56 protein-coding genes (2 of these 56 only partly in view) are annotated in these 54,826 nt (G+C 62.0%); 25 read left to right on the forward strand and 31 right to left on the reverse strand.

Annotation, left to right across the window (positions count from 1 at the left end):
* From AC5PZ0_RS07090 to rpmH, 8 genes are all read right to left on the reverse strand, one after another.
* On the reverse strand, positions 1-219 hold the beginning of the coding sequence (locus AC5PZ0_RS07090; protein ID WP_027592075.1) for a ParA family protein. Its footprint begins 573 nt before the window's first position; only the first 219 of its 792 coding nucleotides appear in the window; it begins with the start codon at positions 217-219; its stop codon lies off the left edge, out of view.
* An 18-nt stretch (positions 220-237) separates the two neighbouring features.
* Positions 238-888 carry a 16S rRNA (guanine(527)-N(7))-methyltransferase RsmG gene (gene rsmG / locus AC5PZ0_RS07095; protein ID WP_099430842.1) on the reverse strand — a complete coding sequence of 217 codons (651 nt, stop codon included), beginning with the start codon at positions 886-888 and terminating at the stop codon, positions 238-240.
* The gene (mnmG, locus tag AC5PZ0_RS07100) at positions 885-2,777 is read right to left on the reverse strand and encodes a tRNA uridine-5-carboxymethylaminomethyl(34) synthesis enzyme MnmG (protein ID WP_493854584.1); all 1,893 of its coding nucleotides are present in this window, start codon (positions 2,775-2,777) and stop codon (positions 885-887) included. The genes rsmG and mnmG overlap by 4 nt, the downstream gene beginning before the upstream one ends.
* An 889-nt stretch (positions 2,778-3,666) precedes the next feature.
* The gene (mnmE, locus tag AC5PZ0_RS07105) at positions 3,667-5,037 is read right to left on the reverse strand and encodes a tRNA uridine-5-carboxymethylaminomethyl(34) synthesis GTPase MnmE (RefSeq protein WP_265967489.1); all 1,371 of its coding nucleotides are present in this window, start codon (positions 5,035-5,037) and stop codon (positions 3,667-3,669) included.
* An 82-nt stretch (positions 5,038-5,119) separates the two neighbouring features.
* Positions 5,120-6,802 carry a membrane protein insertase YidC gene (yidC, locus tag AC5PZ0_RS07110; protein ID WP_027592071.1) on the reverse strand — a complete coding sequence of 561 codons (1,683 nt, stop codon included), beginning with the start codon at positions 6,800-6,802 and terminating at the stop codon, positions 5,120-5,122.
* A gap of 2 nt (positions 6,803-6,804) precedes the next feature.
* A complete protein-coding gene (gene yidD / locus AC5PZ0_RS07115; RefSeq protein ID WP_075046823.1) occupies positions 6,805-7,050 on the reverse strand; it encodes a membrane protein insertion efficiency factor YidD in 246 nt (81 codons plus the stop codon).
* The gene (gene rnpA / locus AC5PZ0_RS07120) at positions 7,043-7,447 is read right to left on the reverse strand and encodes a ribonuclease P protein component (RefSeq protein ID WP_077068714.1); all 405 of its coding nucleotides are present in this window, start codon (positions 7,445-7,447) and stop codon (positions 7,043-7,045) included. The genes yidD and rnpA overlap by 8 nt, the downstream gene beginning before the upstream one ends.
* 13 nt (positions 7,448-7,460) lie before the next feature.
* Positions 7,461-7,595, reverse strand: coding sequence for a 50S ribosomal protein L34 (gene rpmH / locus AC5PZ0_RS07125; RefSeq protein WP_003253163.1), 135 nt, complete (start codon positions 7,593-7,595; stop codon positions 7,461-7,463).
* Positions 7,596-8,191: 596 nt separating this feature from the next.
* On the opposite strand from rpmH, the gene dnaA reads away from it, so the two are divergent.
* Genes dnaA through gyrB form a run of 4 tightly spaced genes read left to right on the forward strand, consistent with a single transcriptional unit; the run spans position 8,192 to position 14,409 of the window.
* A complete protein-coding gene (dnaA, locus tag AC5PZ0_RS07130) occupies positions 8,192-9,721 on the forward strand; it encodes a chromosomal replication initiator protein DnaA (protein WP_027592069.1) in 1,530 nt (509 codons plus the stop codon).
* 40 nt (positions 9,722-9,761) lie between these two features.
* Complete coding sequence (dnaN, locus tag AC5PZ0_RS07135; RefSeq protein WP_085272137.1) at positions 9,762-10,865, forward strand: DNA polymerase III subunit beta; 1,104 nt, start codon at positions 9,762-9,764, stop codon at positions 10,863-10,865.
* A gap of 15 nt (positions 10,866-10,880) precedes the next feature.
* The gene (gene recF / locus AC5PZ0_RS07140) at positions 10,881-11,984 is read left to right on the forward strand and encodes a DNA replication/repair protein RecF (protein ID WP_027592067.1); all 1,104 of its coding nucleotides are present in this window, start codon (positions 10,881-10,883) and stop codon (positions 11,982-11,984) included.
* A 4-nt stretch (positions 11,985-11,988) separates the two neighbouring features.
* Positions 11,989-14,409: a DNA topoisomerase (ATP-hydrolyzing) subunit B gene (gene gyrB, locus AC5PZ0_RS07145; protein WP_454242732.1), complete on the forward strand. Its 2,421-nt coding sequence runs from the start codon at positions 11,989-11,991 to the stop codon at positions 14,407-14,409.
* A gap of 69 nt (positions 14,410-14,478) precedes the next feature.
* On the opposite strand, the gene AC5PZ0_RS07150 is transcribed toward gyrB, so the two are convergent.
* Complete coding sequence (locus tag AC5PZ0_RS07150; RefSeq protein ID WP_186679306.1) at positions 14,479-14,901, reverse strand: RcnB family protein; 423 nt, start codon at positions 14,899-14,901, stop codon at positions 14,479-14,481.
* A 140-nt stretch (positions 14,902-15,041) separates the two neighbouring features.
* Positions 15,042-16,343 (reverse strand): sigma-54 interaction domain-containing protein, encoded by a 1,302-nt coding sequence (locus AC5PZ0_RS07155; protein ID WP_493854585.1) that lies wholly within the window; start codon positions 16,341-16,343, stop codon positions 15,042-15,044.
* 222 nt (positions 16,344-16,565) lie between these two features.
* On the opposite strand from AC5PZ0_RS07155, the gene AC5PZ0_RS07160 reads away from it, so the two are divergent.
* The 3 genes from AC5PZ0_RS07160 to AC5PZ0_RS07170 are packed head-to-tail and all read left to right on the forward strand — an operon-like array spanning position 16,566 to position 19,585.
* On the forward strand, positions 16,566-17,450 hold the full coding sequence (locus tag AC5PZ0_RS07160; protein ID WP_493854586.1) for an MBL fold metallo-hydrolase: 885 nt from the start codon (positions 16,566-16,568) through the stop codon (positions 17,448-17,450).
* A 39-nt stretch (positions 17,451-17,489) separates the two neighbouring features.
* Positions 17,490-18,770: an NAD(P)/FAD-dependent oxidoreductase gene (locus tag AC5PZ0_RS07165; protein ID WP_493854587.1), complete on the forward strand. Its 1,281-nt coding sequence runs from the start codon at positions 17,490-17,492 to the stop codon at positions 18,768-18,770.
* Positions 18,767-19,585, forward strand: a complete 819-nt coding sequence (locus tag AC5PZ0_RS07170; protein WP_493854588.1) for a sulfite exporter TauE/SafE family protein — start codon at positions 18,767-18,769, stop codon at positions 19,583-19,585. Before AC5PZ0_RS07165 ends, AC5PZ0_RS07170 begins: the two co-directional genes overlap by 4 nt.
* On the opposite strand, the gene AC5PZ0_RS07175 is transcribed toward AC5PZ0_RS07170, so the two are convergent.
* A complete protein-coding gene (locus tag AC5PZ0_RS07175; protein WP_027592060.1) occupies positions 19,574-20,461 on the reverse strand; it encodes a LysR family transcriptional regulator in 888 nt (295 codons plus the stop codon). The genes AC5PZ0_RS07170 and AC5PZ0_RS07175 overlap by 12 nt on opposite strands.
* Before the next feature lie 160 nt (positions 20,462-20,621).
* Here AC5PZ0_RS07175 and AC5PZ0_RS07180 point away from each other — a divergent pair, with 160 nt between their 5' ends.
* Both AC5PZ0_RS07180 and AC5PZ0_RS07185 read left to right on the forward strand, forming a co-directional pair.
* On the forward strand, positions 20,622-22,268 hold the full coding sequence (locus AC5PZ0_RS07180) for a GMC family oxidoreductase (protein ID WP_493854589.1): 1,647 nt from the start codon (positions 20,622-20,624) through the stop codon (positions 22,266-22,268).
* Between the two features lie 97 nt (positions 22,269-22,365).
* The gene (locus tag AC5PZ0_RS07185) at positions 22,366-23,985 is read left to right on the forward strand and encodes an MFS transporter (protein ID WP_493854590.1); all 1,620 of its coding nucleotides are present in this window, start codon (positions 22,366-22,368) and stop codon (positions 23,983-23,985) included.
* A 180-nt stretch (positions 23,986-24,165) separates the two neighbouring features.
* Here the strand turns inward: AC5PZ0_RS07185 and AC5PZ0_RS07190 are convergent, their stop codons facing one another.
* From AC5PZ0_RS07190 to glyQ, 4 genes are read right to left on the reverse strand one after another with little or no spacing between them, the layout of a single operon-like run.
* On the reverse strand, positions 24,166-24,936 hold the full coding sequence (locus AC5PZ0_RS07190; RefSeq protein ID WP_027592057.1) for a lysophospholipid acyltransferase family protein: 771 nt from the start codon (positions 24,934-24,936) through the stop codon (positions 24,166-24,168).
* A gap of 60 nt (positions 24,937-24,996) precedes the next feature.
* Complete coding sequence (gmhB, locus tag AC5PZ0_RS07195; RefSeq protein ID WP_027592056.1) at positions 24,997-25,524, reverse strand: D-glycero-beta-D-manno-heptose 1,7-bisphosphate 7-phosphatase; 528 nt, start codon at positions 25,522-25,524, stop codon at positions 24,997-24,999.
* A 3-nt stretch (positions 25,525-25,527) separates the two neighbouring features.
* On the reverse strand, positions 25,528-27,579 hold the full coding sequence (glyS, locus tag AC5PZ0_RS07200) for a glycine--tRNA ligase subunit beta (RefSeq protein WP_274884436.1): 2,052 nt from the start codon (positions 27,577-27,579) through the stop codon (positions 25,528-25,530).
* Positions 27,576-28,523 carry a glycine--tRNA ligase subunit alpha gene (glyQ, locus tag AC5PZ0_RS07205; protein WP_012312032.1) on the reverse strand — a complete coding sequence of 316 codons (948 nt, stop codon included), beginning with the start codon at positions 28,521-28,523 and terminating at the stop codon, positions 27,576-27,578. Before glyQ ends, glyS begins: the two co-directional genes overlap by 4 nt.
* A gap of 83 nt (positions 28,524-28,606) precedes the next feature.
* On the opposite strand from glyQ, the gene AC5PZ0_RS07210 reads away from it, so the two are divergent.
* Together AC5PZ0_RS07210 and AC5PZ0_RS07215 are read left to right on the forward strand one after the other, a co-directional pair.
* Positions 28,607-29,158 (forward strand): DNA-3-methyladenine glycosylase I, encoded by a 552-nt coding sequence (locus tag AC5PZ0_RS07210; protein ID WP_027592053.1) that lies wholly within the window; start codon positions 28,607-28,609, stop codon positions 29,156-29,158.
* A gap of 41 nt (positions 29,159-29,199) precedes the next feature.
* A complete protein-coding gene (locus AC5PZ0_RS07215) occupies positions 29,200-30,087 on the forward strand; it encodes a lysophospholipid acyltransferase (RefSeq protein WP_274884430.1) in 888 nt (295 codons plus the stop codon).
* Between the two features lie 111 nt (positions 30,088-30,198).
* On the opposite strand, the gene AC5PZ0_RS07220 is transcribed toward AC5PZ0_RS07215, so the two are convergent.
* From AC5PZ0_RS07220 to def, 5 genes are read right to left on the reverse strand one after another with little or no spacing between them, the layout of a single operon-like run.
* On the reverse strand, positions 30,199-30,513 hold the full coding sequence (locus AC5PZ0_RS07220) for a tetratricopeptide repeat protein (RefSeq protein ID WP_274884428.1): 315 nt from the start codon (positions 30,511-30,513) through the stop codon (positions 30,199-30,201).
* Between the two features lie 11 nt (positions 30,514-30,524).
* Entirely contained in the window at positions 30,525-31,898 is a 1,374-nt protein-coding gene (gene trkA, locus AC5PZ0_RS07225) for a Trk system potassium transporter TrkA (protein ID WP_085272130.1), read from the reverse strand.
* A 23-nt stretch (positions 31,899-31,921) separates the two neighbouring features.
* Complete coding sequence (gene rsmB, locus AC5PZ0_RS07230; protein ID WP_027592049.1) at positions 31,922-33,232, reverse strand: 16S rRNA (cytosine(967)-C(5))-methyltransferase RsmB; 1,311 nt, start codon at positions 33,230-33,232, stop codon at positions 31,922-31,924.
* Entirely contained in the window at positions 33,229-34,161 is a 933-nt protein-coding gene (gene fmt / locus AC5PZ0_RS07235; protein WP_274884426.1) for a methionyl-tRNA formyltransferase, read from the reverse strand. Before fmt ends, rsmB begins: the two co-directional genes overlap by 4 nt.
* Before the next feature lie 60 nt (positions 34,162-34,221).
* Positions 34,222-34,728: a peptide deformylase gene (def, locus tag AC5PZ0_RS07240; RefSeq protein WP_027592047.1), complete on the reverse strand. Its 507-nt coding sequence runs from the start codon at positions 34,726-34,728 to the stop codon at positions 34,222-34,224.
* A 207-nt stretch (positions 34,729-34,935) separates the two neighbouring features.
* Between def and dprA the strand changes: the two genes are divergently transcribed.
* The 4 genes from dprA (at position 34,936) to AC5PZ0_RS07260 (ending at position 37,533) form a co-directional block, all read left to right on the forward strand.
* Positions 34,936-36,033, forward strand: a complete 1,098-nt coding sequence (gene dprA / locus AC5PZ0_RS07245) for a DNA-processing protein DprA (RefSeq protein WP_085272127.1) — start codon at positions 34,936-34,938, stop codon at positions 36,031-36,033.
* 42 nt (positions 36,034-36,075) lie between these two features.
* Positions 36,076-36,633: an L-threonylcarbamoyladenylate synthase type 1 TsaC gene (tsaC, locus tag AC5PZ0_RS07250; protein ID WP_027592045.1), complete on the forward strand. Its 558-nt coding sequence runs from the start codon at positions 36,076-36,078 to the stop codon at positions 36,631-36,633.
* 341 nt (positions 36,634-36,974) lie between these two features.
* Positions 36,975-37,259, forward strand: a complete 285-nt coding sequence (locus AC5PZ0_RS07255; RefSeq protein ID WP_019099397.1) for a type II toxin-antitoxin system Phd/YefM family antitoxin — start codon at positions 36,975-36,977, stop codon at positions 37,257-37,259.
* Positions 37,225-37,533, forward strand: coding sequence for a Txe/YoeB family addiction module toxin (locus tag AC5PZ0_RS07260; RefSeq protein ID WP_081042037.1), 309 nt, complete (start codon positions 37,225-37,227; stop codon positions 37,531-37,533). The genes AC5PZ0_RS07255 and AC5PZ0_RS07260 overlap by 35 nt, the downstream gene beginning before the upstream one ends.
* 153 nt (positions 37,534-37,686) lie before the next feature.
* Here AC5PZ0_RS07260 and AC5PZ0_RS07265 read toward each other — a convergent pair whose 3' ends face one another.
* Positions 37,687-38,664 (reverse strand): NADPH:quinone reductase, encoded by a 978-nt coding sequence (locus AC5PZ0_RS07265; RefSeq protein WP_252826309.1) that lies wholly within the window; start codon positions 38,662-38,664, stop codon positions 37,687-37,689.
* A 134-nt stretch (positions 38,665-38,798) separates the two neighbouring features.
* On the opposite strand from AC5PZ0_RS07265, the gene hemF reads away from it, so the two are divergent.
* Together hemF and aroE are read left to right on the forward strand one after the other, a co-directional pair.
* On the forward strand, positions 38,799-39,710 hold the full coding sequence (gene hemF, locus AC5PZ0_RS07270; RefSeq protein WP_493854591.1) for an oxygen-dependent coproporphyrinogen oxidase: 912 nt from the start codon (positions 38,799-38,801) through the stop codon (positions 39,708-39,710).
* Positions 39,711-39,735: 25 nt separating this feature from the next.
* The gene (gene aroE, locus AC5PZ0_RS07275) at positions 39,736-40,560 is read left to right on the forward strand and encodes a shikimate dehydrogenase (RefSeq protein WP_027592041.1); all 825 of its coding nucleotides are present in this window, start codon (positions 39,736-39,738) and stop codon (positions 40,558-40,560) included.
* A gap of 117 nt (positions 40,561-40,677) precedes the next feature.
* Here aroE and AC5PZ0_RS07280 read toward each other — a convergent pair whose 3' ends face one another.
* The 3 genes from AC5PZ0_RS07280 to betC all read right to left on the reverse strand — a co-directional run bounded on the left by AC5PZ0_RS07280 (position 40,678) and on the right by betC (position 44,828).
* Positions 40,678-42,243, reverse strand: coding sequence for a SulP family inorganic anion transporter (locus tag AC5PZ0_RS07280; RefSeq protein WP_274884416.1), 1,566 nt, complete (start codon positions 42,241-42,243; stop codon positions 40,678-40,680).
* Between the two features lie 129 nt (positions 42,244-42,372).
* A complete protein-coding gene (gene choX, locus AC5PZ0_RS07285) occupies positions 42,373-43,296 on the reverse strand; it encodes a choline ABC transporter substrate-binding protein (protein WP_027592039.1) in 924 nt (307 codons plus the stop codon).
* 14 nt (positions 43,297-43,310) lie between these two features.
* Positions 43,311-44,828: a choline-sulfatase gene (gene betC / locus AC5PZ0_RS07290; RefSeq protein WP_493854592.1), complete on the reverse strand. Its 1,518-nt coding sequence runs from the start codon at positions 44,826-44,828 to the stop codon at positions 43,311-43,313.
* A gap of 109 nt (positions 44,829-44,937) precedes the next feature.
* Between betC and AC5PZ0_RS07295 the strand changes: the two genes are divergently transcribed.
* Positions 44,938-45,837 carry a choline sulfate utilization transcriptional regulator gene (locus AC5PZ0_RS07295; RefSeq protein ID WP_099427983.1) on the forward strand — a complete coding sequence of 300 codons (900 nt, stop codon included), beginning with the start codon at positions 44,938-44,940 and terminating at the stop codon, positions 45,835-45,837.
* A 97-nt stretch (positions 45,838-45,934) separates the two neighbouring features.
* Here AC5PZ0_RS07295 and AC5PZ0_RS07300 read toward each other — a convergent pair whose 3' ends face one another.
* Positions 45,935-46,483: an NAD(P)H-binding protein gene (locus tag AC5PZ0_RS07300; RefSeq protein ID WP_238209880.1), complete on the reverse strand. Its 549-nt coding sequence runs from the start codon at positions 46,481-46,483 to the stop codon at positions 45,935-45,937.
* A 52-nt stretch (positions 46,484-46,535) separates the two neighbouring features.
* Between AC5PZ0_RS07300 and AC5PZ0_RS07305 the strand changes: the two genes are divergently transcribed.
* Positions 46,536-46,868 carry a DOPA 4,5-dioxygenase family protein gene (locus AC5PZ0_RS07305; RefSeq protein ID WP_027592035.1) on the forward strand — a complete coding sequence of 111 codons (333 nt, stop codon included), beginning with the start codon at positions 46,536-46,538 and terminating at the stop codon, positions 46,866-46,868.
* A 120-nt stretch (positions 46,869-46,988) separates the two neighbouring features.
* Here AC5PZ0_RS07305 and trpA read toward each other — a convergent pair whose 3' ends face one another.
* Positions 46,989-47,798 carry a tryptophan synthase subunit alpha gene (gene trpA / locus AC5PZ0_RS07310; protein ID WP_186679243.1) on the reverse strand — a complete coding sequence of 270 codons (810 nt, stop codon included), beginning with the start codon at positions 47,796-47,798 and terminating at the stop codon, positions 46,989-46,991.
* Positions 47,795-49,012 carry a tryptophan synthase subunit beta gene (gene trpB, locus AC5PZ0_RS07315; protein WP_027592033.1) on the reverse strand — a complete coding sequence of 406 codons (1,218 nt, stop codon included), beginning with the start codon at positions 49,010-49,012 and terminating at the stop codon, positions 47,795-47,797. The genes trpA and trpB overlap by 4 nt, the downstream gene beginning before the upstream one ends.
* Before the next feature lie 109 nt (positions 49,013-49,121).
* On the opposite strand from trpB, the gene AC5PZ0_RS07320 reads away from it, so the two are divergent.
* Entirely contained in the window at positions 49,122-50,018 is an 897-nt protein-coding gene (locus tag AC5PZ0_RS07320) for a LysR family transcriptional regulator (protein ID WP_099427986.1), read from the forward strand.
* Here the strand turns inward: AC5PZ0_RS07320 and AC5PZ0_RS07325 are convergent.
* Positions 50,015-50,338, reverse strand: a complete 324-nt coding sequence (locus tag AC5PZ0_RS07325) for an ElaB/YgaM/YqjD family protein (RefSeq protein WP_027592031.1) — start codon at positions 50,336-50,338, stop codon at positions 50,015-50,017. The two genes, AC5PZ0_RS07320 and AC5PZ0_RS07325, sit on opposite strands and share 4 nt — an antisense overlap.
* A gap of 149 nt (positions 50,339-50,487) precedes the next feature.
* Here AC5PZ0_RS07325 and AC5PZ0_RS07330 point away from each other — a divergent pair, with 149 nt between their 5' ends.
* Positions 50,488-50,703: a dodecin gene (locus AC5PZ0_RS07330; RefSeq protein ID WP_027592030.1), complete on the forward strand. Its 216-nt coding sequence runs from the start codon at positions 50,488-50,490 to the stop codon at positions 50,701-50,703.
* A 101-nt stretch (positions 50,704-50,804) separates the two neighbouring features.
* Complete coding sequence (locus AC5PZ0_RS07335; protein WP_085272120.1) at positions 50,805-51,026, forward strand: DUF1161 domain-containing protein; 222 nt, start codon at positions 50,805-50,807, stop codon at positions 51,024-51,026.
* A 39-nt stretch (positions 51,027-51,065) separates the two neighbouring features.
* On the opposite strand, the gene AC5PZ0_RS07340 is transcribed toward AC5PZ0_RS07335, so the two are convergent.
* Positions 51,066-52,067, reverse strand: coding sequence for an LLM class flavin-dependent oxidoreductase (locus AC5PZ0_RS07340; protein WP_099427987.1), 1,002 nt, complete (start codon positions 52,065-52,067; stop codon positions 51,066-51,068).
* 170 nt (positions 52,068-52,237) lie between these two features.
* Between AC5PZ0_RS07340 and AC5PZ0_RS07345 the strand changes: the two genes are divergently transcribed.
* Positions 52,238-52,663: an OsmC family protein gene (locus AC5PZ0_RS07345; RefSeq protein WP_027592027.1), complete on the forward strand. Its 426-nt coding sequence runs from the start codon at positions 52,238-52,240 to the stop codon at positions 52,661-52,663.
* A 73-nt stretch (positions 52,664-52,736) separates the two neighbouring features.
* Positions 52,737-52,970, forward strand: coding sequence for a DUF1161 domain-containing protein (locus AC5PZ0_RS07350; RefSeq protein ID WP_493854593.1), 234 nt, complete (start codon positions 52,737-52,739; stop codon positions 52,968-52,970).
* Positions 52,971-53,084: 114 nt separating this feature from the next.
* On the opposite strand, the gene AC5PZ0_RS07355 is transcribed toward AC5PZ0_RS07350, so the two are convergent.
* Both AC5PZ0_RS07355 and AC5PZ0_RS07360 read right to left on the reverse strand, forming a co-directional pair.
* Positions 53,085-53,498 (reverse strand): PA0061/PA0062 family lipoprotein, encoded by a 414-nt coding sequence (locus AC5PZ0_RS07355; protein ID WP_099452524.1) that lies wholly within the window; start codon positions 53,496-53,498, stop codon positions 53,085-53,087.
* A gap of 55 nt (positions 53,499-53,553) precedes the next feature.
* Positions 53,554-53,967, reverse strand: coding sequence for a PA0061/PA0062 family lipoprotein (locus tag AC5PZ0_RS07360; protein WP_238209863.1), 414 nt, complete (start codon positions 53,965-53,967; stop codon positions 53,554-53,556).
* Positions 53,968-54,034: 67 nt separating this feature from the next.
* On the opposite strand from AC5PZ0_RS07360, the gene AC5PZ0_RS07365 reads away from it, so the two are divergent.
* Positions 54,035-54,826 carry the 5' portion of an aminopeptidase gene (locus AC5PZ0_RS07365; RefSeq protein ID WP_493854594.1) on the forward strand. The gene runs 300 nt beyond the window's last position, so only the first 792 of its 1,092 coding nucleotides appear in the window; it begins with the start codon at positions 54,035-54,037; its stop codon lies off the right edge, out of view.

The raw sequence follows: 54,826 nt of genomic DNA on the forward strand, positions 1-54,826 counted from the left end.
GGCCTGAGCCAGGTCGCATTCCCCGATCAGCAGGTCGTATACCGAGTGCTCGAGCTCGTGCTTGTCGACACCGCTGCCCATGGTGGCGTTGCCTTGCGGATCGAGGTCGATCAGCAGCACACGACGTTTGGTCGCGGCCAGCGAAGCGGCGAGATTGATACAGGTGGTGGTCTTGCCCACACCACCTTTCTGGTTCGCGATTGCGAATACCTTAGCCATTGATGCGCGTGTTCCCAGTCATGCCTTGCGGCGCAGTATCAGCAGATGGCGCTGGCCCTGGCAACCCGGAACGGTCAGGGCCTGCTCGCTTTCCACTGTGAAGTCTGCGGGCAATGCTACCAGTTCATCGGCAGGATGCAGCCCCTTCATTGCAAGCCATTGCGTCCCGGTGTCGCCCAGATGGCGGGTCCAGTTGGTGAAGTTCTCCATGCTGCTGAAGGCACGAGAGATGATTCCGCTGAACGGTTGCGCCGGTTTGAACTCCTCGACCCGGCTGTGGATAACCTGCAGGTTGTCCAGCTTGAGTTCCATTTTGACTTGGGTCAGGAAGCGGGTCTTCTTGCCATTGCTGTCCAGAACCGTCACTTGCTTGTGCGGGTGCAGGATAGCCAAGGGTATGCCTGGCATGCCACCCCCACTGCCGACATCCAGCCAGTTATCGCGCTCGCTGTGGATAAACGACATGACGCTGAGGCTATCGAGCAGATGCCGCGAAACCATCTCGTCCGGATCGCGCACGGCAGTCAGGTTGTAGGCCTTGTTCCATTTGATCAACAGGGCCAGGTAGCCCAGCAGCATCTCGTGCTGCTGCGCGCTCAGCTCGATGCCGAGCTGGCGCGCGCCTGTGGACAATTCTTCGGCGTGTTGCGGGGTGACCAGGGAACTCAAGCGCTTTGCTCCAATTCGCGGCCTGCGCCGCGTTTTTTCAGATGAATCATCAGCAGCGAAATGGCCGCTGGTGTCACACCAGGAATACGCGAAGCCTGGCCCAACGTCTCGGGACGGGTCTGGCCAAGCTTGCCCTGGATTTCCTTCGACAGGCCAGAAATCGTGGTGTAGTCGATATCCACAGGCAGGCGGGTGTCTTCGCTGGCGCGCAGCCGAGCGATTTCGTCCTGCTGGCGGTCGATGTAGCCCGCGTACTTGGTCTTGATCTCGACCTGCTCGGCAACCTGTGGATCAATTTCATCACCACCGGTGGCCTCGATCAGGCCGGCGTAGTCGATTTCCGGCCGCGCCAACAGGTTGAGCAGGCTGTATTCGTGGCTCAACGGCGTGCCGAACTTATCCACAACTGCCTGGCCCTGCGGCGTATTCGGGCGAACCCAAGTCGACTTCAGGCGCTGTTCCTCACGCTCGATGCCATCACGCTTGGCGCAGAACGCGGCCCAACGCTGGTCATCGATCAGGCCCAGTTCGCGGCCTTTTTCGGTCAGGCGCAGGTCGGCGTTGTCTTCGCGCAGGATCAGCCGGTACTCGGCACGCGAGGTGAACATGCGGTACGGCTCCTGGGTACCCAGGGTGATCAGGTCGTCGACCAGTACGCCGATGTACGCCTCGTCGCGCCGCGGGCACCAGCTTTTGCGGCCTTGCGCACGCAGCGCAGCGTTGGTACCGGCCAACAGGCCTTGTGCACCGGCTTCTTCGTAACCGGTGGTGCCGTTGATCTGGCCAGCGAAGAACAGGCCGCCGATGACTTTGGTCTCGAGGCTGTACTTCAGGTCACGCGGGTCGAAGTAGTCGTACTCGATGGCGTAGCCCGGGCGCACGATGTGGGCGTTTTCCATGCCGCGAATCGAGCGCACCAGCTCCAGCTGCACGTCGAACGGCAGCGACGTCGAGATGCCGTTGGGGTACAGCTCATGGGTGTTCAGGCCTTCCGGCTCGATGAATACCTGGTGGCTTTCCTTGTCGGCAAAACGGTGGATCTTGTCTTCGATCGATGGGCAGTAGCGCGGGCCAACACCTTCGATCACACCCGAGTACATCGGCGAACGGTCGAGGTTCGACGCGATGATTTCGTGGGTGCGGGCGTTGGTGTGGGTAATCCAGCAGCTCACCTGGCGCGGGTGCATCTGCGCGTTGCCCATGAACGACATGACCGGGATCGGCGTATCGCCCGGTTGCTCGGTCATGACCGAGAAGTCTACCGACCGGCCATCGATACGCGGCGGGGTACCGGTTTTCAAACGGCCTACGCGCAGCGGCAGTTCACGCATGCGGTGCGCCAGGGCAATCGAAGGCGGATCGCCGGCGCGACCGCCGGAATGGTTTTGCAAACCGATGTGGATAAGGCCACCGAGGAAGGTCCCGGTCGTCAGCACCACGGAGTCGGCGAAGAAGCGCAGGCCCATCTGGGTCACTACGCCTTTGACTTGGTCCTGTTCGACGATCAGGTCATCGCAGGACTGCTGGAATATCCACAGGTTTGGCTGGTTTTCCAGGATTTCGCGAACCACAGCCTTGTAAATGGCGCGGTCAGCTTGTGCTCGGGTGGCGCGTACGGCCGGGCCTTTGCGGTTGTTCAAAACGCGGAACTGGATGCCGCTCTTGTCGGTGGCCAATGCCATGGCACCGCCGAGCGCATCGATCTCTTTGACCAGATGGCTTTTGCCAATACCGCCAATCGCGGGGTTGCAGCTCATGTGACCGAGGGTTTCCACGTTATGGGTCAGCAGCAGGGTTTTCACACCCATGCGTGCAGACGCAAGCGCAGCCTCGGTACCGGCATGGCCGCCGCCGATGACGATCACTTCAAAACGGGAAGGGAAATCCACCACGCACCTCGTGCCTGTTTTTGCGAATAGAGAAGGTAAGCGGACAAGTATAGGGACTTACCCCCTTGCAAAGGAACCGCTTGCGCAAAATTTGATCAGGCTGTGGATGAGTGGCAGACAACAAAAACAACGAAGAGAGATTTAAAAAAGCTTTGTTTTTATGTTTATTCTTATGCACACACCTTTCTGTGGATAAGGTTCTAGATCCCTTATGTGGCGCTGTGTACAGAGAAATTAAACCCTGTTATCCAAGTGCCATAAGGCCTCTGGATAACGTCCTTTAGCCTGTGGATTAAAGTGCTACTTATGCACAAGCGGTTTTTTCCTCAAGAAAAAGAGGGGGTTATCAAGAGAGCTGATGGAGGGTTTTCCACAGGGTACAGCTGGGCCTTTTTTGTACCTGTTGATGAAAAAAACCGGATTACCGTAGCCGTTCGGCAATCCACAGACCGTCCCAGCGGGCCGGTGGGCCGAAAAGGTTGTTCAGCAAGTTGGGGTGAGAGGTGCGATTGCTTGCCGCGAGATAGGGTGAAGGCAGCCAGGTGCTTGTCTTGGGTTATGAGGGACGGCGTAAATCGAGCGCCGCCCGCGCGGCGCTTCGCAGCACAAGGCTGCTCCTACATCGGTTTCGGGCCAGTAACGCCTGTCCCAGCGCGCGCGACCGCCTTGTTTGTTCCACACGATATTGAGCTAGGCACCAAGGGGCCGCGCGCCTCAGTCTCAGGATTGACTGGCCCGATAAAAATGTAGGAGCAGCCTTGCGCTGCGAAGCGCCGCGCGGGCGGCGCTCGATCTCAAGGGCGTAAAAACTCCACCGCCAAACACCCAAAAAAAAGCCGCTCCCGGAGGAGCGGCCTGGTGTTGCGAGTGCCTTTTGAAGGCCTGTGGATTACTTACCGATGCAGAAACTGGAGAAGATGCGCCCCAACAGGTCATCCGAGCTGAACGACCCTGTGATCTCTCCCAGGGCCTGCTGAGCCTGTCGCAGGTCCTCGGCCAGCAGCTCACCGGCCCCCGCCAGGGTCAATTGCGCGCGGCCATGCTCCAGGTGATCACTGGCCTGGCGCAGAGCATCGAGGTGGCGCCGGCGGGCGCTGAAACCGCTCTCGGCGGTCTGTTCATAACCCATGCAGGCCTTGAGGTGGTCGCGCAGCAACTGCAAGCCACTGTCGTCGTCCTTGGCGCTGAGGGTGATGGTCACATGGCCGTCGTCACACTGTTCCAGGCCCACGGCCTCACCACTGAGGTCAGCCTTGTTGCGGATCAGGGTGACTTTGCCAGGGTCTGGCCGCTGATCGAGGAACTCCGGCCAGAGGGCAAACGGGTCTGCGGCTTCCGGGGCTGTGGAATCCACAACCAGCAATACACGATCCGCTTCGCCAATGGCCTTGAGCGCCCGCTCTACGCCGATCTTTTCCACATGGTCATCGGTATCACGCAGGCCTGCAGTGTCGACCACATGCAACGGCATGCCGTCGATGTGGATATGTTCACGCAGGATGTCGCGAGTGGTGCCGGCGATGTCGGTAACGATGGCGGCTTCGCGGCCGGCCAGCCGATTCAGCAGGCTGGATTTACCCGCATTCGGACGGCCGGCAATCACTACGGTCATGCCATCGCGCAGCAAAGCGCCCTGCCCGGCTTCGCGTTGCACTGTGGACAACTCGCCACGCACCGCGTCCAGCATCGACAGCACGTGGCCATCGGCGAGGAAGTCGATCTCCTCCTCAGGGAAGTCGATCGCCGCTTCGACATAGATCCGCAAGGCGATCAGCGCTTCGGTAAGGCTGTGCACACGCTTGGAGAACTCACCTTGTAGCGAACGCAAGGCATTGCGCGCGGCCTGGCTGGAGCTGGCCTCGATAAGGTCGGCGATCGCCTCGGCTTGCGCCAGGTCGAGCTTGTCGTTGAGAAACGCACGCTCGCTGAACTCACCGGGCCGGGCCAGGCGGCAACCAAGTTGTACACAGCGTTGCAGCAGCATGTCGAGGACCACCGGCCCACCATGCCCCTGCAGCTCGAGCACATCCTCACCGGTGAACGAGTTCGGCCCCGGGAAGTACAACGCGATGCCTTCGTCCAGGACCAGGCCCTGGTCATCACGGAAGGGCCCGTAATGCGCATGGCGAGGCGTTAGGGTGCGGCCGGTGATGAGCTGGCCTGCCTTGGCCGCCAGAGGGCCAGACAAGCGGACAATGCCCACGCCACCGCGGCCTTGGGCGGTAGCGATGGCAGCGATGGTCTCACGCACAGTGTTCATGCTCGAAAGCCTCTACGACAAAAACGACAGATAGCAAAAACGCCCCACTAGGGGGCGTTTTTATTCACAGACTAGCAGCCCGTCAAGCAGCAGCTTTTTTGGTCGCTGCTTCGATACGGCGGGTGATGTACCACTGCTGCGAAATCGACAGGCAGTTGTTCACAACCCAGTACAGCACCAGGCCAGCCGGGAACCACAGGAAGAAGAAGGTGAAGATGATTGGCATCATTTTCATTACCTTGGCCTGCATCGGATCCGGCGGCGTCGGGTTCAGACGCTGCTGAATGAACATGGTGGCGCCCATGATGATCGGCAGGATGAAGAACGGATCCTTGATCGACAGGTCAGTGATCCACAGCATCCATGGGGCCTGGCGCATTTCTACGCTTTCCAGCAGTACCCAGTACAGGGCCAGGAATACCGGCATCTGAACCAGGATCGGCAGGCAGCCACCCAGCGGGTTGATCTTCTCTTTCTTGTACAGCTCCATCATCGCCTGGGACATCTTCTGGCGATCATCACCGAAGCGTTCCTTCAGCGCAGCGAGCTTCGGCGCCACGGCACGCATGCGCGCCATCGAGCGGTAGCTGGCAGCCGACAGCGGGAAGAACAGGCCTTTGATCAGCATGGTCAGGACGATGATCGACCAGCCCCAGTTACCCAGCAGGCTGTGGATATGTTGCAGCAGCCAGAAGATCGGCTGGGCAATGAACCACAGGAAGCCGTAGTCGACGGTCAGTTCCAGGCCTGGGGACAACTCTTTGAGCTTGGACTGGATCTTCGGACCGGCGTACAGCATGGCGCTGGTTTCGACCTTGCCGCCAGCAGGAACGCTGATGGCTGGGCCGGTGTAGCCGATGATGTAGTTGCCTTGGCTGTCCTTGCGGGTCTGGACAACGTTGTTGTCCGACTTGGCCGGGATCCAGGCAGTGACGAAGTAGTGCTGCAGCCAGGCGACCCAGCCGCCGGACACATTTTCTTTCAAACTACCTTTGTCGATGTCTTTCATCGACACTTTCTTGTACGGCTCGGCAGCTGTCCACAGGGCGGCGCCCAGGTAGGTCGCGGTGCCGGTGGCCGTGCTCGAAGACGGATCGCCACTGGCGTCACGCTTGAGCTGGGCAAACATGTTGCCGCTCCAAGCCTGGCTGCTCTGGTTGTCGATCAGGTAGCTGACGGTCAGGTCGTACTCACCGCGCTTGAAGCTGAAGCGCTTGATGTAGTTCACACCGTTGTCGCTGAACTTCAGGTCCACCACCAGTTGTTCCTGGCCATCGGCCAGCTGGTAGTTGCGCTGTTCAGCCGCGTACAGCGGGCGACCCGTGGAACGGGCGTCCGGGCCATTGGCGCCGGTCAGGCCGCTCTGGGCCAGGTAAACACGCTCGCCACCGTTGTCGAACAGCTGGAACGGAATGTTCGGGTGGTCCTGACGGCGTGGATACTTCGGCAGGTTCAGCTGGACGATGTCACCACCCACCGGGTCGATAGCCAGTTCCAGAACATCGGTCTTGACGCGGACCAGATCCTTGCTGAGTGCGACCGGTGCCAGTTCGGCAGGGCTCGATTCGGCGTTGGCGCTCGGTACATCGGCGCTGGCACCGTTGTTACCGGCCGGCACGCCATCGGGCAAGCCCGGAGCAACAGTGCTGGCAGCAGTATTCTGAGTCGGCAGGGCAGCTTGGCCGTAGTCATCGTTCCACTTCAGGACCATGACGTAGGACACGACTGCCAGCGCGGCGATCAGGATCGTGCGTTTAATATCCATGATTACTCGGCTATCGAAGAAGTTCGGGAGGAAGGAGCGGGTGGAACGGGATCGAAACCGCCGTCGTTCCACGGATGACAACGCCCCAGGCGACGAACGGCCAGCCACCCACCACGCCATAAGCCATGGTTTTCGATGGCTTCGTAAGCGTAACAGGAGCAGCTGGGGAAGAAACGACAGTGACTGGCCATCAGAGGACTGATGGCATAACGGTAAAACTGGATCGGAACGAGTGCCAGTTTACGCATCTTGGCTGTCTACCCCTGCGGAATCGGCGCTAACCGCTGGAGAAGGCCGGCTGCGCGCCAGGCGTTTCCAGAGCTTGCCAAAGTGTTGATGCAATTCCGGGTTTTCTACCTCACCCAATCCCTTGCGCGCGACGATCACGATGTCCAGGCCAGCGAGTATCTGCTGGTTCAGACGAAAGGAATCGCGCATCAAGCGCTTGAGGCGATTGCGTTGAACGGCGAGCTTGACGCTCTTCTTGCCGATCACCAGGCCAAGGCGCGGATGATCGAGGCCGTTCTCGCGAGCAAGGATCAGCAGGTTTTTCCCTGGAACCTTGCCGGTTGGGGAGTCGAAGACCGCTTTGAAATGTCGGGGTGTAAGCAGTCGCTTTTCCCGACTGAAGTCCTGACTCACCACCTGTGCCGAAAAATCAAATGGCCAGACGCTTACGGCCTTTGGCACGACGACGCGACAGAACAGCGCGGCCGTTCTTGGTAGCCATACGAGCACGGAAACCGTGAGTGCGCGCGCGCTTGATGGTGCTTGGTTGGAAAGTACGTTTCATGGCGTGTTACCTGGGTTTGTCGACGACGGCCGGGATGGCCCCCTTTTTAAGAGACCGGCGATTCTAGAGAAAGCAAGGCAATAGGTCAATTTCCAACCAGTCATTCCTTATAGAAGGCGTGACGGGCTCGGTCGATCAGACGCTGCCCAGACACGGCCTTAGCGTGAACGCACATCGGGGGATAACATGAAAAAAAAGAAGAGACATTTAAAAAGCTTTCTTAAAGAACTTATAAATCTTAAGTGGATAACTTTCTGTGGGTAACGTTCTACAGCCCAGAAATCGCGGGCTGTACAGAGTTTTGAAACCCTGTCGGTATCCGGTGCTGCGCTTGTGCTCCGCATGCGCAGAAGCTGTGGATTAAAGTGCTCATTATCCACAGGTGAATTATCCACAGATCTCAACCCAGGGTTGTGCATAGCCCTCAGGTGCGGTTATCCACAGAGCTTATGCACAGCGCAATAAAGCCTTTTTGGTCGATAAATGGCTGTTTTGTCATGGCTCCTAACGTATCCACATGTGGATAACTGATCGCTCGACCGGTACAATGGCGGTTTGTTTTTGCCTCATCCGGCTTTCAAACTCAGGGGATATCCGTGTCAGTGGAACTTTGGCAGCAGTGCGTGGAGCTTCTGCGCGATGAACTGCCTGCCCAGCAATTCAACACCTGGATCCGTCCGCTACAGGTCGAAGCCGAAGGCGACGAGTTGCGCGTCTATGCGCCTAACCGTTTCGTTCTCGATTGGGTCAATGAAAAGTACCTGGGTCGTCTGCTCGAGCTGTTGGGTGAGAACGGCAGCGGCATTGCGCCTGCCCTTTCCTTATTAATAGGCAGCCGTCGCAGCTCGGCGCCGCGGGCCGCGCCCAATGCGCCGGTCAGTGCCGCTGTGGCCGCTTCGTTGGCGCAGACCCAGGTACAAAAAGCTGCGCCTGCTGCGATGTCGGTAGAGCCTGCCGCTGCGCCTGTGGAAGCTGCGCAGGTCAATGAGGTTGCCGAGCCTTCGTCGCGTGACAGCTTTGACGCCATGGCCGAGCCTGCGCCGGCACCGGCTACCAACACCCGCACCGAACAGCGCACTGTTCAGGTTGAAGGTGCCCTCAAGCACACCAGTTACCTGAACCGCACGTTCACGTTCGACACCTTCGTCGAAGGTAAGTCGAACCAGCTGGCGCGGGCCGCTGCCTGGCAGGTCGCCGATAACCCGAAGCATGGTTACAACCCGCTCTTCCTTTATGGTGGTGTGGGCTTGGGTAAAACCCACTTGATGCATGCTGTGGGTAACCACCTGCTGAAGAAAAATCCGAATGCCAAGGTGGTCTACCTGCATTCGGAGCGTTTCGTCGCGGACATGGTCAAGGCGCTGCAGCTCAATGCCATCAACGAATTCAAGCGCTTCTATCGCTCGGTCGATGCGTTGCTGATCGACGACATCCAGTTCTTCGCCCGCAAAGAGCGTTCCCAGGAAGAGTTTTTCCACACCTTCAACGCCCTGCTCGAGGGCGGCCAGCAGGTGATCCTCACCTCCGACCGCTACCCGAAGGAAATCGAAGGCCTGGAGGAACGTCTGAAATCCCGCTTCGGTTGGGGCCTCACCGTTGCGGTAGAGCCGCCCGAGCTGGAAACGCGTGTCGCGATTCTGATGAAGAAGGCCGACCAGGCCAAAGTCGAGCTGCCGCATGACGCTGCCTTCTTTATTGCCCAGCGCATCCGCTCTAACGTCCGCGAACTGGAAGGTGCCCTGAAGCGGGTGATCGCTCACTCGCACTTCATGGGCCGCGACATCACCATCGAACTGATTCGCGAATCGCTCAAAGACTTGCTGGCGCTGCAAGACAAGCTGGTCAGTGTGGATAACATTCAGCGCACAGTGGCCGAGTACTACAAGATCAAGATCTCCGATCTGTTGTCCAAGCGTCGCTCGCGTTCTGTCGCGCGCCCGCGCCAGGTAGCCATGGCCCTGTCGAAGGAGCTGACCAACCACAGTCTGCCGGAGATCGGCGACATGTTTGGTGGTCGCGACCACACGACCGTGCTGCATGCCTGCCGCAAAATCAACGAACTGAAGGAATCCGACGCGGACATCCGCGAGGACTACAAGAACCTGCTGCGGACGCTGACGACCTGATGGCCGTCTGCGCAGCTAATTGAAGGCAAGGGACTAGACCATGCATTTCACCATTCAACGCGAAGCCCTGTTGAAACCCCTGCAACTGGTCGCCGGTGTCGTCGAGCGCCGTCAGACCTTGCCGGTCCTGTCTAACGTATTGCTGGTTGTGCAAGGCCAGCAGCTGTCGTTGACCGGTACCGACCTGGAAGTCGAACTGGTAGGCCGCGTGCAACTGGAAGAGCCAGCCGAGCCTGGCGAAATCACTGTCCCGGCCCGTAAGCTGATGGACATCTGCAAAAGCCTGCCAAACGACGTCCTGATCGATATCAAGGTCGATGAGCAAAAACTGTTGGTCAAGGCCGGCCGCAGCCGCTTCACCCTGTCGACCCTGCCCGCCAATGACTTCCCGACGGTGGAAGAAGGCCCAGGCTCGCTGACCTGCAACCTGGAACAGAGCAAGCTGCGCCGCCTGATCGAGCGCACCAGCTTTGCCATGGCTCAGCAGGATGTGCGCTATTACCTCAACGGCATGTTGCTGGAGGTGTCGCGTAACACCCTGCGCGCCGTCTCTACCGATGGCCACCGCCTGGCGCTGTGCTCCATGAGCGCACCCATCGAGCAGGATGATCGCCACCAGGTGATCGTGCCGCGCAAAGGTATCCTGGAGCTCGCGCGCCTGCTGACTGATCCGGAAGGCATGGTCAGCATCGTCCTGGGGCAACACCATATTCGCGCAACCACCGGCGAGTTCACCTTCACCTCCAAGCTGGTGGATGGCAAATTCCCGGACTACGAGCGTGTTCTGCCTAAGGGTGGCGACAAGCTGGTAATCGGTGATCGTCAGGCGCTGCGTGAGGCATTCAGCCGTACCGCGATCCTGTCCAACGAAAAGTACCGCGGCATTCGCCTGCAACTGGCCGCTGGCCAGCTGAAGATTCAGGCCAACAACCCTGAGCAGGAAGAAGCGGAAGAAGAGATCAGCGTCGACTACAACGGCAGCGCGCTGGAGATCGGCTTCAACGTCAGCTACTTGCTGGACGTGCTGGGCGTGATGACGACCGAGCAGGTGCGTCTGATTCTGTCCGACTCCAACAGCAGTGCGCTGCTGCAGGAGGCTGGCAATGATGACTCTTCCTACGTTGTCATGCCGATGCGTCTGTAACCTGTAGCAGACTGAATGTCCCTTCGACGTATCATGGTCACTGCGGTGCGCAACCTGCACCCGGTGACCCTCTCACCCTCCCCCCGCATCAACATCCTCTACGGTGCTAACGGCAGCGGCAAAACCAGTGTGCTCGAAGCTGTGCACCTGCTGGGACTGGCGCGCTCGTTCCGCAGCACGCGCCTGAACCCGGTCATCCAGTACGAGCAGCCAGCTTGCACCGTGTTTGGCGAGGTTGAGTTGACGTCGGGGGGCACCAGCAACCTGGGCGTATCTCGTGAGCGGCAAGGTGATTTCACCATCCGTATCGACGGGCAGAATGCCAAAAGCGCGGCGCAGTTGGCCGAGCTGCTACCCCTGCAGCTGATCAACCCAGACAGTTTCAGGCTGTTGGAAGGCGCCCCGAAAATTCGCCGCCAATTCCTGGATTGGGGAGTGTTCCACGTGGAACCTCGTTTTCTGCCTGCCTGGCAACGTCTGCAGAAGGCGCTCCGGCAGCGGAACTCGTGGTTGCGGCATGGTACACTTGACCCAGCTTCGCAAGCCGCCTGGGACCGGGAATTGTGCCTGGCCAGCGCGGAAATAGATGAATACCGTCGCAACTACATCAAGGCCTTGAAGCCCGTCTTCGAGCGAACCCTGAGCGAACTGGTCGAGCTTGACGGGTTGACCCTGAGCTATTACCGAGGCTGGGACAAGGACCGGGAACTCAACGAAGTACTCGCCTCCTCTCTTCTTCGTGACCAGCAAATGGGCCACACCCAGGCCGGTCCGCAGCGTGCTGATCTGCGTCTTCGTTTGGCTGCCAATAACGCAGCCGACATTCTGTCGCGAGGGCAGCAGAAACTTGTGGTGTGTGCGCTACGCATTGCCCAAGGGCACCTCGTCAGCCAGGCTCGCCGCGGTCACTGTATTTATCTCGTGGATGACTTGCCGTCAGAACTGGACGAGCAACACCGCCGCGCATTGTGCCGCTTGCTAGAAGAATTACGCTGCCAGGTGTTCATCACCTGTGTAGATCACGAATTACTGAGGGAAGGCTGGCAGACGGAAACGCCAGTTGCTTTGTTCCACGTGGAACAGGGCCGTATCACCCAGACCCACGACCATCGGGAGTGAAGGCATGAGCGAAAATCAAACGTACGACTCCTCCAGCATTAAAGTGCTGAAAGGTTTGGATGCCGTACGCAAGCGTCCCGGCATGTACATTGGCGACACCGATGATGGTAGCGGCCTGCACCACATGGTCTTCGAAGTGGTCGACAACTCGATCGACGAAGCCCTCGCCGGTCATTGCGATGACATCACCGTCATCATCCACACGGATGAATCCATCAGCGTGCGCGACAACGGTCGCGGCATTCCGGTTGACGTGCATAAAGAAGAAGGCGTATCCGCAGCCGAGGTCATCATGACCGTGCTGCACGCCGGCGGTAAGTTCGACGACAACTCGTACAAAGTTTCGGGCGGCCTGCACGGTGTGGGTGTTTCCGTGGTTAACGCCCTGTCCGAGAAGCTGGTGCTGACTGTACGTCGCAGCGGCAAGATCTGGGAGCAAACCTACGTTCATGGTGTCCCTCAAGCGCCGATGGCGATTGTGGGTGACAGCGAAACGACCGGTACCCACATCCATTTCAAGCCTTCGGCTGAGACGTTCAAGAACATCCACTTCAGCTGGGACATCCTGGCCAAGCGGATCCGTGAACTGTCGTTCCTCAACTCGGGCGTCGGCATTCTGCTCAAGGATGAACGCAGCGGTAAGGAAGAGTTCTTCAAATACGAAGGCGGCCTGCGTGCGTTCGTCGAGTACCTGAACACCAACAAGACGCCGGTGAACAACCAGGTGTTCCACTTCAACGTCCAGCGTGACGATGGTGTGGGTGTTGAAGTTGCCCTGCAGTGGAACGACAGCTTCAACGAAAACCTGCTGTGCTTCACCAACAACATTCCGCAGCGCGATGGCGGTACTCACTTGGTGGGCTTCCGTTCTTCGCTGACCCGCAGCCTGAACAGCTACATCGAGCAGGAAGGCCTGGCCAAGAAGAACAAGGTGGCGACCACGGGCGACGATGCCCGTGAAGGCCTGACCGCGATCATCTCGGTCAAGGTCCCTGATCCCAAGTTCAGCTCCCAGACCAAAGACAAGCTGGTTTCCTCGGAGGTGAAAACCGCCGTGGAACAGGAGATGAACAAGTACTTCTCGGACTTCCTGCTCGAGAACCCGAACGAAGCCAAAGCTGTTGTCGGCAAGATGATCGACGCCGCCCGTGCCCGCGAAGCCGCGCGCAAGGCGCGTGAAATGACTCGCCGCAAAGGTGCACTGGACATCGCGGGCTTGCCAGGCAAGTTGGCCGACTGCCAGGAAAAGGACCCTGCCCTTTCCGAACTGTACCTGGTGGAGGGTGACTCCGCTGGTGGTTCGGCCAAGCAAGGTCGTAACCGTCGCACTCAGGCGATCCTGCCGTTGAAGGGTAAGATCCTCAACGTCGAGAAGGCTCGCTTCGACAAGATGATCTCGTCCCAGGAGGTCGGTACGCTGATCACCGCACTGGGCTGTGGTATCGGTCGCGAAGAGTACAACATCGACAAACTGCGTTATCACAACATCATCATCATGACCGATGCTGACGTTGACGGTTCGCACATCCGTACCCTGCTGCTGACCTTCTTCTTCCGTCAGCTGCCAGAGCTGGTCGAGCGTGGCTACATCTACATTGCCCAGCCACCGTTGTACAAGGTGAAGAAAGGCAAACAGGAGCAGTACATCAAGGACGACGAGGCCATGGAAGAGTACATGACCCAATCGGCCCTGGAAGATGCCAGCCTGCACCTGGACGAGTCGGCGCCAGCGGTTTCCGGCGTTCAGCTGGAAAGCCTGGTGAACGAGTTCCGTGGCGTGATGAAGACCCTCAAGCGTTTGTCGCGCCTGTACCCACAGGAGCTGACCGAGCACTTCATCTACCTGCCGGAAGTTACCCTGGAGCAACTGGGCGACCACGCTGTGATGCAGGCCTGGCTGGCCAAGTTCCAGGAGCGTCTGAGCAGCACCCAGAAGTCGGGCTTGGCGTATCAAGCCAGCCTGCGCGAAGACAAGGAGCGCAATGTCTGGCTGCCGGAAGTGGAAATCACCTCGCACGGGCTGGCCAGCTACATCACCTTCAACCGCGATTTCTTCGGCAGCAACGACTACCGTACCGTGGTCAACATCGGTGCCAAGCTGGCCAGCCTGCTGGGCGAAGGTGCTTATGTGCAGCGTGGCGAGCGCCGCAAGGCAATCGTCGAGTTCAAGGAAGGCCTGGACTGGCTGATGAACGAAAGCACCAAGCGCCACACCATCCAGCGATACAAAGGGCTGGGTGAGATGAACCCGGACCAGCTGTGGGAAACCACCATGGACCCAACCGTGCGCCGCATGCTCAAGGTCACCATCGAAGACGCGATCGCTGCCGATCAGATCTTCAACACCTTGATGGGCGACGCAGTGGAACCTCGCCGCGAGTTCATCGAAAGCAACGCGCTGTCGGTATCGAACCTGGACTTCTGATCAGGTGTAGGTTGAACGACATGAAAAAGCCCGCGAAAGCGGGCTTTTTTATGCGTGCGGTACGGTGGGTCAGTAGCCGCTGAGAATGTTCACGATCACCCCACTGGCAATCGCCACCAGCACGTAGTCGCCATTCACAGCCAACCAACGGTGGTCACGCGGTGGCGCATAGAGGTGACGTGCACGCCAGTCGGTTACCCAGTAGCGGTCGCCGCGGTAATGGGGGTCAACGGCATGCCCGCGTTGCCATTGCTGATGGGGTATCGGCATACCCGGCTGTGGACGGAAGTTCGGGTTTTGGTAAGGGGCTGGCGCATGGCCGTTACCCGGCCGACCCTGCGGCTGTTTGCCGTGCTGGCCGTTGCCATGCGGTGTGTTGCCCTGATGGGAGGGGCCGTTGTCATGCCCCGGGGGTGGGCCCGGTTGAGCAAAGCTGGCCAGCGGCGCACTGAACATCAGCGCGGCGCACAGCACGGTCAGGGTTTTCTTCATGTGTTGCTGATCCTCTGCATGTTAATGCCCAGCGCAAGTTCTGTTCGCCTGGTGCGGTTAACGGATCAGACAGCGGTTTTCCCAAGCTACTCCTTGGCTCGAGGTAAAGGTCAGGTAAAGGTGGGCAAGGCCTAGACTGCCTACGTGCCCAGGCCCAGTGCCTTCAGGCGTCGATAGAGGGTGCGCTCACTCATGCCCAAGTGGCGCGCCAGCTCACTGCGTGGGCCCTGAAACTGCTCCAGCGCCTGCGCCAGCTCACTCAGGTCGCTTTGGCCTCGGCCCCTGGTCACGCCGGCTGCAATCGGTGGGCCGATGTCGTCAGGCAGGTGCTCGGGACGGATCAGCCCGTCATCGGCAAACAGCCGTGCCCGTTCAAGGATGTTACGCAACTCGCGGATATTGCCCGGGAACGAATGCAGCCCGAGGTGCTTCAATGCGTCATCGGCCAACCTGGGCGCGGGCTGGCCAGCCATACGCTGGAGCAGGCTCTCGACCAGCAATGGCAGGTCCTCCACGCGCTCACGCAGGGCAGGCAGCCGGATAGGAAAGCCACTGATGCGGTAATACAGATCCTCACGGAACGTACCTTCGGCGACCATTTTCTTGAGCGGCTTGTGTGTGGCTGAGACCAAACGGAAATCCGAGTGCACGGTCCGCAGGCTGCCCACCGGGCGGAAGCTGCCGGACTCGATCAGGCGCAGCAGCTTGACCTGCATGGCCATCGGTACTTCGCCAATTTCGTCGAGGAACAACGTGCCGCCATGTGCGGCTTCGGCCAGGCCAATCTTGCGTTGGTTGGCGCCGGTGAACGCCCCTTTCTCGTAGCCGAACAGCTCGCTCTCGAACAGCGACTCGGTCAAGCCGGTGCAGTCGACCACGACCAACGGCCCGTTTGCGCGCGGGCTGCCCATGTGCAGGGCGCGGGCGAACAGCTCTTTGCCGGTACCCGATTCGCCCTGGAGCAACACCGGGATTTGCGCGGGCGCCGCGCGCTGCAGGCTGGCCAATGCTGCCTTGAACGCTGGCGCCCGCCCTACCAAGCCCTGCTGCTGAGGTTGCGCCGCGGCGAGCGTGATGGTGGTGAGGCGCTCGACAAAGGCGACCACCCTGCCCTGCTCATCCAGGATCGGCCGCAGCTCGACGTCCACATGCTCAGGGCCGCGTGGCGTGTGATGAATGTGCAGCACACGTTCCGGCACCTTGCTGTCCCATGCCTTGCGCATGGGGCAATGCTCGCCGGCCTGGTCGCACGGCACGGCATAGTGGTGCGAGACCTTGTGGCATTTTTCACCCAGCGGCGCCTGCTGGTCTCGGCCGAACTGGCGGCGGTAGGCCGCGTTGGCTGCGAGGATGTTGTAATCCGTGTCCAGCACGATGGTGGGCAGGGCATCGTGTTCGAGGTAGGAAACCAACGCTAGGATGATGTGATGAGGCTCAGGCATGACGGCACCGATGTGATAACCCGGCGGAGGGTAGCAAGGACTGCCAAACACTGCCATTGGCTGACAGTCGACTGCCAACGTGGCTGCCATGTTGCCAGGCAAGCGCCAGCCCGGCCCGTATTCATTGGCCAAGGCCTGTGAAAAACCCTGGCATGCATCTTGATAAACCTCTGGTCACTGCCTACGCCTCTATAGGGGGCGTAGGAAACTTTGGAGAACGTGATGATCATCGGTAACAACCTTCACGTGGAAGCCTTCTTCGACGAGGCGACCTCGACCATCAGCTACCTGCTCATGGACGGCGAGACGCGCAAATGCGCGTTGATCGACAGCGTTTTGGATTACGACCCCAAGTCGGGGCGCACCTGCACCGCCTCGGCAGACCGGTTGATCACCCGGGTAAAGGCGCTCGATGCCGAGGTGCAGTGGGTACTGGAAACCCATGTTCATGCAGACCACCTGTCGGCAGCGGCCTATCTGAAGGATAAGCTCGGCGGCAGCACCGCCATCGGTGCGCAGATCACCCAGGTGCAAAAAGTGTTTGGCGCGCTGTTCAATGCCGACCCCGGCTTTGCCCGGGATGGCAGCCAGTTCGATGTCCTGCTGGAGGATGAGGAAGGTTTCCGTATCGGCAACCTGTATGCCCGTGCCTTGCACACGCCGGGGCACACCCCCGCCTGCATGAGCTATCTGGTGGAGGATGGCGGTGAAAAGGCGGTGTTCGTCGGTGACACGCTGTTCATGCCCGACTATGGCACGGCCCGTTGCGACTTCCCCGGCGCCGATGCCCGCACCCTGTATCGCTCGATCCGCCGCCTGCTGGCCTTCCCCGACCAGACCCGGTTGTTCATGTGCCACGACTACCTGCCGGGCGGGCGCGACATGCAATACGTCACGACTGTGGCCGAGCAACGTGGCAGCAATATCCACATTCACCACGGCATCGACGAAGACAGCTTCGTGGCCATGCGCGAAGCCCGCGACAAGACCCTCGACATGCCCGTGCTGATCCTGCCATCGGTGCAGGTCAACATGCGCAGCGGCCACTTCCCTGAGCCCGAGGCCAATGGCGTGAGCTACCTGAAGATTCCTTTGAACACGCTTTAACCGCTTTTACCCATAACGAGATTTCCAGGAAATACCGCCATGCCTGCCTTGCTCCACCCTGCCAACACGCTCAATACCGACCACCACAAAGTGGTTATCGTCGGTGCCGGTGCTGCCGGTATCGCCACCGCGTCCAGCCTGATCAGCCGTGATCCGTCACTGGATATCGCCCTGATCGACCCCGCCGACGTGCATTACTACCAGCCCGGCTGGACCCTGGTCGGCGCCGGTGTGTTCAAGGCGCCAGACACGGCGCGCACCATGGCCTCGACCCTTCCCCGTGGCGTGCATTGGATCAGGGCGCGCGTGCAGGGCTTCGACCCCTTGGGCCAGTTGGTCGTACTCGAAGATGGCCGCGCTATCAGCTATGAACAGTTGGTGGTTTGCCCAGGCCTGAAACTCGATTGGCAGGCCATCGACGGCCTGAGCGAGACACTGGGCCGTAACGGCGTGACCTCCAACTACCGCTACGACCTGGCCTCGTACACCTGGCAACTGGTGCAGCAGCTCAAGCAGGGCCGCGCCGTGTTCACCCAACCGCCGATGCCGATCAAGTGCGCTGGTGCGCCACAGAAAGCGCTGTACCTGTCTTGCGACCACTGGCTGCGCCACGGGCACTTGGGGGATGTGAAAGCCAGTTTCTTCAACGCCGGTGTCGTGCTGTTTGGCGTGGCCGACTACGTGCCCGCACTGATGGCTTACATCGACAAGTACGCCGTGGACCTTAACTACGCCCATCGCCTGGTGGCGGTGGATGGCCCCGGCAAGCGCGCGACGTTCGTGCGTACCTTGGCCGACGGCAGCACTGAAACCCGAGTCGAGGCCTTCGACATGCTGCACGTGGTGCCGCCGCAGGTGGCGCCAGACTTCATTCGCGAGAGCCCGTTAGCAGACAGCGCGGGCTGGGTCGACGTCGACCCGCAGACCTTGCGTCATCGAAAGTTCACCAATATCCATGCCCTGGGCGACGTGGCCAACACCAGCAATGCCAAGACTGCTGCGGCAGCGCGCAAACAGGCGCCGGTAGTGGCCAATAACGTGCTGGTGGCGTTGGGCAGGCTCCCTACCCTCGCCCTGTACGACGGCTATGGCTCGTGCCCGCTGACTGTCGAGCGCGGCAAGATCGTGCTGGCCGAGTTCACCTACGGCGGCAAAGTGGCGCCGAGCTTCCCACGTTGGCTACTCGATGGCCGACGGCCGACGCGCCTGGCCTGGTTGCTCAAGGCGCGGGTACTGCCGCCGTTGTACTGGAAAGGCATGCTCAAGGGGCGTGAATGGTTGGCGCGGCCGCAGCCATTGGTAGCTGAGGCCAAACAGTGATCGAACACCAACTGTTGGGCGCAGGCTTGGGGGCGGTCATCGGTGCCGTGCTGGCCTTGACCGGCGCGGGGGGCGGTATTCTTGCGGTGCCATTGCTGGTGTTTGGCCTTGGCCTGTCGATGGCCGAGGCGGCGCCAGTCGGCCTGTTGGCGGTGGGCCTTGCTGCCGCCGTGGGGGCAGTGCTGGGTTTGCGTCAGGGGTTGGTGCGCTACCGAGCGGCGTTGTTCATCGCCCTGATCGGCATCGCGGTCGCGCCCTTCGGGCTGATGCTGGCGCACCGTGTGCCCAATACGCCGCTGGCATTGGTATTCGCCGGCGTGCTGGTTTACGCCTGCCTGCGCATTTGGCGCAAGGCGGCCAGGGAGCTGCGCGGTGAAGCCAACGATGCTCATCGCTACATCGAACCCTGCGTGCTCAACCCGCTGCAGGGCCGTTTACGCTGGACGTTGCCCTGCGCACGCGCCCTGGCCTTTACCGGCGCGCTGTCGGGATTGCTGTCGGGGTTGCTGGGCGTGGGCGGTGGGTTTGTGATCATCCCCGCCTTGAACCGCTACACCAATTTGCGCATGGCCAGCATCGTCTCGACCTCGCTGGCGGTGATTGCGCTGGTGTCCACGGGGAGCGTGGTCAGCGCCAGCCTGGCGGGGGTGATGCACTGGCAGGTCGGCGCACCTTTTGCGGTCGGTGCGGTGGTCGGTTTGCTGCTGGCGCGGCCATTGGCAGCCAAACTCGCCGGGCCGCGCTTGCAGCAGATGTTTGCCGTGGCCGGTTGGGCGGCCGCCTTGCTGTTGGCCGGCAAGGCGCTACTGGGCTAGCAGCTCGCCCTGTTCGGCGGCACACAGCGCCAGCAGGTAGTCCCACACTACCCGCAGGCGCACCGACTTGTGCAGCTCGCGACGGGTGCAGATCCAATAGCTGCGCTGGATGGTTTCGCTGGGCAGCACCCGGACCAGCGTCGGGTCATGGCGCGCCATGAAGTTGGGCAGCACGGCAATGCCAAGGCCCGCGCGCGCCGCGTGTTGCTGGGCGATCACGCTGGTGCTGCGAAACGCCACGTTGGGCGCGCGGCAGAAACTGTTGAGAAACAGCAGCTCTTGGCTGAACAGCAGGTCATCGACGTAGCCGATCCAGCTGTGCCGAGCCAGGTCTTCGCGGTTGCGCAGCGGCGGTGCGCGGTCGAGGTACGCTTGGCTGGCGTAGAGCGCCAGGCGGTAGTCGGTGAGCTTGCGGGTGATCAGCAGGTCGGCGTTGGGCCGCTCCAGGTGGATGCTGATTTCCGCCTCGCGGTTGAGGATGCTGACGAAGCGCGGCACCGCCACCAGTTCCACCTCAAGGCCTGGGTAGCGCTCGAACAGCGCATTCATGCGCGGGGTGAAGAACATGATGCCAATGCCTTCGGTCACCCCCAGGCGGATCTTGCCCAGCGGGGTGATGGCTTGGGTGATTTCTTCCTGCGCCAGCAAGGCGACGTTTTCCATGGCTTCGGCGTGCTTGAGCAGGGCCTGCCCGGACGGGGTCAGGTCGTAACCTTGGGCGTGCTGCACGAACAGTGGCGTGCCCAGGCTTTTCTCGATGCTCTCGATATGCCGGGCGACGGTGCTGTGGGTGGTATTGAGGCGTTTGGCGGCAGTGAGCAAACGGCCGCTGCGCTGCAACTCGAGGAAAAACCGCAGATCGTTCCAGTCGAACATGCTGATCCTTTTGGGCTGTTCACTCTGGCCGGCGATGGCCAAAGCAGACATGTCACTGTGCTAAAACGCACAGCGGCTGCGCGAAATCTCGTGTTTCCACAGCGAAATTAATCAATAAGATGGTTCGGGACAAGAACAATAATCAGGCGCGAGGTTGCACATGCCATCAGCCGATTCTGTCTTCGACTACGTGGTCGTGGGCGCCGGTCCAGCCGGGTGCCTGCTGGCCAATCGATTGTCCGCCGACCCTTCCTGCCGCGTGCTGCTGCTGGAGGCGGGTGGCCGTGACAACTATCCCTGGATCCACATCCCCGTCGGCTACCTCTATTGCATCGGCAACCCACGCACCGACTGGTGCTTCAAGACCGAAGCACAAAGCGGCCTGGGTGGTCGCAGCCTGGGTTATCCACGGGGCAAGGTGCTGGGCGGTTGTTCATCGATCAACGGCATGATCTACATGCGCGGCCAGGCGGCTGACTATGACCACTGGGCCGAGCAAGGCAACCCAGGCTGGGCCTGGAAGGACGTACTGCCACTGTTCAAGGCCAGTGAAAACCATTTTGCCGGTGACAGCGAGCACCATGGCGCTGCCGGCGAATGGCGGGTCGAGCGCCAGCGTTACAGCTGGCCGATCCTCGATGCGTTCCGCGAGGCGGCCGAGCAAAGTGGCATCGCCAAGGTCGACGACTTCAACACCGGTGACAACCAGGGCTGTGGATACTTTCAGGTCAACCAGCGCAGTGGCGTGCGCTGGAACGCGTCAAAGGCGTTTCTTCGGCCCGTGCTCAGCCGGCCCAACCTGACGGTGCTGACCGGTGTAGAGGTCGATCAGGTACTGCTCAACAACACCCGTGCCCGTGCGGTAAAAGCCCGCTGGCAAGGAGCCTGGCACGAGTTCGCTGCCCGTTGCGAGATCATTCTGTGCGCCGGCGCCGTAGGCTCGCCGGGGATCCTGCAACGGTCTGGCATCGGCCCGCGCAAGCTGCTCGAAGACTTGGGCATTGGCGTGCGGCATGACATGCCCGGTGTCGGCGGCAACCTGCAGGACCACCTGCAATTGCGCCTGATTTACCAGATCCGCAACACCCGTACCCTGAACCAGATGGCCAACAGCCTGTGGGGCAAGATGGGCATGGGCCTGCGTTATCTCTATGACCGCAGCGGCCCGCTGGCCATGGCGCCTAGCCAGTTGGGGGCGTTCGTGCGCTCCAGCCCCGAACATGCCACGGCCAACTTGCAGTACCACGTGCAGCCCTTGTCGCTGGAGCGGTTCGGCGAGCCATTGCACCGCTTCCCGGCCTTCACCGCTTCGGTGTGCAACCTGCGCCCGCTCAGCCGCGGGCGCATCGACATCCGCGCCGCCGATATGCACAGCGCGCCACTGATCGACCCTAACTACCTCAGTGACCCACAGGACTTGCGGGTCGCCGCAGACGCCATCCGCATGACGCGGCGCATCGTCCAGGCCCCTGCCCTCGCGGCCTTCGACCCCCAGGAATACCTGCCGGGCCCTGTCCTGCAAAGCGAAGACGAGTTGTTCGAGGCCGCTGGCAAGATTGGCACCACCATCTTCCATCCCGTGGGCACCTGCCGCATGGGCAGTGGCCCAGAGGATGTTGTGGATAACCAGCTGCGGGTGCATGGCATCCCCGGCTTGCGGGTGGCGGATGCCTCGATCATGCCGCAGATCACCTCCGGCAATACCTGTTCACCCACGCTGATGATCGCCGAAAAGGCGGCGCAACTTATCCTCAAAGGAGCTGCGACCCAGACCTACCTAAACGAAGACGCAATACCGACGCCCTGACCCGGGTGCGTGCAACACCGGCAGCTTGCGGTCGGAGGCTGCCGACAGTGGAACAAAAAGAATAATCACTGTGGCCTGTGGGCCGAGGACAGCAACGATGTCGGATTACATCCAAGAGCAGGGTGCGACGGCCAGCAGCGCCAGCCGTCGTGAAGAAAGAAAGATCATTTTCGCGTCATCCCTCGGGACGGTTTTCGAGTGGTATGACTTTTTTCTCTATGGCGCGCTGGCGGCGGTCATCAGCAAGCAGTTCTTTGCTGGGGTCAACGACACCACGGCCTTCATCTTTGCCTTGATGGCCTTCGCCGCCGGCTTCCTGGTTCGCCCCTTCGGTGCGCTGGTGTTTGGCCGGCTGGGCGACATGATCGGGCGCAAGTACACCTTCCTGGTGACCATTGTGCTGATGGGCCTGTCGACCTTTGCCGTCGGCCTGCTGCCCACCTATGCCAGCATTGGTATTGCGGCACCGATCATCCTGGTAATCCTGCGCATGCTGCAGGGCCTGGCGCTTGGGGGCGAGTACGGTGGCGCGGCCACCTACGTGGCCGAGCATGCCCCGCCGGGTAAACGCGGCTTCCATACCGGTTTCATTCAATCCACCGCCACCCTGGGCCTGCTGCTGTCGTTGCTGGTCGTACTGGGCAGCCGTTACATCAGTGGTGACCAGTTCGAAACCTGGGGATGGCGCCTGCCGTTCCTGCTGTCGATTTTCCTGCTGGCGATTTCCACCTGGATTCGCATGAGCATGCACGAGTCGCCTGCCTTCGTGAAAATGAAGGCCCAGGGCAAGATCAGCAAATCGCCGATCCGCGAGTCGTTCACCTCCTGGCCGAACCTCAAGGTGGTGCTCACTGCCCTGTTCAGCATCAATGCTGGCCAGGCGGTGACCTTCTACACCGCGCAGTTCTACGTGCTGTTCTTCATGACCCAGATGCTCAAGATGGACCCCGCCCAGGCCAACACGCTGCTGATCATCAGTGTGGTGATCGGCGCGCCGTTCTTCGTGTTCTTCGGTTGGCTGTCGGACCGGATCGGGCGTAAGCCGATTCTGATGATCGGCCTGCTGCTGGCCACAGTGCTGTACTTCCCGCTGTTCAAGGCGCTCAGCCATTACGCCAACCCGCAGATCGACGCCGCCAGCCGCCAGGCACCGATCGTCGTGACCGCCGACCCGCAGGGCTGCACCTTCCAGTTCGACCCGGTTGGCAAGGCGCGCTTCGACAGCCCATGCGACAAGGTCAAGACGTTCCTGGTCAAGCAGGGCCTGCCGTACAGCTCGGTGAGCGTGGCTGGCAGCGAGGTGGTGGTCAACATTGGCGACAAGACCATCAATGGTTTCGACGACGCCGCCATGCGCTCGGCGATCGAGCAGGCGGGGTACCCAGCCAAGGCTGATCCGGGGCAGGTCAACGAGGTGATGGTGGTGGTGCTGATCGTGGCGATGATCCTGATCGCGACCATGACCTATGGCCCACTGGCGGCGGTGATGGTCGAGCTGTTCCCGACCCGTATCCGCTATACCTCGATGTCCCTGCCCTACCACATCGGCAACGGCTGGTTCGGTGGCTTCCTGCCGACGGTGTCGTTCGCGCTGGTGGTGTATACCGGGGATATCTTCTACGGGCTGTGGTACCCGGTGCTGGTGACCGGCATCAGCCTGGTGGTGGGGATTTTCTGCCTGAAAGAAACCAAGGACGTGGACATCGACAAGGTCTGACATACCTCAGGTTCACCCTTAAAAAAACCGGCTTTAAAAGCCGGTTTTTTTATGCCGCGAAAAAACTTATGCACGTTTTTCGCAAATCTGTCATGTGAAGAAATAAACAGCTAATTCAATCACTTACTGCATACATAGAACAGATCGCAGAAAAACTGCTCACAAGTTATCCACAGAAACTCAAGCAGTCTGCTCCTGTGGCTTTTCAGCCGCGGGTGGCAGCGAACCCAGGGCCCTTTGCGTGGCCTCGTTCCAGGCGGCGGCGCGGTCATTGAGCTCGGCAATTGCACGAGGGCCGGTGCCGTTGGCGTACATCGGCTCACCGATCACCACCTCAATGGTGCCCGCACGCTTGCCCCAGCCAGCCTTAGGCCAGAACTTGCCCGCGTTGTGCGCAATGGGCAGCACCGGCAGGCCGGCATTGACCGCCAGCGCAGTACCGCCACGGGAGAACTTGCCGACGGTGCCAAACGGCACGCGGGTGCCCTCTGGGAAGATCAGCACCCACACACCCTGCTTGAGCAGTTCATCACCTTGGCTGGCGACCTGACGCAGGGCTTCTTTGGGGTTGTCGCGGTTGATCGCGATGGGCCGCAGCATGGCCATGGCCCAGCCGAAGAACGGCACGTACAGCAGCTCGCGCTTGAGCACTTGGCTGAGCGGCGAGAAGTACTGGGAAAGGAAGAAGGTCTCCCAGGTGCTCTGATGGTTGGACAGGATCACACACGGCTCATTCGGCACATTCTCGGCGCCGGTGATCTTGTAGTCGATGCCAAGGATGGTGCGGGTCAAAAATAACGCGCAACGGCACCAGTACACGTTGATGAACGTGTAACGCTTGGGGAACGACAAGAAGGGCGCGACAAAAAAGCTCAGGGAGCACCACAGCAACGAGCTGGTGCCCAGCAGCAGGTAAAAAAGAAAGATTCTGATCGCCTGCAGGATCGACATAGTGGCATGTACCGTTGCGGGGCGTGCCCGCCTGAGAAAATGCGCCCTAAGGCGCACTGTTTAAATTAGTTCTCTGGCGATAGCTGCCAGATCGTCGAAAATCAGTGTAGTTTCAGGGACACCTTTTTCCAGGGTCCGCTCGCCCTTGCCGGTTTTCACCAACACGGGTTGTGCACCGACGGCCAGGGCGGCCTGAAGGTCACCTTGGCTGTCGCCGACAAACCACACGCCGCCAAGGTCGGCCTGGTAGTGCTCGGCAATTGCCCGCAGCATGCCCGGCTTAGGCTTGCGGCAATCGCAGCCTTCATCCGGGCCATGTGGGCAATAGACGATATGGCCCACTTCGCCGCCCTGCTCGGCCACCAACGCACGCAGGCGCGCGTGCATGGCCTCGAGGGTTTGCACCGGGTAATAGCCGCGGGCAATGCCGGACTGGTTGGTGGCCACGGCCACCGTCCAGCCCGCTTTGCTCAACTGCGCGATGGCCTCGACCGAGCCGGGAATGGGGATCCACTCCTCCAGCGACTTGATGTAAGCGTCGGAGTCATAGTTGATCACCCCGTCTCGATCGAGAATCAGCAGTTTCAAGGCTTACCCCAGCAGCGAGATGTCGGCCACACCCAGGAACAGACCGCGCAGGCGGCTGAGCAGGGCATAACGGTTGGCGCGGACCTTGGCGTCCTCGGCGTTGACCATCACCGCCTCGAAGAAGGCGTCGACCGGGTCACGCAGGGCTGCCAGGCGGGCCAGCGACTCACTGTACTGGCGCGCAGCGGCCATCGGTTGCACGGCCTGGTCGGCCTGCTGAATGGCCGAGTACAGGGAGAACTCGTTGGCGTTGTCGAAGTACTTCGGCTCGACCTGTTCGGCGATGGCGCCTTCGGCCTTGCTCAGCAGGTTCGACACGCGCTTGTTCACCGCGGCCAGGGCTTCGGCTTCCGGCAGTTTGCGGAACGCCTGCACGGCCTGCACACGCTGGTCGAAGTCCAGGGCAGAACCCGGCTTCAGGGCACGTACCGACAGGTAGGTGGCCACGTCGATACCTTCGTCTTCGTAGCGTGCACGCAAGCGATCGAAGATGAACTCCAGCACTTGCTCAGCCAGGCCGGCAGCCTTGACCTTGGCACCGAACTGCTTGACCGCGAACTCGGCCGCACCGGTCAGGTCCAGGTCCAGCTGCTTCTCGATCAGGATGCGCAGCACGCCCAGCGCAGCGCGGCGCAGTGCGTACGGGTCTTTGCTGCCGGTTGGCAGCATGCCGATGCCGAAGATACCGACCAGGGTGTCGAGCTTGTCAGCGATCGCCACGGCAGCACCGGTGACGGTCTCTGGCAGCTCGGCGCCAGCACCGCGCGGCATGTACTGCTCGTTCAGGGCCAGGGCGACGTCTTGCGGCTCGCCATCGTTGAGCGCGTAGTAGTAACCGGCAACGCCCTGCATCTCAGGGAACTCGCCAACCATCTCGGTGGCCAGGTCGCACTTGGACAGCAGGCCGGCACGCGCGGCGCGCTGGGCGTCGCCGCCAATCAGCGGGGCAATGAACGCGGCCAGCTTGGAAACACGCTCGGCCTTGTCGTACACGGTGCCCAGTTGAGCCTGGAACACCACGTTCTTGAGGCGCTCGTTGAAGGTTTCCAGCGGCTGCTTCTTGTCTTGCTTGAAGAAGAACTCGGCATCGGTCAGGCGTGGGCGCACGACCTTTTCGTTGCCTTCGATGATCTGCTTCGGGTCACGGCTTTCGACGTTGGCCACGGTGATGAAGCGCGGCAGCAGCTTGCCTTCGCTGTCCAGCAGGCAGAAGTACTTCTGGTTGTCCTGCATGGTGGTGATCAGGGCTTCTTGCGGCACGTCGAGGAAACGCTCCTCGAACGAGCACACCAGCGGCACTGGCCACTCGACCAGCGCGGTCACTTCGTCCAGCAGCGCCGGCGGCACGATGGCGCTGCCTTCCTGCTGCAGGGCCAGTTCGGCAGTGCGCCTGGCAATCAGCTCGCGGCGCTCGGCGAAGTCGGCCAGCACGTAGGCTTTGCGCAGGTCTTCGACGTAGTTGGCCGGGGTGGTGATAACCACGTTTTCCGGGTGGTGGAAGCGGTGGCCACGAGACTCACGGCCGGCCTGCTGGGCGAGGATGGTGCAGTCGACGACCTGGTCGCCAAGCAGCATCACCAGCCACTGGGTTGGGCGCACGAACTCTTCGCGGCTGGCGCCCCAGCGCATGCGCTTGGGGATCGGCAGGTCGTTGAGCGAGTCTTCGACGATGGTCGGCAGCAGGCTGGTAGTGGCCTTGCCCGGGATGTGCTGGGAGAAACGCAGCTTGGCGCCGCTCTGGTCGATTTCCGACAGCTCTACACCGCACTTCTTGGCAAAGCCCAGGGCCGCTTGGGTCGGCTCGCCGTCTTTGAAAGCAGCCTGCAGGGGCGGGCCGTCGATGTTGATGCTGCGGTCAGGCTGCTGCACGTCGAGTTGGCGGATCAGTACGGCCAGGCGGCGCGGCGCGGCGTATACCGATTTGCTGGCGTAGTTCAGGCCAGCGGCCTGCAGGCCTTTCTCGATACCGGCCAGGAAGGCGTCGCCCAGGCTGGCGAGGGCCTTGGGTGGCAGCTCTTCGGTGCCCAGTTCTACCAGGAAATCTTGAGCACTCATTGTGCAGCCTCCAGCTTAGCCAACACTTCGTCACGCAATTCAGGGGTGGCCATCGGGAAGCCCAGGCGTGCGCGGGCTTGCAGATAGCTTTGCGCCACGTCCCGGGCCAGGGTACGTACGCGCAGGATGTAACGCTGGCGCTCGGTCACCGAGATGGCGCGGCGGGCGTCGAGCAGGTTGAAGGTGTGCGAAGCCTTCAGGACCATTTCGTAGGTCGGCAGCGGCAGGTCCAGCTTGATCAGGCGGTTGGCTTCGCTTTCGTAGAAGTCGAACAGCTCGAACAGTTTCTCGACGTTGGCGTGTTCGAAGTTGTAGGTCGACTGCTCGACTTCGTTCTGGTGGAACACGTCGCCGTAGGTAACCTTGCCGAACGGGCCATCGGCCCATACCAGGTCGTAGACCGAATCGACACCCTGGATGTACATGGCCAGGCGTTCGAGGCCGTAGGTGATTTCACCGGTGACCGGGTAGCACTCGATGCCGCCCACTTGCTGGAAGTAGGTGAACTGGGTCACCTCCATGCCGTTGAGCCAGATTTCCCAGCCCAGGCCCCAGGCGCCGAGGGTTGGCGATTCCCAGTTGTCTTCGACGAAACGGATATCGTGGACCAGCGGATCCAGGCCAATGGCTTTCAGCGAGCCGAGGTACAGCTCCTGGAAGTTGGCCGGGTTCGGCTTGAGCACCACCTGGAACTGGTAGTAGTGCTGCAGGCGGTTTGGGTTTTCGCCATACCGCCCGTCGGCAGGGCGACGGCTAGGCTGCACGTAGGCGGCGTTCCAGGTCTCTGGGCCGACGGCGCGCAGGAACGTGGCGGTATGGAAAGTGCCGGCGCCTACTTCCATATCGTAGGGCTGAAGCACCACACAACCTTGAGCTGCCCAGTAGTTCTGCAGGGCGAGGATCAGGTCTTGGAAGGTACGCACGGCTGGCGTAGGCTGGCTCACGAAATTCACCTGTATCTGGGGATGCGGATGTAAAGAGCGGGAGTATAACCTGATTCGCCTCGCCCTCTACTCATTGGAGCCTTATGCCACGCTGCTTTTGGTGTACCGACGATCCGTTGTACCAGGCCTACCACGACCAGGAATGGGGAACACCGCAGCGTGATCCGGCGTTGCTGTTCGAGATGCTTTTGCTCGAAGGGTTCCAGGCGGGGCTGTCATGGATCACGGTTTTACGTAAACGCGAGCGTTATCGCGAGGTGATGCATGGTTTCGACCCGGTGAAGTTGGCGCAGATGAGCGATGAACGGATCGAAGCACTGATGCTCGACGCCGGCATCATCCGCAACCGCCTCAAGCTCAAGGCGGCACGGCGCAACGCCCAGGCCTGGCTGGCTGTGGATAACCCGGCCGAGTGGCTCTGGTCGTTTGTGGGCGGCACGCCCAAAGTCAACCATTTCAAGGACCGAAGCGAAATGCCTGCCGTTACCGATGAAGCGAAGGCAATGAGCAAGGCCCTGCAAAAAGCCGGCTTCACGTTTGTCGGCCCAACCATCTGTTATGCCTTCATGCAGGCCACCGGTATGGTCATGGACCACACCACCGATTGTGATCGCTACGCCGCCTTGGCGCGCTGACGGGGTACAATGCGCGCCTTGCTGAAATAAGGAATTCGCCTGTGGAAAAGTTCAAGGGCGCCCTGATGGTCGGGGTGCTTCGACTGTTCGCCAAGTTGCCCTGGGGCGCTGTGCAGCGCGTCGGCGCCGGTATCGGCTGGCTGATGTGGAAGGTCCCGAACGGGTCGCGCAACGTGGTGCGTATCAACCTCGCCAAGTGTTTCCCGGAGATGGACCCGGCCGAACGTGAGCAACTGGTCGGCCGCGCGCTGAGAGACATCGGCAAATCCTTTGTCGAAAGCGCTTGTGCCTGGATCTGGCCACCGCAGCGTTCGCTGGAACTGGTCAAGGAAGTGCACGGCCTGGAAGTGCTGGAGCAGGCCCTGGCCTCGGGCAAGGGCGTGGTGGGCATCACCAGCCACCTGGGTAACTGGGAAGTGTTGAACCACTTCTATTGCAACCAGTGCAAACCGATCATCTTCTACCGCCCGCCAAAGCTCAAAGCTGTGGATGATTTGTTGCGTGAACAGCGGGTGCAGATGGGTAACCGTGTGGCGCCTTCGACCAAGGAAGGCATCCTCAGCGTGATCAAGGAAGTGCGCCGCGGGGGCCAGGTGGGCATTCCTGCCGACCCGGAACCTGCTGAGTCGGCGGGTGTGTTCGTGCCGTTCTTGGGCACCCAGGCGCTGACCAGCAAGTTCGTGCCGAACATGCTGGCCGGTGGCAAGGCGGTGGGTGTGTTCCTGCATGCGTTGCGGCTGCCGGATGGGTCTGGGTTCCGAGTGATTCTGGAAGCGGCGCCGGAGGCGATGTACAGCACGGATGTGACCGAGTCGGCGGCGGCCATGAGCCAGGTGGTCGAGCGGTATGTGCGCGAGTATCCGAGCCAGTACATGTGGAGCATGAAGCGCTTCAAGAAGCGCCCGGCTGGCGAAGCGCGCTGGTATTGAGTCTCTCACCATTTCCCTGTGGGAGCGGGCTTGCCCGCGAAGAAGGCACCGCGGAACATGGCACCGGCTTTGCCGGTGTTCGCGGGCAAGCCCGCTCCCACAGGGGCGGCGTCAGCTTGAAGTTTTGTTGAGTTTCTTCAGGAACACTGCCATCTCTTTCTCGGCCTGCTTATCCCCATGGGCCTGCGCCGCCACGATCCCGTCCTCCCAGGCCTTGCGCGCCGCCGCCAAATCCCCCTGCAACTGATACGCCTTACCCAGCAACTTCCACGCCGCCGAATACTTCGGGTCCTGCTCCACGCAACGCGCCAGGTGCACCGCCGCCTCAGCGCCATTGCCCTCGTCCAGCCAGGCCTTGCCAAGGCCGAACCTCAACAGCGGGTTATCCACACCCTTGGCCAGCATCTTCTCCAGCGATTCGCGCATGCCCTCTTCTCCTAGAAGAAACTCAAGCCGACGTGGAACAGCTTCTCCACATCCCGAATGTGCTTTTTATCCACAACGAACAGAATCACATGGTCACCCGATTCGATCACCGTGTCGTCGTGGGCAATCATCACCTCTTCGTCACGAATGATCGCGCCGATGGTGGTGCCTGGCGGCAGGGCGATGTCTTCGATGGCCTTGCCGACCACTTTGCTCGACTTCGAATCGCCATGCGCCACGGCTTCGATGGCCTCGGCCGCGCCGCGGCGCAGGGAGTGCACGCTGACGATATCGCCACGCCGCACGTGGGCCAGCAAGGTGCCGATGGTGGCCAACTGCGGGCTGATGGCGATGTCAATCTCGCCGCCCTGCACCAGGTCCACATAGGCCGGGTTGTTGATGATGGTCATCACCTTGCGCGCACCCAGGCGCTTGGCCAGCAGCGACGACATGATGTTGGCCTCGTCGTCGTTGGTCAGGGCCAGGAAGATGTCGGCGTCGGCGATGTTCTCTTCGAGCATCAGGTCCTTGTCCGACGCACTGCCCTGCAGCACCACGGTGCTTTCAAGGCTATCGGAGAGGTGACGGCAGCGGGCCGGGTTCATCTCGATGATCTTCACCTGATAGCGGCTTTCGATGGCCTCGGCCAAGCGCTCGCCAATCTGCCCGCCACCGGCGATGACCACGCGCTTGTTGGTCTCGTCGATGCGTCGCAGCTCGCCCATCACGGCGCGGATATCTTTTTTCGCCGCGATGAAGAACACTTCGTCATCGGCCTCGATCACGGTGTCGCCGCGTGGGGTGATCGGCCGGTCACGGCGGAAGATCGCCGCCACACGGGTGTCGACGTTGGGCATGTGCGCACGGATCTGGCGCAACTGCTGGCCCACCAGCGGGCCGCCGTAGTACGCCTTGACCGCCACCAGTTGCGCCTTGCCTTCGGCGAAGTCGATTACCTGCAGTGAACCCGGGTGCTCGATCAGGCGCTTGATGTAGTTGGTTACCACCTGCTCGGGACTGATCAGCACGTCGACCGGAATGTGGTCGTTGTGGAACAGCTCTTCGCGGGTGAGGTAGGCCGATTCCCGTACCCGGGCGATCTTGGTCGGGGTGTGGAACAACGAGTAGGCGACCTGGCAGGCCACCATGTTGGTCTCGTCGCTGTTGGTCACCGCCACCAGCATGTCGGCGTCGTCGGCGCCGGCCTGGCGCAGCACAGTCGGCAGCGAGCCGCGGCCTTGCACCGTGCGGATGTCCAGGCGGTCGCCGAGGTCGCGCAGGCGCTCGCCGTCGGTGTCGACCACGGTAATGTCGTTGGCCTCGCTGGCCAGGTGTTCTGCCAGCGTACCGCCCACCTGCCCCGCGCCGAGGATGATGATCTTCATCCGCTACTCCCTAACCGTTGTGCTTATCCGCGTGACGCGGCGATCTTGATCAGCTTGGCATAGTAGAACCCGTCGTGGCCGCCTTCCTGGGCCAGCAACTGGCGGCCATGTGGCTGGCGCAGGCCGGCCTCGGTGGCCAGGTCCAACTCACGGGCGCCCGGGGTGCGGGCGAGGAAGGCGTCGATCACCTCGGTGTTCTCGGTCGGCAAGCTCGAGCAGGTGGCGTAAAGCAGCATGCCGCCCACTTCCAGGGTCGGCCACAGGGCATCGAGCAGCTCGCCTTGCAACGTGGCCAGGGCCGGAATGTCGTCGGCCTGACGGGTCAGCTTGATGTCCGGGTGGCGGCGGATTACGCCGGTGGCCGAGCACGGGGCGTCGAGCAGGATGCGCTGGAACGTTTTGCCGTCCCACCAACTGGCGGTGTCGCGGGCATCGCAGGCGATCAGCTCGGCGTCCAGTTGCAGGCGATCGAGGTTCTCGCGCACGCGGGTCAGGCGCTTGGCTTCCAGGTCGATGGCCACCACCTGCGCCAGGCCAGCTTCGGCTTCGAGCAAGTGGCAAGTCTTGCCGCCCGGGGCGCAGCAGGCGTCGAGCACGCGTTGGCCGGGGGCCAGTTCGAGCAGGTCGGCGGACAGCTGGGCGGCTTCGTCCTGCACGCTTACCCAGCCTTCGGCAAAGCCAGGCAGGCTGCGCACATCGCAGGGCTCATTCAGCACGATGCCGTCACGGCTGTACTGGCAGGCGCTGGCGCCCACGCCGGCCTCAGCCAGCAAGGCCAGGTAGGCATCGCGGCTATGGTGGCGGCGGTTGACCCGCAAAATCATCGGCGGGTGGGCGTTGTTGGCGGCGCAGATGGCTTCCCATTGCTCGGGCCAGAAGGCCTTCAGCGATTTCTGCAGCCAGCGCGGGTGGGCAGTGCGCACCACCGGGTCGCGCTCCATGCCCGCGAGCAGCGCTTCGCCCTCACGCTGCGCGCGGCGCAGCACGGCGTTGAGCAGGCCTTTGGCCCACGGCTTTTTCAGCTTGTCGGCGCAACCCACGGTTTCGCCGATGGCGGCGTGCGCCGGAATGCGCGTGTAGAACAGCTGGTACAGGCCGACCAGCATCAAGGCCTGCACATCGGCATCGGCAGCTTTGAACGGCTTCTGCAGCAACTGCGCAGCGAGCAGGTCGAGGCGCGGCTGCCAGCGGGCGGTGCCGAAGGCCAGGTCTTGGGTCAGGCCCCGGTCGCGCTCGTCGACCTTGTCCAGTTGTGCCGGCAACGAGCTGTTCAGCGAAGCCTTGCCGCTGAGCACAGCGGCCAAGGCACGGGCGGCGGCCAGGCGAGGGTTCATTGGCCGAGCACCTTGCCGTTGGCGAATTTCTCGCGGCGGCTGTTGAACAGGTCGCTGAAGTTCAGCGCCTTGCCGCCGGGCAGTTGCAGGCGGGTCAGGCTCAGTGCCTGGTCACCGCAGGCGACTACCAGGCCGTCCTTGCTGGCAGACAGGATCTCGCCAGGGGCGCCGTCGCCTGTGGACAACGTGGCAGCCAGCACCTTCACGCTTTCGCCGTCCAGGGTGCTGTGGCACACCGGCCACGGGTTGAAAGCACGCACCAGGCGCTCCAGCTCCACGGCCGGGCGGCTCCAGTCAATGCGTGCTTCGTCTTTGTTCAGCTTGTGGGCATAGGTGGCCAGGGCGTCATCCTGGGCTTCACCCTGCAGCGAGCCGTCGGCAAGGCCAGCAATGGCTTTAATCACCGCAGGCGGGCCCATTTCGGCGAGGCGGTCATGCAGCGTGCCGCCGGTGTCTTCGGCGCTGATCGGGGTGACCACTTTGAGCAGCATCGGGCCGGTGTCCAGGCCCGCCTCCATGCGCATCACGGTCACGCCGCTCTCGGCATCGCCGGCTTCCACGGCGCGCTGAATCGGCGCCGCACCGCGCCAGCGTGGCAGCAAGGAGGCGTGGCTGTTGATGCAACCAAGGCGCGGAATATCCAGCACGGCCTGGGGCAGGATCAGGCCGTAGGCGACCACCACCATCAGGTCGGGCTTGAGCGCGGCGAGTTCCGCCTGGGCATCGGCATTGCGCAGGGTTGGCGGCTGCAGCACCGGGATGTCGTGGGCCACGGCCAGTGCTTTGACCGCGCTCGGCATGAGCTTCTGGCCACGCCCGGCTGGGCGGTCCGGCTGGGTGTAGACGGCCACGATCTCATAGGGGCTGTCGAGCAGTGCCTTGAGGTGTTCGGCGGCAAACTCTGGAGTGCCTGCGAAGACGATGCGCATGGAGTTCTCGCTGCAAAAAAGAAAAAGGCTTGCCGGAGCAAGCCTTCTGGAAGGTGGGGATCAGGCTTGCTGGCGGTGCTGCTTTTCCAGCTTCTTCTTGATCCGGTCGCGTTTGAGCGTGGACAGGTAGTCGACGAACAGCTTGCCGTTGAGGTGATCGAACTCGTGCTGCACGCACACGGCCAGCAGGCCTTCGGCTTCGAGCTCGAACGGCTTGCCGTCGCGGTCCTGGGCTTTGACGCGCACCCGCAGGGGGCGGTCGACGTTTTCGTAGAAGCCAGGCACCGACAGGCAACCTTCCTGGTACTGGCCCATGTCGTGGGTCAGTTCTTCGACGACGGGGTTGATGAAGACCCGCGGTTCGCTGCGGTCTTCGCTCAGGTCCATCACCACCACTTGCTTGTGGACGTTGACCTGAGTCGCAGCCAGGCCGATGCCAGGCGCTTCATACATGGTTTCAAACATGTCGTCGATCAGCTGGCTCAGGGCGTCGTCGAACACCGTCACCGGTTTGGCGAGGGTGCGCAGGCGCGGGTCCGGGAATTCGAGAATGTTCAAGATGGCCATAAGGTCGGGCAGTCACTGTGCGTTCGGTTGAAAACTGAGCACACATAATAAAGGTAATCGGGGCATTCGGCACCTGGCAAAGCTCGGCTAGGGTTTAAACGGACGGCTTATCACCCATTTGATGGACAGGTTGTCAAAGCGTTATCAACACAGTTATCCACAGGTTGTGCCACGTCGATGGCCCCGTTTCGATCAAGGATGATCCTCATGTTGACCCACCATTCGTCGCCTTGCGCGCCTGCCGAACTGGAGGCGAGGTTGCGCCTGCACCGCCTGCCGGACACAGGGTTACGCCGCTTTCACAGCCTGCTGAAAGCTTTTGGCAGCGCTTCTTCGGCGCTGAGTGCGCCGGCCGCAGCCTGGCGCGCACTGGGCATTCCGCAAGCCAGCATCGAAGCCCGAAGAAGCGCCGAAGTGCGTGACGGTGCACTGGCTGCAATGGCCTGGTTAGAGCGCCCGGGCCAGCATTTACTGATGTGGGACAGCCCTGGCTACCCTGCTCTGCTGGCCGAAACCGACGACCCGCCGCCGTTGCTTTTCGTCGCTGGCGACCCCGCATTACTGGAAAGGCCACAGTTGGCAATTGTGGGCAGCAGGCGTGCTTCACCGCCCGCGCTCGACACTGCTCGAGCATTTTCCCGCTACTTGGCGCAGACGGGTTTTACCATTACCAGCGGCCTGGCACTGGGTATCGATGGTGCCGCTCATCGGGCAGCGTTGCAGGCCGGGGGCGGCACAATTGGGGTACTCGGGACAGGGCTGCAAAAACTTTATCCACAGCGCCATCGCGAGCTTGCCCAAGCGATGATCGACAGCGGCAGCGCGCTGGTTTCCGAGTACCCGCTGGATGCCGGCCCGCTGCCGGGCAATTTTCCGCGGCGTAATCGCATCATCAGTGGCTTGTCGCTGGGCGTATTGGTTGTAGAGGCGAGCCTGGCCAGTGGCTCGCTGATCACGGCGCGCTTGGCGGCTGAGCAGGGCCGCGAGGTGTATGCCATCCCAGGCTCCATCCACCACCCAGGTGCCAAAGGCTGCCACCAGTTGATTCGCGACGGTGCCCTGCTGGTGGAAAGCGTGGAACAGATTCTGGAAAGCCTGCAGGGCTGGCAGAACCTGCCCCCGGCCATTGTTGAACAGCGTGATCACCCCCTGCTCGCCTTGCTGCATGCCGCGCCCCAGACTACCGAGAGCCTGGCCCACTGCAGCGAACTGACGTTGGCTCAGGTGATGGCGCAGCTCACCGAACTGGAGCTTGAAGGGCGGGTCAGCAATGAAGCCGGGCGTTGGTTTGCCCGCGTTGGCTAAGTACACTGCTCACAAGCAAGGTATATAGGCGGAGAGACAGCAATGGTGAGCAGTTTTCGTGTGCAACAAGCCGCACGTGAGATCCGGGCGGGCGCGGTTATCGCCTACCCGACGGAAGCGGTCTGGGGCCTGGGCTGTGACCCGTGGAACGAGGACGCGGTGTATCGCCTGCTGGCGCTCAAGTCGCGGCCTGTGGATAAAGGCTTGATCCTGATCGCCGACAATATCCGCCAGTTCGACTTTTTGTTCGAAGATTTCCCCGAGGACTGGATTGACCGCATGGGCAGCACCTGGCCAGGCCCGAACACCTGGCTGGTACCGCACCAGGACCTGTTGCCGGAGTGGGTGACCGGCCAGCACGACACGGTGGCGCTGCGGGTCAGTGACCACCCACAGGTGCGTGAGCTGTGCGCGCTGGTCGGGCCGCTGATTTCCACCTCGTGCAACCCCGGCGGTCGCCCGGCGGCGAAGAGCCGCTTGCGGGTAGAGCAGTACTTCCATGGCCAGCTGGACCTGGTACTGGGCGGGGCGTTGGGCGGGCGGAAGAACCCAAGTGTGATTCGCAACCTGGCGACGGGCGAAGTCGTTCGGCCGGGCTAAATTGCCAAGCGCCGATACCCGCTCCCCTGTTCACCCCAAAACGGCGTCGTTCCTTGATTCAATGCATTGCTGTGGGAGCAGGTAGGCCTGCTTTCACAGCAATTTCCTACAAGCTCTGTCGGAAGCATTCACCTGCCCACCAGAAGACATCCAATTTATGCTTTGCATTCTCAAGGTTCCCGACCATGGGATGTTGAGGTTTGTACCTAGGCTTGTACAATGTTTGAGTTGGTATCTGCCAAATTAACTATCGGAAGCCACCAAGCCTAGCGCCCATTCAGCAGAGCTGAATGGGTCGAGAAAAACCTGATCCGGGCCCTGCCTGGGAGGGATTTGAAGAAATGCATGTACTGACTTTTAGCCAGGCTCGCGCCGACCTGAAGCAGACGATGGATGATGTATGTCGGGATCACGAACCTGCGATCATTACGCGCCAGCGCGGTGAGCCGGTGGTTATGCTCTCGCTTGAAGACTACAACGGCATGCAAGAAACCATGTACCTGTTGGGTTCTTCAGCCAATGCCAAGCGCTTGCGAGCATCCATTGATCAGCTGCGGTCGGGTAAAGCTGCTACCCATGAGCTGTCTATAGATGAACATGAAGTCAAAACAACGCAACAAGACTGAGGCTCGCAATTCTGTAAGCGTTGCGTTCACTTCAGAGGGTTGGGAAGACTACTGCCATTGGAAAGATGCTGACTCGGATGTGTTCGCAACGATCAACGCACTGATCAGGGAGTGCCTTCGTACTCCTTTCAAAGGTACTGGCAAGCCTGAACCGCTCAAGGGCGACCTTTCAGGATTCTGGTCTCGCCGTATTACTCGCGAGCATCGGTTGGTCTACCTCTTCGAAGGTGGGCAGATGACAATCTTGCAGTGCCGATATCACTACGACGATTAATCAAGGCAAAGTAATCCAAATGGGATTGCTGTAATCCGGGCCGACTCAACTCCTGTGGGAGCGGGTTCACCCGCGAACACCGGCAGAGCCGGTGCCATCAATCGCGGTGGCTGATTCGCGGGCATGCCCGCTCCCACAGGGAATGTGTCTGGCTCAGGGGATCAGCACGGTCGACCCCACAGTCCTGCGCGCCGACAGCTCCGCCTGCGCCTTGGCTGCCTCACTCAGCGGATACCGCTGCTGGATATCCACAACCAGCTTCCCACTCGCAATCATCGCAAACAGGTCATCGGCCATGGCCTGGGTGTTCTCGGCATTGTTGGCATAGCTCGCCAGGGTCGGCCGGGTGACATACAGCGAGCCCTTCTGCGCCAGAATCCCCAGGTTCACCCCGCTCACCGCGCCCGAAGCATTGCCAAAGCTCACCATCAACCCGCGTGGCTGCAGGCAGTCCAGCGAGGTCAGCCAGGTATCGGCGCCGACGCCGTCGTACACCACTGGGCATTTCTTGCCGTCTGTCAGCTCCAGGACGCGCTTGGCCACGTCTTCATGGCTGTAGTCGATGGTTTCCCACGCCCCCAGCGCCTTCGCCCGCTCGGCCTTCTCAGCGGAGCTGACGGTACCGATCAACTTGGCCCCCAGCGCCTTGGCCCATTGGCAGGCCAGCGAACCCACGCCACCGGCAGCGGCATGGAACAGGATCACGTCGCCCGGTTGCACCGCATAAGTCTGCTTGAGCAAGTACTGCACGGTCAGGCCCTTGAGCATCACTGCCGCTGCCTGTTCGAAGCTGATGTTGTCCGGCAGCTTGACCAGGTTGGCCTCGGGCAGCGTATGCACTTCGCTGTAGGCACCCAGCGGGCCGCCGGCATGGGCTACCCGATCGCCGACTTTCAGGCGCGTGACGCCCTCACCCACGGCTTCGACCACACCAGCGGCCTCGGTGCCGAGCCCGGAAGGCAAGGATGGCGGTGCGTACAAGCCGCTGCGGAAATAGGTGTCGATGAAGTTCAGGCCAATCGCCTGGTTACGCACGCGGACCTGCTGTGGCCCAGGTGGGGCGGGGTCGAACTCTACAAGCTGCAGAACTTCCGGGCCGCCATGCTGGCTGAACTGGATACGCTTGGCCATCTCGCACTCCTGTTGTCGGGATTGGTAACAGCCCTCTATCGGACGCCTTTGCTTGATCGCCGTCAACTGCGGCGCGTCAGCCGCCGGTGGTATGCTACGCGGCGAATTCTTCTCTGCCCGCTCCAGGTGACCCGATGACCAGCCGCACCGAGGCCGTGAAAGCCTACCTGCTCGACCTGCAAGACCGCATCTGCTCCGCCCTTGAACGTGAGGACGGCGGCGCCCGCTTTGTCGAGGACGCCTGGACGCGTGAAGCCGGTGGCGGGGGCCGCACGCGGGTGATCGGTGAGGGCAAGGTGATCGAGAAAGGCGGGGTCAACTTCTCCCACGTGTTCGGTGCCGGCCTGCCACCGTCGGCCAGCGCCCACCGCCCCGAGCTGGCGGGCCGTGGCTTCGAGGCCCTGGGGGTGTCGCTGGTGATCCACCCGCACAACCCGCACGTGCCGACGTCCCACGCCAATGTGCGCTTCTTCATCGCCGAAAAAGAAGGCGAAGAGGCGGTGTGGTGGTTCGGCGGCGGTTTCGACCTGACCCCGTACTACGGCAACGAAGAAGACTGCATCCACTGGCACCGTGTGGCCGAGCAGGCCTGCGCGCCATTCGGTGCTGACGTGTACCCGCGCTACAAAGTCTGGTGCGACCGCTACTTCCACCTCAAGCACCGTGGCGAACCACGTGGCATTGGCGGGCTGTTCTTCGACGACCTGAACGAGTGGGACTTCGACACCTGCTTTGCTTTCATCCGTGCCATTGGCGATGCCTTTGTCGAGGCCTACCTGCCGATCGTTCAACGCCGTAAGGACACGCCTTATACCGCCGAGCAGCGCGAGTTCCAAGAGTACCGTCGCGGTCGCTACGTGGAGTTCAACCTGGTCTACGACCGTGGCACCTTGTTCGGCCTGCAATCGGGTGGGCGTACCGAGTCGATCCTCATGTCGCTGCCGCCGCAGGTCCGCTGGGGCTACGACTGGAAGGCCGCGCCTGGCAGCGAAGAAGCGCGCCTGACCGAGTACTTCCTGCAAGACCGCGACTGGCTCGCCCAGTAAACCTGTGGATAACCGAGGAGCCCCCATGGACCAGTACGTCGTTTTCGGTAACCCCATTGGCCACAGCAAGTCGCCGCTGATCCACCGCCTGTTCGCCGAGCAGACCGGCCAGGACCTGGAATACGCCACCCTGCTGGCGCCGCTGGACGAGTTCAGCGATTGTGCCCGCGGTTTCTTCAAGCAAGGCAGTGGCGGCAATGTCACGGTGCCGTTCAAGGAAGAAGCCTACCGCCTGTGCGACAGCCTGACCCCACGTGCCCAGCGGGCGGGTGCGGTGAATACCCTGAGCAAGCTGGCGGATGGCTCGCTGCGGGGGGACAACACTGACGGTGCTGGCCTGGTGCGCGACCTGACGGTGAATGCTGGGGTTGAGCTGGCGGGTAAGCGGATCCTCATTTTGGGTGCGGGCGGTGCGGTGCGTGGGGTGCTGGAGCCGATTCTGGCGCACGATCCGCAGTCGCTGGTGATCGCCAACCGCACGGTAGAAAAGGCCGAGCAACTGGCGCGTGAGTTCGCTGAGTTGGGGCCGGTGGTGGCCAGCGGGTTCAGCTGGCTGCAGGAGCCGGTGGACGTAATCATCAACGCCACCTCGGCGAGCCTGGCGGGCGAGATGCCGCCGATTGCCGACAGCCTGGTCGAGGCCGGGCGCACGGTTTGCTACGACATGATGTACGGCAAGGAGCCGACGCCGTTTTGCCAATGGGCTACCAACCTAGGTGCGGCCAAGGTGCTGGATGGGCTGGGGATGCTGGCTGAGCAGGCGGCTGAGGCGTTCTTTATCTGGCGTGGCGTGAGGCCGGATACGGCGCCGGTGTTGGCTGAGCTTCGTCGGCAGTTGGCTCGGGGCTGAATTTGAGATTTTGGGGCCGCTTTGCGGCCCATCGCAGCGGTTCGGCGCACCGACAAGCCAGCTGCTACAGGTTTCTGCACGAATCTCAAAAAATGCGCTGCACAGCAGCCCCAATGGTCACTCTGCAAATTCAATGGGGCAACCCGCCACCCCTTCCAACTTCTGCAATTCCTCGACCACCTGCGGCCGCGCCCGCTGCAAGGTCAAACTGCCCCCCGCCCGCCGCAACCGCCGTGCCTCGCGGTGCAACATATCCACACCCGAGTAATCGATAAAATTCACCTGCCGGGCATCGATCACCACATGCGGCCCCTGGCAGCGCTGCAAGCGCACCTGCAGGTAATGCGCCGCGCCAAAGAAGATCGACCCGCCCACCCGCAGCACGTCGGCCTGCCCTTCGCGGCTCTGCTGCACCCGTGGCCGGGACGTGCGTTTGAGGTAAAAGAACAGCGAAGCCAGCACCCCGGCATAGATCGCGGTCTGTAGCTCCAGCAGCAAGGTCGCGGCGGCGGTCAGGGCCATGACCAGGAACTCCGAGCGGCTGACCCGGAACAGCGCCCGAATGCCACGGTGATCCACCAACCCCCAACAGATCAGCAGGATGCTGCCCGCCATCGCCGGGATCGGCAGGTGGGCGATCAGCCCTGCCCCTGCGACGGCAAACAGCGCGACCCACAGGGCCGAGAACACCCCGGCCAGCGGTGACCGGGCGCCGGCGTCATAACTTAAGCCCGAACGGGTGAAAGAGCCTGATGACAGGTAACCGGAGAAGAACGCGCCGACGATGTTCGACAGGCCCTGGGCGCGGATCTCCTGGTCGGCATCGATCAGCTGTTCAGAGCGCGCAGATAGCGACCGGGCGATCGACAGGCTGGTGACCAGGCCGAGCATGCCCACCGCCACCGCGGTCGGCAGCAGCCGCAGCATCAGCTCCACGTCCAGTAGCGGCAGTGGGCTCAACGGGGGCAGTTGGCCAGTGAAGGCAGGTACGCGCGGCACATGGCCAAAAAAGCCAGGCAGTGACCAGGCCAGCAAACTGACCACGATCAGGCTTATCAACAGGCTCGGCCAGCGTGGCCGCCAGAGCTTGAAGGCCATGCCGATCAGCACCGTGGTCAGCCCCAGTATCAGCGACGGCAGGTCGACCTCCCCGGCGTGGCTGGCCAGGTCTTGCACGGTTTTCAACGCCGTGGCCTGGCTTGGCAAGTCCATGCCCAACAGGTTGGGCAACTGGCCGAGGGCGATGACGATGGCGGCGCCCAGGGTGAAGCCGAGCACCACCGAGTGGGAGACGAAATTGACCAGTGCGCCGAAGCGCAGCAGGCCGAGCAAGAGCTGGAAGATGCCGGCGAGTAATGTCAGCAGCAGGACCAGCGTGATGTAGTCGGCGCTGCCCGGTACCGCCAGGGGGCTGACGCTGGCGTAGAGGACGATCGAGATGGCTGCGGTCGGGCCGCAGATCAGGTGCCACGAAGACCCCCACAAGCAGGCGATGAGCACCGGGACGATGGCGGCGAACAGGCCGTATTCGGCGGGCAAGCCGGCGATCAGGGCGTAGGCGATGGATTGCGGCAGGGCAAGGATGGCACCGCTCAGGCCGACCAGCAGGTCCTGGCGCAGGCTGCGGCCCGATTGGCGGGGGAGCCAGGCAAGGAAAGGCAGCAGCTGGATGAGGCGGTGCATAAGTATTTCAGTTTCCCGAGTGTTGTACCGGCCCCCTGTGGGAGCGGGTTTACCCGCGAATGCGTCGGTGGCTTCACTAGAGCATTCGCGGGTGAACCCGCTCCCACAGGATGAGTGTGATTATCGAGATTACAGTTTGCTTGTGACGGCCTCTTTCGCATCGCCACCGGACTTGGTGCTGACCCCAGCCAACCACCCTTCCAGTACTTCGGGATGCGCCTTCACCCAAGCCTTGGCTGCTTCATCGAAGCTCACTTTCTTATCCACAACCTCGGCCATGATGCTGTTTTCCATGTCCAGGGTAAATGTCAGGTTGCCCAGCAGCTTCGCTGTATTCGGGCATGCCTGTGCATAACCTTTGCGGGTCAGGGTGTAGACCTGGCCCTTGCTGCCAAACCACTTTTCCCCACCCGTGAGGTAGTGCATCTTCAGCTTCACGTTCATCGGGTGCGGTGTCCAGCCGAGGAAGGTGATGAATTGCTGCTTCTTCACGGCGCGGTCCACTTGCGCGAGCATTGCCTGCTCACTCGACTCCACCAGCTTCCACTGGCCGAGGTCGAACTGGTTCTGGTCGATGATTTCTTTCAGCGACAGGTTGGCAGGCGCGCCAGAGCCGATCCCATACAGTTTCTTGTCGAACTGATCAGCGTGCTTTTGCAGGTCGGCGAAGTCTTTGACCCCGGCGTTCCACACATAGTCGGGCACCGCGAGGGTGAACTCGGTGCCTTCAAGGTTGCGCGACAACTGCTGTACATCACCATTGGCGATGAACTTGTCATGAAACCCCTGGTGCGCCGGCATCCAGTTGCCGAGGAAGGCATCGACGCGCCCGTCCTTGAGGCCGCCATAGATGATCGGCACGGCCAGGCTGTCGATCTTTACCTGGTAGCCGAGGCGTTCCAGCAGCAGGCGGGCGATGGCGTTGGTGGTGGCGATATCGCTCCAGCCGGGGTCGGCCATCTTCACGGTGCTGCATTGCGCGTCTTCGGCGTGAGCCGTGGCAGCGCCCAGGCCGAGGGCCAGGGCAAGCACGGCGGCGGAGATTTTTTGCATGGCGAACTCTCTTCTCAATCCAGAGGGGCGGGCTGTGGATAACGGGCCTTGCGCTCGAGGTCGTCGAGATCGATGTGGTTGCGCATGTACTGTTGGCTGGCGTCCACCAACGGTTGGTGGTCCCAGCTTTTCAGCTTGCCGATGGCCAGGGCTTCGGCCACCAGGCGGCGGCGGCGCTGGCTGGCCAGGACCTGTTGGCGCAGGGTGGGGATGTCCCAACGCTGCCGGGCTTCATCGGTAAATGCCTGCAGCAGCGCCTGATGGTCGGGGCTGCTGGCGAGGTTCTCCCGCTCGTGCGGGTCGCGGCTCAGGTCATAGAGTAGCCATGGGTCGTCTTCGCTGTACACGAACTTGTACGGGCCACGGCGGATCATCATCAGTGGGCCGACCGTACCTTCGGCCATGTATTCGCCAATGACCTCGTCGTGGCCACCCTGCCCTTGCAGGTGGCCCAGCAGCGAGCGGCCGTCCAGGTGCAGGGACGTGTCCACGGCACCGCCGGCCAGTTCGACCAGGGTCGGCAGCAGGTCGCAGGTGGAGACCGACGCATTCACGCGCGCGGCGGCAAAGCGTTTGGGGGCGTGGATCAGCAGTGGCACGCGCGCCGACATTTCGAACCAGTGCATCTTGTACCAAAGGCCGCGCTCGCCAAGCATGTCGCCGTGGTCGCCGGAGAACACGATCAACGTGTCCTCCGCCAAGCCGCATTCCTCAAGGGTTTGCAGTAACTGGCCAATGTTGTCGTCGATGTAGCTGCAGGCGCCAAAGTAGGCGCGGCGGGCATCGCGGATCTTGTCCACAGGCAGGGGCTTGTTCCACAGGTCGTAGACCTTGAGCAGGCGCTGCGAGTGCGGGTCTTGCTCGTGCTGATCAACCTCGGCGCGCGGCATGGGTATATCCACGCCCTCATAGCGATCCCAGTAGCGCTTGGGAATGGTGTACGGGTCGTGGGGGTGAGTCATCGACACGGTCAGGCAAAACGGCCGGCCATCGTTTTCGCGCACATGGTCGTAGAGGTACTGGCGGGCCTTGAACACCACCTCCTCGTCGAAATCCAGCTGGTTGGTGCGCACGCATGGGCCGGCCTGCAGCACCGACGACATGTTGTGGTACCAGCTCGGGCGCTCGTCCGGGGCGTCCCAGTTCACGGCCCAGCCGTAATCGGCGGGGTAGATATCGCTGGTCAGGCGCTCTTCGTAGCCGTGCAACTGGTCTGGGCCGCAGAAGTGCATCTTGCCCGACAGCGCAGTGCGGTAGCCGAGACGGCGCAGGTAATGGGCGTAGGTGGGCACATCGGCGGGGAAGTCAGCGGCGTTGTCGTAAGCGCCAATACGGCTGGGCAACTGGCCGCTGACCAGGGTGAAGCGCGACGGTGCGCACAGCGGGCTGTTGCAGTACGCCGAGTCGAACACCACCGCCTGGTCGGCGAGGCGGGCGAGGTTTGGCATCTGGATGGGCGAAGGGGCGTAGATCGGCAGCAGGGGGGCGGCCATCTGGTCGGCCATGATGAACAGGATATTCGGGCGCGTCATGGTTGGCTTCCATCGTTGAAGGTTATGCGAACCGCTTGCCTACCAAGATGCGACTGTGGATAACATGGGTAAAGCCCATGGCGGGCAATGACTGGGATTAGCTGAGCTTATGTTTGAGCGCCTTGGCGAGCTGTCGTTGGATACCCTGCGTGTGTTCGAGGCCGCAGCGCGGTTGCGTGGCTTTACGGCCGCGGCGCTTGAATTGGGGACCACGCAGCCCGCCGTGAGCCAGCAGGTGAAGCGCCTGGAAGCCCAGCTGGGTACCCGGCTGTTCGACCGGATCTACCGGGGCATTGCGCTGACCGAGGCCGGCCAGTTGCTGTTCGAACAGGTGCACCAGGGGCTACAGGCCATGGACGATGGGCTTGCCTTGGTCAGCGGGCGAGGCCAGCGCGAGGTGCTTCAGGTGGCGACCGACTTCGCCTTTGCGGCGTTCTGGCTGATGCCCCGGTTGCAACGCTTTCATGAAGCTTATCCACAGGTGGATGTGAGCCTGGTAACGGGTGAGCGCAGCCAGGCGATGCTGCGGCCGGATATCGATGTGGCGGTGCTGTTTGGTGACGGGCGTTTTCATCAAGGCGAGAGCCGGTGGTTGTTCGATGAGGAGGTATTCCCGGTCTGCAGCCCCCGCCTGACTCATGGCAAACCCTTGTCAGCCGTGGCTTTGCAGCGTTTGCCGTTGCTTCACCTGCGCGGTGAGCAGGCCAGCCGTTGGTTTGATTGGGCGGGTGTGTTTCGTGGGTTTGGCGTAGACAGCCCACCGCCGCCGGGGCAGTTGCGTTTTGATAACTACACCTTGTTGATCCAGGCGGCGATTGCCGGGCAAGGGGTGGCGATTGGCTGGGGGCACCTGGTCGATGGGCTGGTTGAACAGGGGCTGCTGTGTCGGCCTTTGGAGGGCAGTTTGCGCTCGGAACGCGGGTATTACGCGGTTTTGCCACCGCGCAAGCGGCGTGGGGCGCTGATTGAGCGGTTTGTCGATTGGCTGGAGGATGAGCGTGAGGCTTGAGGGCCTCTTCGCGGGGCAAGCCCGCTCCCACCGGTACACCACAGGATTGGATAGCTGTGCAGTACTTGTGGGAGCGGGCTTGCCCCGCGAAGAGGCCTCAGGATACGAAGTTGAGATGCTCGCCCCGATGCAACCCCAAGTCCAGCATATCGGCCATCCCCGCCGCTACCCTCTCCAGGTCGACCAACGTCTGGGGTGCATTGATCAGGGTCCAGTGCAATGCGCTGCGCTGCAGCCCATCGACAACCTGGTCCACGCCTTCACGCGCTTCATCGGTGTAATCACCTGGCCTGTCCAGCACATCGAAATCGCCCACCAGCAACAGCCGGCGTATAGTCGTACGCGCAAGCCCGGCCACCAGCGCTTCGCTCATCTGCCATTGCGCAGGCAGGTCACCGGGTGCCAAGGCTGACACCAAGGCAACTACCGCCGAGCCGCCTGCGGCACCCTGCTCCGCCTGGTCGGCACTCGCCAGCCCGCCTATCTTGAAATGCAGGCCAGGGCGTGGCGCATGGCGGTTGAGGTCATCGACCACGGCGGTCACTTCGTGCTGGCGTGACAGCAGCTCGGTAATCAGCGCACTGCCAAGGCTGGACTCGGCCCCGAACAGGACCAGCTTGAATACTGGGGTTTCGGCGTTTTTCACTGCATCACTTCCTTTGCAGGGGGTGATGGTTTGACCGCAATCAGGAGTTATCGTGCAAAGGATCAAGGGCTATCACGCCCACGTGTACTACGACGCATCGACCCTCGAGCAGGCGCGAGAACTGTGCGAGGAGGCGGCGCGGCTGTTCCCCGTGACCATGGGGCGCATGCACCAGCAACCCGTGGGGCCGCATCCGGACTGGAGTTGCCAGCTGGCGTTCGGGCCTGAAGTGGTGGGGGTGGTGTTGCCGTGGCTGGCGCTGTACCGCAAGGGGTTGGTGGTGTTTCTGCACCCGCTGACCGGGGATGAGCTGGCGGATCACCGGGATCATGCGATCTGGATGGGGGCTGTGCGGCCGCTGAAGCTGTCGATTTTTGGCGGATAGGCCTTTATAGCCTGTGCTGGCCTCTTCGCGGGCAAGCCCGCTCCCACAGGTCCTGCACAGCCTTCAAGAGCGGCGCGGTCACTGTGGGAGCGGGCTTGCCCGCGAAGCAGGCGACGCGGTTTAGCGGCGGGCGCCGCGCACGCCTTCAGCCAACGCCGAGCACAGGCTCAGCACATCATTGACGGCCTGATCGGCATCCTTGGCATGAGCGATCTTGTCGACCAGCGCCGACCCCACCACCACACCATCGGCCAGGCGGGCGATGTTCGCAGCCTGCTCCGGGGTACGAATGCCAAAACCAACGCTGATCGGCAGGTCGGTATGCCGACGCAGGCGGGCAATGGCTTCGGTCACGTGCTCGGTGGTTGCCGAGCCCGCGCCGGTCACACCGGCGACGGACACGTAATAGACGAACCCGGAGCTGCGCTCAAGCACGCGCGGCAGGCGTGCGTCGTCGGTGGTCGGGGTGGTCAGGCGGATGAAGTCGATGCCCGAAGCCTGGGCCGGGGTGGCCAGCTCGGCATCATGCTCGGGCGGCAGGTCGACGATGATCAGGCCATCGACGCCGGCTTCCTTGGCTTCTGCCACGAACTTTTCCACGCCAAAGCGGTGGATCGGGTTGTAGTAACCCATCAACACGATCGGCGTGGCTTGGTTGCCCACGCGGAATTCACGAACCATCTGCAGGGTCTTGGCCAAGGTCTGGCCGGCTTCCAGTGCACGCAGGGTCGCTAGCTGAATGGCCACGCCATCGGCCATCGGGTCGGTGAACGGCATGCCCAGCTCGATCACGTCGGCGCCGGCTTCCGGCAGGCCCTTGAGGATGCGCAGCGAAGCGTCATAGCCCGGGTCGCCCGCGGTAACGAAGGTGACCAGTGCCGAACGGCCTTCGGCCTTGAGTGCGGCGAAGCGTTGTTCAAGACGGCTCATGCCTGTTTCTCCTGGGCGGCCATGTGGTTCATCACGGTTTGCATGTCTTTGTCGCCGCGCCCGGACAGGCACACGACCATCAGGTGGTCCTTGGGCAGGTTCGGTGCGCGCTTGATCGCCTCGGCCAGGGCGTGGGAGCTTTCCAGGGCCGGGATGATGCCTTCCAGGCGGCAGGTGGCGTGGAACGCATCGAGCGCTTCGTCGTCGGTGATGCTGACGTACTCGACGCGCTTCACTTCATGCAGGTAAGCGTGCTCCGGGCCGATGCCTGGGTAGTCGAGGCCGGCGGAAATCGAGTGGGCGTCGGTGATCTGGCCGTCAGCGTCCTGCAGCAGGTAGGTGCGGTTGCCGTGCAGCACGCCGGGTACGCCGCCGTTCAGGCTGGCGGCGTGTTTGTCGGTGTGCACGCCATGGCCGCCGGCTTCGACGCCGATGATCTGCACGCTTGGCTCTTCAAGGAATTCGTGGAACAGGCCCATGGCGTTGGAGCCGCCACCGACGCAGGCCACCAGGCTGTCGGGCAGGCGCCCTTCCTTCTCTTGCAACTGGGCACGGGTTTCCTTGCCGATGATCGACTGGAAGTCGCGGACCATGGCCGGGTACGGGTGCGGGCCGGCGACGGTGCCGATCAGGTAGAAGGTGTCTTCGACGTTGGTGACCCAGTCGCGCAGGGCCTCGTTCATGGCGTCTTTCAGGGTGCCGGTACCGGCGGTGACCGGGACGATTTCGGCGCCCAGCAGCTTCATGCGGAACACGTTGGCTTGCTGGCGCTCGATGTCGGTGGCGCCCATGTAGATGACACAAGGCAGGCCAAAGCGGGCGGCGACGGTGGCGGTGGCCACGCCGTGCATGCCGGCACCGGTTTCGGCGATCAGGCGTTTTTTGCCCATGCGCTTGGCCAGCAGCACCTGGCCGATGCAGTTGTTCACCTTATGCGCGCCGGTGTGGTTGAGCTCTTCACGCTTGAAGAAGATTTTTGCCCCGCCACAGTGCTCGGTCAGGCGCTCGGCGAAGTACAGCGGGTTCGGGCGGCCGATGTAGTCGCGCTGGAAGTACGCCAGCTCTTCGAGAAACTTCGGGTCGGCCTTGGCGGCTTCGTATTCGCGGGCCAGGTCCAGTACCAGTGGCATCAGGGTTTCTGCCACGTAGCGGCCGCCGAACGAGCCGAACAGGCCGTTGGCGTCTGGGCCAGGGCGGTATTGAGTCTGGGTCATGGGGCGCTCCAAGGCGTAATGAATGAGTGATGGGCTTTACTCTAACCACGCAACGCCCGTCTGAAAACCGATAAGATTGCGCAAACCTGTCAGGAAAACTCACAAGACAATGGCCCAGGACCTTCCCCCGCTCAATGCCCTTCGGGCCTTCGAGGCGACTGCCCGGCTTAACAGCGTCAGCCAGGCGGCCGAAGCGCTGCATGTGACGCACGGCGCGGTCAGCCGGCAGATCAAAGTGCTTGAAGAGCACTTGGGCATTGCCCTGTTCGTCAAGGATGGGCGTGGCATCAAACTCACAGATGCTGGCATGCGCCTGCGCGATGCCAGTGGCGAGGCATTCGACAGGTTGCGGGGTGTGTGTGCCGAGTTGAGCCGGGATAACAGCGAGGCGCCGTTCGTCCTTGGCTGTTCCGGTAGCCTGCTGGCGCGGTGGTTCATCCCCAGGCTTGGGCGGCTCAAGGCCGACCTGCCGGAGCTGCGCCTGCACCTGTCTGCCGGGGAAGGCGACCTGGACCCGCGGCGACCAGGCCTGGACGCCTTGCTGGTGTTTGCCGAGCCACCGTGGCCGGCGGACATGCAGGTGCACGTGTTGGCCGAAGAACGCATCGGGCCTGTGCTCAGCCCCCACTTCGCCGGCTTCGAGCGTTTGCGCGGCGCGGCACCCCAGGCTTTGCTGGGCGAGTCGCTGCTGCACACCACCTCACGCCCGCAGGCGTGGCCTGCGTGGGCGGCGCAGCACGGGCTCGAGCCGGGCGCATTGCCGTTCGGCCAGGCCTTCGAACACCTGTACTACTTGCTGGAGGCCGCAGTGGCCGGGCTGGGGGTCGCGATCGCGCCGCAGCAGTTGGTGGCGGATGATCTGCGGGCTGGGAGGTTGGCGGCCCCTTGGGGCTTTTCACCCACGCACGCCGCGCTGGCGCTGTGGGTGCCACGGCGCGCCGCGGATGGGCGCGCCGAGCAACTGGCGCAATGGCTGCGCCAGGAATTGCGGCTGCAGATCGCTTAGTTGCGCTTGTACAGCAGCCAAGCCGCCAGCAGGCCCAAGGCACCCACGGCTACCCCGGCGGTGGTGATGGGGTGTTCCTGGGCGTAGTCACGGGTGGCGATGCCGGTTTGGCGAGTGCGGGTCTTCACTTCCTCGTAGGCGTCGCTCAGCAGGCTGCGCGAATGTTTGAGAGCGCTCTCGGCGTTGCTGCGGATTGCCTTCACCGACTTCTGGGATTCCTCCGAGGCATCGTGTTTGAGGTTTTCCAGCGATTTCAGAAGGCTTTCGATCTCGGCTTCCATGCTTTCCAGGGATGTTTTACGCAGCGAGTTGCGGTGCATGTTGACTCTCCTTCGGGGATGGGCTGTAAGGATTGCGACTGCACCGCGCGGCGAAAGTGCGATCGAACTTTCATCCCTGGCGACGGCTCGCAGGTAAACCAGGCCTGCGCTGCTAGGCTCAATTTCACCGTCATCCAAGGAGAGTGCACATGTCCGATCATCACACGTACAAGAAGATCGAACTGGTTGGGTCGTCGCCCACCAGCATCGAGGACGCGATCAACAATGCCCTGGCCGAAGCGGGCAAGAGCATCAAGCACCTGGAATGGTTCGAAGTGATCGACACCCGGGGTCATATCCATGACAACAAGGCGGCGCACTTCCAGGTCACGCTCAAGGTCGGGTTTCGGATTGCCAATAGCTGAAGCAGTACCGGGCTAGCTGGCGCCGGCAAGATGGGGTAATAGAGAGGGGGCGCCGTTGCCGGCGCCCTCTTTGATTTTCATCTGTACAAGGAAAGCGATCGATGAAGAAACTGATTCTGGCGGCGGGCCTGATGGCACTGGCGGGTGGTGCGCTGGCGGCGGGCAAGCCGTGTGAAGAACTGAAGGCAGAGCTTGCCGCCAAGCTGGATGCCAAAGGCGTGCATGGCTACACGCTGGAGATCGTCAAGAAAGGCGATGCAGCGGGCAAGGTGATTGGCAGCTGTGAAGCCGGTACCAAGGAAATTGTCTACCGGCGTGGTTGAGTGACGGCCTCTTCGCGGGGTTACCCGCGAGGCGGGCTACTAGGCCTTCAAGGCCTCTGCCATCAGTTCATAGGACCTGACCCGGTCCGCATGCTCATACAAGTCGCAGGTAAAGATCAGCTCATCCGCGCCGGTCTGTTCCAGCAGCACCTCGACGTTGGCCCGCACCTTCTGCGGGCTGCCAATCATGGCCAGGCCGAGGAAGCTCATCACCGCATCGCGCTCGTGGGGTAGCCACAGCCCATCCATGCTTGGCACGGGCGGACGCTGCATCAGGCTCTGCCCGCGAATCAGGGCAAGAATGCGCTGGTACACCGACGTGGCCAGGTACTCGGCCTGCTCGTCGGTGTCGGCCACCACCATCGGAATACCGAGCATCACATAAGGCTTGTCCAGCGTGGTGGAGGGTTTGAAATGGTTGCGATAGACGCGAATCGCTTCGTGCATGTAGCGCGGCGCAAAATGCGAGGCGAACGCATAGGGCATACCGCGCATGCCGGCCAACTGCGCACTGAACAGGCTTGAGCCGAGCAGCCACATTGGCACCTCGGTGTCATGCCCTGGCACGGCGATCACTTTTTGATCATCGGTGCGCGGGCCGAGGTAGCGCGACAGCTCTTCGACATCATCGGGGAAGTCGTCCGCACTGCCGGAGCGCTCGCGGCGCAGGGCCCGGGCGGTCATCTGGTCGGAGCCAGGGGCGCGGCCCAGGCCCAGGTCGATGCGGCCTGGGTACAGGCTGGCCAAGGTGCCGAACTGTTCGGCGATTACCAGCGGCGCGTGGTTGGGCAGCATCACGCCACCGGAACCGACACGAATGGTCGAGGTACCGCCCGCCAGGTAGCCGAGCAACACCGAGGTCGCGGAACTGGCAATGCCATCCATGTTGTGGTGCTCGGCGACCCAGAAGCGGTTGTAGCCGAAGCGTTCCGCGTGCTGTGCAAGGTCCAGCGAGTTACGCAGCGACTGCGCCGGCCCGCCATCGGCGCGCACGGGCACGAGGTCGAGGGTGGAAATTTTCAGGTCACGCAGCTGCGTCATCGGAGCCTCCTTGAAGGTGGTTGGCCAGAGGCCTTTTGAACTCTGTATGGGCACATTCGGTGGATTCAATGCTTGCGGTCAGATTGATCTGAACTTGCCGTAGGTAGCCGACCTCTGAACCCTTAAGCATGTCACCCCAAGATATGTAAACGTAGCGACCAGGAGGCATCATGAAAAAGACAGCATCGGCGATCTGGCAAGGCGGCCTGAAGGACGGCAAAGGCTTGCTTTCCACTGAAAGCGGCGCGCTCAAGCAGAACCCGTACGGCTTCAATACCCGTTTCGAAGGCTCACCCGGCACCAACCCGGAAGAGCTGATCGGCGCTGCCCATGCCGGTTGCTTCTCGATGGCGCTGTCGATGATGCTGGGTGAAGCGGGGCTGACCGCAGACCGCATCGATACCATTGCCGAGGTGACGCTGGACAAGCAGGCCGACGGCTTTGCCATCACTGCCGTGCACCTGATCCTGAAGGCCAAGGTGCCGGGCGCGAGCGAGGCGCAGTTCCTTGAAATCGCCAACAAGGCCAAGGCCGGTTGCCCAGTGTCGAAGGTGCTCAATGCCACCATCAGCCTGGATGCCTCGCTGGTGGGCTAGGCGGCGCAACGAGGGCGGTTTGCTGTAGTCTAACCAGCAATGGCAGCACGACTGCCCTTTCAGGAGCCGTTCCATGATCCGCGTAGCAATCGCCGTGTTGGCCTCCCTGCTCGCCACCTCTACGCTGGCGGCAGTGAAGCCGTGCGAAGAATTGAAAGCCGAGATCGAGGCCAAGATCCAGGCCCAGGGCGTAACGTCCTACACCCTGGAAATCGTGCCCAACAGCGAGGTCAAGGACCCGAACATGGTCGTGGGTAGCTGCGAGGGTGGCACCAAGAAGATCATCTACCAGAAGAACGACCGGTAGCGTCTGAATGCTGGGGCCGCTTTGCGGCCCGCGACGCAAGGCTGCTCCTACAGGTACATGACTGACTGTGGGAGCGGCCTTGCGTCGCGAAATGGGCGCAAAGCGCCCCCAACGTCACGGAATGCAAAACACGTTGCTGGGCTCGTTCACCAGCACCTTGCGGCTGGCGTCGTACAGCAGCACCTGCGGCTCCATCACCGGCGCCCGGGCCTCTAGGCGGTAGCGTTCGCCGGCTTTGAAATTGTCATAGCGCACCGTCAGATAACAGGTACGGTCCCTCGGCTGGGACATGATGCCCCCGCCGTAAATCTCATAATCGAAACGCACCACCAGCTCGTGCTTGCCAGGCGTTACCTGGAAGTATCGGCCATCCTCCAGCCGCTGACCGTCGAGGCGGTCGGCCATGAGGACCCTGCCGGGGGTGATGGTGGAAAGCTCGACCCAGGCCTGCTTGGGGTCGACGGGCGGCAAGGGGCTGGCGCAAGCCCCCAGTGCACTGAGGGCGATCAGCATCATGGGCTGGCGCATGGCAAAACTCCCACTTGCGATTCACAAGTTACAAGCATAGCGCCGTTTGCGGGGTTCAGGTGCGCTGACAGCCCGCTGGCAGGCCTTGGCCCAGCAGTTTTTGCTGGTGGTCGTAAAGTTTGATCCAGGGGCGGAAGCCAATGCTGCCCGCCTGCAACTGGTAGCGCTGGCCGGCGCTGAAGTCTTTGAAGGTGAGGTTGAGCTGGCAATCGCGCCACAGCGGCTCGTTGACCGGGCCGATATTGCTCGGGGTGACCGGGAACTGGTAGCGCACGGTCAGTTCGTGGCTGCCGGGGGCAACTTCGAAATAGCGTGTGTCAGCCCAGTCGCGTTCGTCCACCTGCACGGCGTGCAGCGACGTCTCGTCAACGGGGGTGAGGTCGACCCAGGCCTGGTTCGGATCGGGGTCCGGCAGGGTTGAGCACGCAGACAACAGCATGAGTGTGCTGGCGGCAAACAATGGACGCATGGCGAAACTCCCCCCTGGCGAGATAGTCTTGGAGCGTATTGGCCATGAGCGAGTCAGACAGTCCCAGATGCTTCGACTTTTTCTTTTTCAGCGCTCAGGCCCTGGGCCACTCGACCGCCTTTTCACCCGTTTTGTTCCCGTGTTGGCGGCCGTTCTGCTGAACGGTTGCAGCAGCGTCGGCTATTACGGCCAGTTAGCAGAGGGCCAATGGCAGCTACTGCGCGCGCGTCAGCCGGTGGAAAAGGTGCTGGCAGACCCGGCCAGCAGCCCGCAGTTGCGTGCGCGGCTGCAGCATGCCGAACAGGCCCGGGTGTTCGCCAGCCAGCAGCTGAAACTGCCGGACAACCGCAGCTACCGGGTTTACGCCGACCTGGGGCGCCCCTACGTGGTATGGAATGTATTCGCCACGCCTGAACTGTCGTTGCAGCCGGTGACGCATTGCTTCCCGATTGCCGGCTGCGTGGCCTATCGCGGCTATTACCGCCAGGGGGCGGCGCGTGGCGCGGCGGCGTTGATGCGCCAGGCGGGTATGGATGTGTATGTGGGCGGCGTCGAGGCGTATTCGACCCTGGGCTGGTTCGACGACCCGTTGTTGTCGTCGATGGTTGGCTGGGGGGATGAGCGGTTGGCGTCGTTGATTTTCCATGAGCTGGCCCATCAGCGCTTTTATGTGCAGGACGACACGGCGTTCAACGAATCGTTTGCCACCTTCGTCGAGCAGGAGGGATCGCGGCAATGGCGCGCAGCGCGTGGGCTTGCAGCGATCGAGGATGAACAGGCGCAGCAGCGAGACCAGTTCATTCGGCTGGTGCTGGCCAGCCGTGAACGGCTCCAGGAGATGTATGCCGGGCCGCTGGAT

It is taken from the genome of Pseudomonas sp. 5.2 (assembly GCF_059025405.1).

What these genes read in the sequence shown, in the direction of transcription:
- AC5PZ0_RS07295 (WP_099427983.1), top strand. Translation starts at nt 44,938, where the DNA reads ATGTTTGAGCGCCTTGGCGAGCTGTCGTTGGATACCCTGCGTGTGTTC.
- choX (WP_027592039.1), bottom strand. Translation starts at nt 43,296, where the DNA reads ATGCAAAAAATCTCCGCCGCCGTGCTTGCCCTGGCCCTCGGCCTGGGC.
- AC5PZ0_RS07265 (WP_252826309.1), bottom strand. Translation starts at nt 38,664, where the DNA reads ATGGCCAAGCGTATCCAGTTCAGCCAGCATGGCGGCCCGGAAGTTCTG.
- AC5PZ0_RS07335 (WP_085272120.1), top strand. Translation starts at nt 50,805, where the DNA reads ATGAAGAAACTGATTCTGGCGGCGGGCCTGATGGCACTGGCGGGTGGT.
- AC5PZ0_RS07325 (WP_027592031.1), bottom strand. Translation starts at nt 50,338, where the DNA reads ATGCACCGCAACTCGCTGCGTAAAACATCCCTGGAAAGCATGGAAGCC.
- AC5PZ0_RS07360 (WP_238209863.1), bottom strand. Translation starts at nt 53,967, where the DNA reads ATGCGTCCATTGTTTGCCGCCAGCACACTCATGCTGTTGTCTGCGTGC.
- def (WP_027592047.1), bottom strand. Translation starts at nt 34,728, where the DNA reads ATGGCCATCTTGAACATTCTCGAATTCCCGGACCCGCGCCTGCGCACC.
- AC5PZ0_RS07165 (WP_493854587.1), top strand. Translation starts at nt 17,490, where the DNA reads ATGCCTGCCTTGCTCCACCCTGCCAACACGCTCAATACCGACCACCAC.
- AC5PZ0_RS07330 (WP_027592030.1), top strand. Translation starts at nt 50,488, where the DNA reads ATGTCCGATCATCACACGTACAAGAAGATCGAACTGGTTGGGTCGTCG.
- recF (WP_027592067.1), top strand. Translation starts at nt 10,881, where the DNA reads ATGTCCCTTCGACGTATCATGGTCACTGCGGTGCGCAACCTGCACCCG.
- AC5PZ0_RS07180 (WP_493854589.1), top strand. Translation starts at nt 20,622, where the DNA reads ATGCCATCAGCCGATTCTGTCTTCGACTACGTGGTCGTGGGCGCCGGT.
- aroE (WP_027592041.1), top strand. Translation starts at nt 39,736, where the DNA reads ATGGACCAGTACGTCGTTTTCGGTAACCCCATTGGCCACAGCAAGTCG.
- dnaN (WP_085272137.1), top strand. Translation starts at nt 9,762, where the DNA reads ATGCATTTCACCATTCAACGCGAAGCCCTGTTGAAACCCCTGCAACTG.
- AC5PZ0_RS07185 (WP_493854590.1), top strand. Translation starts at nt 22,366, where the DNA reads ATGTCGGATTACATCCAAGAGCAGGGTGCGACGGCCAGCAGCGCCAGC.
- trkA (WP_085272130.1), bottom strand. Translation starts at nt 31,898, where the DNA reads ATGAAGATCATCATCCTCGGCGCGGGGCAGGTGGGCGGTACGCTGGCA.
- AC5PZ0_RS07150 (WP_186679306.1), bottom strand. Translation starts at nt 14,901, where the DNA reads ATGAAGAAAACCCTGACCGTGCTGTGCGCCGCGCTGATGTTCAGTGCG.
- glyS (WP_274884436.1), bottom strand. Translation starts at nt 27,579, where the DNA reads ATGAGTGCTCAAGATTTCCTGGTAGAACTGGGCACCGAAGAGCTGCCA.
- rsmB (WP_027592049.1), bottom strand. Translation starts at nt 33,232, where the DNA reads ATGAACCCTCGCCTGGCCGCCGCCCGTGCCTTGGCCGCTGTGCTCAGC.
- AC5PZ0_RS07190 (WP_027592057.1), bottom strand. Translation starts at nt 24,936, where the DNA reads ATGTCGATCCTGCAGGCGATCAGAATCTTTCTTTTTTACCTGCTGCTG.
- AC5PZ0_RS07210 (WP_027592053.1), top strand. Translation starts at nt 28,607, where the DNA reads ATGCCACGCTGCTTTTGGTGTACCGACGATCCGTTGTACCAGGCCTAC.
- AC5PZ0_RS07160 (WP_493854586.1), top strand. Translation starts at nt 16,566, where the DNA reads ATGATCATCGGTAACAACCTTCACGTGGAAGCCTTCTTCGACGAGGCG.
- yidD (WP_075046823.1), bottom strand. Translation starts at nt 7,050, where the DNA reads ATGCGTAAACTGGCACTCGTTCCGATCCAGTTTTACCGTTATGCCATC.
- mnmE (WP_265967489.1), bottom strand. Translation starts at nt 5,037, where the DNA reads ATGAACACTGTGCGTGAGACCATCGCTGCCATCGCTACCGCCCAAGGC.
- hemF (WP_493854591.1), top strand. Translation starts at nt 38,799, where the DNA reads ATGACCAGCCGCACCGAGGCCGTGAAAGCCTACCTGCTCGACCTGCAA.
- fmt (WP_274884426.1), bottom strand. Translation starts at nt 34,161, where the DNA reads ATGCGCATCGTCTTCGCAGGCACTCCAGAGTTTGCCGCCGAACACCTC.
- gyrB (WP_454242732.1), top strand. Translation starts at nt 11,989, where the DNA reads ATGAGCGAAAATCAAACGTACGACTCCTCCAGCATTAAAGTGCTGAAA.
- AC5PZ0_RS07340 (WP_099427987.1), bottom strand. Translation starts at nt 52,067, where the DNA reads ATGACGCAGCTGCGTGACCTGAAAATTTCCACCCTCGACCTCGTGCCC.
- trpA (WP_186679243.1), bottom strand. Translation starts at nt 47,798, where the DNA reads ATGAGCCGTCTTGAACAACGCTTCGCCGCACTCAAGGCCGAAGGCCGT.
- betC (WP_493854592.1), bottom strand. Translation starts at nt 44,828, where the DNA reads ATGACGCGCCCGAATATCCTGTTCATCATGGCCGACCAGATGGCCGCC.
- AC5PZ0_RS07260 (WP_081042037.1), top strand. Translation starts at nt 37,225, where the DNA reads ATGAACATGAAGTCAAAACAACGCAACAAGACTGAGGCTCGCAATTCT.
- AC5PZ0_RS07255 (WP_019099397.1), top strand. Translation starts at nt 36,975, where the DNA reads ATGCATGTACTGACTTTTAGCCAGGCTCGCGCCGACCTGAAGCAGACG.
- AC5PZ0_RS07155 (WP_493854585.1), bottom strand. Translation starts at nt 16,343, where the DNA reads ATGCCTGAGCCTCATCACATCATCCTAGCGTTGGTTTCCTACCTCGAA.
- dprA (WP_085272127.1), top strand. Translation starts at nt 34,936, where the DNA reads ATGTTGACCCACCATTCGTCGCCTTGCGCGCCTGCCGAACTGGAGGCG.
- tsaC (WP_027592045.1), top strand. Translation starts at nt 36,076, where the DNA reads ATGGTGAGCAGTTTTCGTGTGCAACAAGCCGCACGTGAGATCCGGGCG.
- trpB (WP_027592033.1), bottom strand. Translation starts at nt 49,012, where the DNA reads ATGACCCAGACTCAATACCGCCCTGGCCCAGACGCCAACGGCCTGTTC.
- AC5PZ0_RS07320 (WP_099427986.1), top strand. Translation starts at nt 49,122, where the DNA reads ATGGCCCAGGACCTTCCCCCGCTCAATGCCCTTCGGGCCTTCGAGGCG.
- AC5PZ0_RS07175 (WP_027592060.1), bottom strand. Translation starts at nt 20,461, where the DNA reads ATGTTCGACTGGAACGATCTGCGGTTTTTCCTCGAGTTGCAGCGCAGC.
- AC5PZ0_RS07220 (WP_274884428.1), bottom strand. Translation starts at nt 30,513, where the DNA reads ATGCGCGAATCGCTGGAGAAGATGCTGGCCAAGGGTGTGGATAACCCG.
- AC5PZ0_RS07345 (WP_027592027.1), top strand. Translation starts at nt 52,238, where the DNA reads ATGAAAAAGACAGCATCGGCGATCTGGCAAGGCGGCCTGAAGGACGGC.
- yidC (WP_027592071.1), bottom strand. Translation starts at nt 6,802, where the DNA reads ATGGATATTAAACGCACGATCCTGATCGCCGCGCTGGCAGTCGTGTCC.
- rpmH (WP_003253163.1), bottom strand. Translation starts at nt 7,595, where the DNA reads ATGAAACGTACTTTCCAACCAAGCACCATCAAGCGCGCGCGCACTCAC.
- AC5PZ0_RS07280 (WP_274884416.1), bottom strand. Translation starts at nt 42,243, where the DNA reads ATGCACCGCCTCATCCAGCTGCTGCCTTTCCTTGCCTGGCTCCCCCGC.
- AC5PZ0_RS07350 (WP_493854593.1), top strand. Translation starts at nt 52,737, where the DNA reads ATGATCCGCGTAGCAATCGCCGTGTTGGCCTCCCTGCTCGCCACCTCT.
- AC5PZ0_RS07355 (WP_099452524.1), bottom strand. Translation starts at nt 53,498, where the DNA reads ATGCGCCAGCCCATGATGCTGATCGCCCTCAGTGCACTGGGGGCTTGC.